This is a genomic window from Bradyrhizobium sp. CSA207 (assembly GCF_029051685.1).
Lineage (GTDB): Bacteria > Pseudomonadota > Alphaproteobacteria > Rhizobiales > Xanthobacteraceae > Bradyrhizobium.
Window position 1 is genome coordinate 55,564 of record NZ_JAACFT010000022.1, and the last position, 55,210, is coordinate 110,773.

Here is a 55,210-nt window from a genome sequence, read left to right on the forward strand (position 1 = left end):
TCGGCGGGGCCGACGTGCTCGAGCGCTACCAGCGCTGGCGCCGCTTTGACACCATGGCGATGGGCGTTGCCACCAACTCGCTGAACTTCCTGTTCTCGAACCGGTCGACGCTGCTGCGCACCGTGCGCGATATCGGCCTCGGCCTCGTTGACCGCACTCCGCCGCTGAAGAATCTTTTTATCCGCGAGGCAGCGGGGCTTACCGGCGAGGTGCCAAAATTGTTGAAGGGTGAGGCGTTGTAGCCGCGAACGGCGAGTGACGACGTCGTAGCCCGGATGGAGCGAAAGCGCAATCCGGGGCCGTTGCTTCATCAGCCCCAGGAGCCCCGGATTTCGCTACCGCTCCATCCAGGCTACGAATTCTTCAATCGATCTTCCGCGCCTCTTCCGGCAGCATGATCGGAATGCCGTCGCGGATGGGATAAGCGAGTTTGGCCGAGCGCGAGATCAATTCCTGCTTTGCGGAATCGAATTCGAGCGGGCCCTTGGTCAGAGGGCAGACCAGGATCTCGAGCAGTTTGGGATCGACGCTGTTTTCAGGGCGTTCGGTGGGCGCGTTCATTGTGGTCTCCGGCGATCGGGTTGCCTCTAGCACAGAAAATGCCGGCCGCCCATTACGGTTCGCTAGACTGATGCCATCCGCAGGATCTCGTCGAGCAGGCCATGGAGCCGTGCCGCCGGAACCGGCGCGCCCGACAGCGCGAAGCCGAGGAACGTCCAGTACAGGATCTGCGCGCGGGCCTGCGCGATTGCGGGCGTCAGCCCGCGTTTCGTGAACAGCGCCTCGATATAATCGAGCCGGCGGCGGTCGATGGCACGGACCGCGACTAGCGTCGCCGCATCGAATGCCGCCCAGTTGCGCACCGCGCGCTCCAGATCGAGCCGCGCGCCAAAAGTCCTGCGCAGCAGCGCCTTCAGCGGATCGTCGCTGTCGGCCTCGACGTCGGCGATGACCTGTTCGGCCGCGATCTCGCGCCAGCGCTTCAGCACCGCCGCGTGGAACGCAGCGAGATCGGCAAAATGCCAATAGAAGCTGCCGCGGGAGACGCCCATCGCCTTTGCCAGCGGATCGGCCTTCAGCGCGGTGAAGCCGCTTTTCGCCAGTGCCTTGAGGCCCTGGTTGATCCAATCGTCGGCGGAGAGCTGTTCGGTCATGTCCCGGTCCAGGCGTTGGCCATACAGTACTGTATTGACAGCGTGGAGCAAGTGGGTGCATATCCGTACAGCACTGTATGGATGGAGACGGTTTCATGCGCGACCTCCTGCTGCAATGTTCGGGCGCCGCCGCGATCGTGCTGGCGCTGATCCACGGCATGCTCGGCGAGACCAAAGTGTTCGCTCGCGCCTCGATCGAGCCGCCGCGGCTGCGCACGCTGATCCGGCTGGTCTGGCAGGCCGGCACGGTGGCGTGGATCGGCGGCGGCGTGCTGCTGCTCGCCGCGCCCTGGATGGAATCCAACCTCGCCCGGCACTGGATCATCGTCACGCTCGCGATCGTGTTCGGTTTTGCCGCGCTGGCCAATGCCTGGGCAACGCGCGGCCGTCATTTCGGCTGGCTCGGCATGAGCGCGGTCGTAGCGCTCGCGGTTGCCGGCTACTAGCGGACGTAACCCAAGAGATGAGCCAGCTGGCCAGCCATGAGGCGTAAGGCCGCAGCAACGCGTCAGGGGTGCTCTGCGTACGGAGAGGGCTGATGTTTTCGCCGATGTTAGAGCTTATCTAAAACATCCGCGCCCGAACTGGATTGACTTGATCACCTCCTTTGCTTCCTTCGCAGTCGGTTCGCGCTAAGCGTGGCGCGCACGACAGAGGAGGAGAGTTTCGTGAAGGTCATTCGTGTTGTTGCCATTGCACTGACGATCGGGATTGGCATGGGGTCGACGGCGATGGCCGACGGATTCAAGGATTGCACCAAGCTCGACAAGGCCTCGTGGAAGCCGGCGAGCGAAGCCGAAGCCAAGGCGAAGGCGCTGGGCTACGAGGTGCGTCGCTCCAAGATCGAAGGCTCGTGCTATGAGGTCTACGGTGTCAAGGAAGGCAAGGTCTACGAGCTGTTCTACAGCCCCGAAGATCTCAGCCTGAAGCGCACGGTTGCCAAGTGAATTGCGCCAAATGAGCTGCGCCAAATGAACTGCGCAAAGGCGAATCGGGTTTAATGGTCCAAGCAGTTCCAGAAGCGGGCGGGGCGCCCAACCGGGCCCCCGCCGATCGAACCGCTTCGCGGACGGTCGAAGTCTGGGACCTCCCGTTGCGCCTCTGGCACTGGATCCTCGCCGTTTGCGTCCTGGTCGCGTGGTTCACGCCCACCGTCTATGACGGGCTTCACCGTATTGTCGGCTATCTCGTGATCGGGCTTCTGGCGTTCCGCCTGGTCTGGGGCTTTATGGGAAGCCGCTATTCGCGCTTTCGCATGGTCGGGGTCAGGCTTCGCGCGGCGCCAAGCTACCTATGGAATCTGCGCCGCGGCATCACCGGCCGCTATATCGGGCTCAATCCCGCCGGCACCTTGATGCTGGTGGCGCTGCTCTTGTCACTGATCGTCTCGGCGGTCACAGGCGCGATGTCGGTGACCGTCGCCTTCTTCGGGGTCTGGTGGATCGAGGACACCCACGCCTATGCGTCGGACGCCGTCATCGTCCTGGTGGTGCTGCACGTCCTGGGCGTCGTGCTGATGGCAGTTCTCCAGCGCGAGAACCTGATCCGCGCGATGATCACCGGACGCAAACGCATCCGCGGGCACCTCTAAGCAGGAGCGGGTCCACCGACGGAGTCCCGGGCTCGTCGAACCCGTAGTGTCACGGGAATTCAGCCCGTCGCCCGCACGGGCTACCGCTAACCGGAGCCATTGTTGAGTCGGGTTTACTTCTCGATAAGTACGCTACCTGACATTGCACAAAATTAACGCAACGAAAGTCCAATCGGATCAATCGTCGAGAATATTGACGAGGGAGCGATTTCGATGTTCCGCGTTTTTACCTGTCTCACGGCAGAGCACGATTGGCGGCTTGTCGTGCTCGCTGGTCTGGTTTGCTTCGCCGCGAGTATTGTGGCCATCAGCATCTTTCATCGCGCGATCGAGTCGCGAGCCTGGACGCGGCTGATCTGGATTGCGATCGCCGGCGCCGCCATCGGATATGGAATTTGGGCAACGCATTTTGTTGCAATGCTCGCCTACGAGCCCGGCGTCTCAACGGGTTACGGCATCGCTCTGACAGCTCTGTCGCTCGCTGCGGCGATGATCCTGACCTCCAGCGGTTTTGGCGTTGCAGTCAGTAATTCCGGTCGGTGGCCTGCGGCTGCCGGCGGCGGCATCATTGGTGCCGGTATTGCGAGCATGCACTATCTGGGCATGTGGGCCCTCGAAGTGCCGGGTCGCGTGACCTGGTCGCCGGGGCTGGTGCTCATCTCGATCGTCCTCGGCATGGTCCTGGGCTACGCGGCACTTGCCGTCGCCCTGGGTCGCAAGAATAAATGGGGGGCCCTGGTCGCGGCGCTTCTGCTGACGCTCGCTATCGTGTCGCATCATTTCACGGCTATGGGGGCCGTGCAGATCGTTCCAGACCCGACGCTGAACAGCGACGCCTTGTCGCTTTCTCCCGCCTTCCTCGCCGTGGCAATTGCGGGTGTGGCTCTGTCAGTGCTCGGGATGAGTTTTGTCGGCGTGCTGGCGGATCGCCGCCTTGCGACCAGGACCAGCAGATTCGAGGAAATCATCAGCGAGCTTTCGCTCGCCAGGCAACAGGTCGAGGATTCGCAAAAGGAAATCCAGGATCAGAAAATCCGGCTGGACACGGCCATCAACAACATGGTCGAGGCCCTTTGCATGTTCGATGCAGATAAGCGACTTGTCGTCTGCAACGAGCGTTATGCTCTACTCTATCGGCTGCCGGCGGAGCTGCTGCGAACGGGGACGCCGCACGCCGACATCATCAGCCATCGTGTTGTGAACGGTATCCTCAAGGGCGACGCCAGCGAAGGCGCTGCCAAGCAATTCATCTCGAAATTGGCCGCGTTGCCATTCGACGCAGTCTCGAGCAGGATCGACGAGTTTGCGGATGGCCGCCTGATCTGCGTCACGCGGCAGCCGATGGCCGGCGGCGGGTGGGTGGCCACGCATCTTGATGTCACGGAGCAACGCCGGTCCGAGGCCAAGATCACTCATATGGCGCAACACGATGCGTTGACCGACCTGCCAAATCGCGTGCTGCTCAGAGAGCGGATGGAGCACGCCATTGCAGTGACGCGCAATGGCGGCCTTGATCTGGCCGTGCTCATGCTCGACCTCGATCGCTTCAAGGAAGTCAACGATACGCTTGGACATCCGGCGGGCGACTCCCTGTTGCGCGCCGTCGCGGCGCGTTTGCGCGAATGCACCACGGAAACGGCACTGATCGCTCGACTGGGCGGCGACGAGTTCGCGGTGATCGACTACGTGACCAGCCCGGCCGTGGAGGCCGCGACCCTCGCCGAGAACATCAGAAAGGCACTTTGCGAACCCTTCGATCTCGGCGATCACCGGGTCACCGTGGGCACCAGCATCGGCATTGCCATCGCGCCGCGCGATGGCAATGATCCCGACGCGATCATGAAGAGCGCCGATCTCGCTCTCTACTCGGCCAAGAGTGGTGGACGTGGCGCATTCCGATTCTTCGAGCCGGAACTCGACGAGTTCATGCATGCGCGACGTAATCTGGAGCGCGACTTGCGGGATGCGCTTGCCGGCGGTCAATTCGAGCTCTACTACCAGCCATTCGTCGATGCCGCGACCGGCAAGACCATGGGCTTCGAGGCCTTGCTACGCTGGCATCACCCGCAGCGAGGTCTGGTCATGCCGGGCGAATTCATCCCGCTTGCGGAAGAGACCGGCCTGATCGTGCCGCTGGGAGAATGGGTCTTGAGGACGGCCTGTGCGGAAGCCGCAAAATGGCCTCTCGATCTCAGCATCGCGATCAACCTGTCTCCCGCTCAATTCAGGAGCAAGGAGCTTGTGCCGGTCGTTGTCGGCGCGCTGGCGAGTTCGGGCGTTGCGCCGCACCGGCTCGAGCTCGAGGTTACCGAGACAGCGATCATGCATGACAGCGAAGCTGTGTTCGCAGCCCTCGGCCAACTGCGCCAGCTCGGGGTGCGAATCGCCCTGGACGATTTCGGCACCGGCTATTCTTCACTGAGCTTCCTGCAAAGATTCCCGTTCGATAAGATCAAGATCGACCGCAGCTTCGTCAGCGAACTGACCAGCGCGAAGGCAGAGGCGCACCATCTCGCGCGAGCAGTGGTTCGTTTCGCAGTCAGCTTGAGCAAGACGACGACCGCCGAAGGCGTCGAAACCAAGGAGCAGCTGGACATCCTGCGTGAAGAGGGATGCGCCGAAACACAAGGCTATTATTTCAGCCGGCCGGTGCCTGCATCCAGCATCGCAAAAATGCTGCCGCGAGATGCCGGAGCAGCCGTCTGTGCGGCGTGAGCGTTCGGGCCGTCACTGCAACGGTGGATCGCCGGAGGTGCGCTTCTTGGCGAGGTCCATCTCGGTCACCGCGATCAGAATCTCGGCGCGGGTCTTCAAATCCGGCGCCTCCAGCATGGCCTGCTTCTCGGCCGGGCCATAGGGCGACATCATTGCGAGCGCGTTGACGAGCGCCTCGTTGGGCGCGCTCTCGACGCCTTCCCAATCGACCTTGAGGTTGTTGGCCTTCAAGAAATCCGTCAGCGCCACCAGCAGCGCCTCGCGGTTGACCTCGTCCTCACCCATGCGGGCGGTGAAATCGTCGGCGAAGGCGAAGAAGTCCACCTTGCATTGCCGGTAGGCGGTCAGCACCTCGAGCTCTTCGACTATCCTGAACCGCGCGACGCCGGTGAGCTCGAGGATGTAGCGGCCGTCACCGGATTCGGCGAGCTGGGTGATGCGGCCGACACAGCCGACGCGAAACAGCGCCGGCTTGTCGGAATTCTTCGGCGAATGCGCGATGTCCGGCTGGATCATGCCGATCAGGCGATGACCGTCGCGCAAGGAATCGTCGACCATCGCAAGATAGCGCGGCTCGAAGATGTTGAGCGGCATCTGGCCGCGCGGCAGCAGCAGCGCGCCCGGCAGCGGAAACACCGGAATGATCTCCGGAAGGTCGGCGGGCCCGCGATATTCGATGTTGATCGGCATCTGCCCGGTCCCTCGCTGGACTTGCCAGCTTGCGCCTTACGAAAACAGGATCGTCGACAATCGCTTGCGTCCCTCGACGGTTGCATCATCGGCGCTGCCCCAGGCCTCGAAGAACTGCACGAGCTGCTTGCGGGCGCCGTCGTCGTTCCATTTGCGGTCGCGCTTGATGATCGCGAGCAACTGCTCGGTCGCCGCCGCCCGGCTGCCCTGTGCGTTGAGCGCGGTCGCAAGGTCGAATCGCGCCTGATGATCGAGCGGGTTTGCGGCGACTTTCTGTTCCAGCTCGGCAACCGGACCTAGCGATTCGGCCTGTTCAGCGAGGTCGATCGAGGCCTGCACCGCCTTCACCGCGGCATCGCTGCGCTTGGACTCCGGCACCATGCCGAGCGTCTGCTTGGCCTGCTCGATCGCGCCCGAGACGACGTAGCACTTGGCAAGCCCCGCGAGCGCGGCGATGTTGGTCGAATCGTGCGAGAGCACCTCGGCGTAGATCTGCGCCGCGGCTTCCGCATCGCCCTCTGCGAGCACGGCCTCGGCCTCTTGCAGGATTTCGGCGACATTCAGCTCACCCGGCGCGGTCACGCCCTTGGTCAGCTTTTCGATGAAGGCGTTGACCTGGCTCTCCGGCACCGCGCCCATGAAGCCGTCGGCCGGCTGGCCATTGACGAAGGCGATCACGGCCGGGATCGACTGGATGCCCATCTGGCCCGGAATCGCCGGATGCTGGTCGATGTTCATCTTGACCAGCTTGACCTTGCCCTTGGCCGCGCGGACTGCCTTTTCCAGCGCGGGGGTGAGCTGCTTGCAGGGGCCGCACCATTCGGCCCAGAAGTCGATCAGAACCGGTTGGCGCTTCGATTCCTCGATCACGTCCTTCACGAAGGTCTGTGTGGTGGTGTCCTTGATCAGGTCGGCCGAAGCCGGGCCCGCCGCTCCGTTACCCTGGTCGATGATCGTCACGGGATCCCCTCGTCTGATGTCTGGAATGGCGGGTCTTTAGCACGTCGCCAATCCATATGCTTCGCCGTCGGCCCCTAAATTTGGGCCGGGGCGGCCGAATTTCAATCCATGCCGGCCGATTCGGAGGTTCCGGCGCATTTTCGGCCGGTTTGACTGGAATCGGGGTCCATATGGGGCTTCGAATGCGCATCTATGCCGCGGGTAGCTGTTGCATTCGCCGTCCGCTTTTGGCATACGACAGCCGTTGCCGGCCGCGTCATGCGGTCGACACAGGATGCGGGTGTAGCTCAGTGGTAGAGCACGACCTTGCCAAGGTCGGGGTCGAGGGTTCGAGCCCCTTCGCCCGCTCCAATTTTTTCCCCAGCGTCCACGGATGTGTTGGCTATCCCTGCCGGGGAGAGCCTTTGCCACGATTTTTGGTGTGGGTCGTACGGCGGGCTTTTCGAAGTCCCAGGACCTGGAATGGGGCCAACCTGTAATTTAGGGCGCCTCGCCCAAGCTATACAGCGCGAAGGAGGTCTTTGGTCTTTTCCAGTGCTGTGTTGGCGATCAGCTTATATGTGTCTTTGATCGAGAGCTGATTGATCGCTGCGCTCACAAAGTCAGGCTTTAGCTTGTCGATTGCGGCCAGTGTACTTGCGACGCAGTCGCGATAGCTAGCCAGCTCCTTAATCATAGATTCAGCGTGCTTTTCGCCGCCCGCCGCGATGTCAAATATATCGCGCGGCGCGATGCTATTGCCCCGATAATAGATCTTCTTCGCAATGATTTCCGGGATTGTCTCTAGGAGGACCATTTCGCCCTCAACTGTCGCTTGCGTCGTCGGCGAGGAAGTTAGTGGCGGCGCGACGATAAAATCGATCTCACCAAATTCGAAGCCGAGCTTCAGGGACCGTGCGCCGTCCCCATTGTAGTCAGCAGGCCTAATCTCGAAATTGAAGTCATGCTTCTGTGGATCGAGGAAGGGAAGAAATTGAGGGTCCGGAAGAAAGATATCGATATCGTGGCTTATCCGATGATCGATTTGCAGCATCATCGCTGTGCCGCCGCCGAACGTCCAACGATCAATGATTTCCTGTTCGGCGTTGACTTGCCGGATCATCGCACAACGCGAAAAAGTTCCGCCCAATCTGATTGAGCGCTCATTTGTTAGGCTGCGAGTTGAAAGGATTGCCCCGAAAACTCGGCAAACGCCTTCGCTGCGGCAACCAGTTGATCGTGGCTGATGCCATACATCTCAGCGAACGCGATTTGCAATTCAGGTTTAACATCGCCAAAAAACGACGACATCGGACCGCAGGCCGCCTTCGCCGAAGAGGGATCCAGCAGACAATGGACAAGCTCCTGCGCGTCTAGCTTTTTGCTATACGGCGCATTTACAGTCGCCAGGACTAGGATGGGGCTTTTCATCTGCGTCACCATCTGGATGCCCGGTCAATATAGAATGGACATGGCAGCATCTACACTCCCCCCAACAGTCTTCGCAGTCAATTTGTTTGCTTTCGTTCTATCTGCATGGGTAGATTCGGAGCAAACCTCGACTAAATGCCTCGGAACGGACGGTGGTTTTGCGCCGTTGACGGGTGGGTTCAATCGGTCTCGCATGACAATTCTCGTCACCGGCAGCGCTGGCCATCTTGGGGAGGCCATTCTCCGGACGCTTCGCGGGCGGGGCTCGCCTGCCCGCGGGATAGACCTGAAGGCATCGCCCTTCACCGATGCCGTCGGCTCGATCGTTGATCCGGACTTCGTGCGGCGGCAGATGGACGGTGTCACCGCGATCATCCACACCGCGACGCTGCACAAGCCGCATGTGGGGACCCACACCAAACAGCAATTCGTCGACACCAACGTCACCGGCACCCTCAACCTGCTCGAGGCTGCCGTGGCCGCCGGGGTGCGCAGCTTTGTCTTCACCAGCACAACCAGCGCATTCGGCTCGCAGCTGCGGCCGGAGGCGGGACAGGCCGCGGTGTGGGTCACCGAGGAGCTGCCGCCGGTGCCCAAAAACATCTACGGCACGACCAAGCTGATGGCGGAGAAGCTGTGCGAGCTGTTGTTTCGCGAGCGCGGCCTCCCCGTCGTTATTCTGCGGACCTCGCGCTTCTTCCCGGAAGATGACGACGATGCCGCGATGCGCTCTGCCTACACGCTGGAGAATGCGCAAGCCAATGAGCTGCTCTATCGCCGCCTTGATATCGCGGACGCGGTGAGCGCCCATCTTGCCGCCGTCGAGCGCGCGCCGGCGATCGGCTTCGCCCGTTACATCGTCTCCGCCACCAGCCCGTTCGAGCCGCACCATCTCGCGGCGCTTGCCCGCGACGCAGCAGGTCTCGTGCGCGAGCTCCATCCGGATTGCGCGGAGCTTTATGCGGCGCGCGGCTGGCAATTGTTCCCGCAGATCGATCGGGTCTATGTCAACGATCGCGCGCGGCGCGAATTGGGCTGGCGTCCCGAATTCGACTTTGCTCATGTCCTGAGCAGCCTTCGCACCGGACAGGATTTCCGCAGCGCGCTGGCGCGCGAGGTCGGCTCAAAAGGCTATCATGAGACGACATTCGACGACGGGCCTTACCCCGTCGCCTCGTGATCGCCGCTTTTGCTGTTTTGCTCGATGCGTCAAATGTATGCCTGGTGTCACCGGGCACAGCTTGGCCTGAGCCTTTCTACTGTGCATGGGGTTGTTTTCGCGACTTTTGTTTGGCGCGGCGCCGGTGCTGCCTGCAAATGAGCCGCGCGGCTTGCTGATTCCGCGTTGCGGCGAGGTCGTCGTCATCGCGCGTTCGCCTCGAGCGAAAATCCGTCTCAATTCATATTGAGCGCAACCGCAGTGCGCGCGACGCGCTTCTCAGCGCTCGCGGATGTGCTAACCTTTCTGCGTCTGCCCTCTCGACAGACGCCAAACCTCGCCTCTCGATGAATAAAACAAAATAACGTGCAGCCCAGATGGCTGCCTTAGGGGAGTGACGCGATGACGTTCCATCGATCCGTCTTTCAATCCGTCTTTCAATCCGTCCTGGCGCTTGCAGCGGTTGCCCTTCTTGCGGGGACAAGCGTCGGTCATGCGCAGCAGCAGGACAAGAACAAGCCGCTGAAGAAATACGAATCCGGCACCAAGGAGTTCTGGACACATCCGCCGGATGACTGGTTCCTCGGCGACGAGACCGAGGCGCAGAAAGGCCTGGCGCCGCCGTCGGGGCCGCCGACCGGCGCATCGGAGGCCGAGCTCGCCGCGATGATGAAGAAGATCAAGCTGCCGCCGGGCTTCAAGATCGAAGTCTTCGCGCCCGGCGTTCTCGCCGCGCGGCAGATGGCCTGGGGTGACAAGGGCACGCTGTTCGTCGGCTCGTTCGGCCTCGGCAACGTTTATGCGATCAAGGACAACAACGGCAAGAAAGAGGTCAAGACCATCCTCAAGGGGCTGAACATGCCCACTGGTCTCGCCTTCAAGGACGGCGCGCTCTACGTCATCGCGGTCGACAAGCTGATCCGCTACGACAATGCGGAAGCCAATCTGGACAAGCTCGGCGAGGGCAAGGTCGTCTATGACGACATGCCGTCCTATGCCGCGCATGGCTGGAAATACATCGCGGTCGACAAGGAAGGCTGGTTCTACATTCCGTTCGGACCGCCCTTCAACATCGGCGTTCCCCCGACCAGCGTGTCGCAGATCCGGCGCGTAGATCCTAAGACCGGCAACGCCGAAATCTGGGCGCTCGGCGTTCGCAACTCGGTCGGCGGCGACGTCGATCCGCGCACCGGCAAGCTCTGGTTCACCGAGAACGCGCGCGATTGGGTCAGTGACGATCTGCCCAGCGACAAGCTGAACATGATCAGCAAGATTGGTGAGCACTTCGGCTATCCCTATTGTCACCAGGGCGACCTGCCCGATCCGAAATTTGCGATGGGTCACAAGTGCTCCGAGTTCACGCCGCCCGTGCTGAACCTCGGCGCCCATGTCGCTCCGCTCGGCATGAAGTTCTATACCGGCGATCAATTTCCGCCTGAGTACAAGAACAACATCCTGATCGCCGAGCACGGCTCCTGGAATCGTCACAAGTATCAGGGCGCACGCATCATGCGGGTGATCGTCGGGCCCGACGGCAAGAACGCCAAGCAGGAGGTGTTCGCCTCCGGCTGGCTCGAGGGCGACCAGGGCTATCTCGGCCGCCCCGACGATATCATCCTCGCCAAGGATGGCTCTATCCTCGTCGCCGACGACTGGGCCGGCGCGATCTACCGCATCAGCTACAGCAGGAAGTAACGTTCGACGGTCTGGGGCTGCGGTGGCTGTGAGGCGCCGCAGTCACGTTTGCTCGCGAACGCCTCGCAAAGGAACACCTTCGTCATGCCCGGACTTGATCCGGGCATCCATCAAACAAGAAACTCTTTCTGCAAACGCGATGGATTGCCGGGTCAAGCCCGGCAATGACAGTCGGAGAAGTCAGCCATGCGGGTCGTTTGGTTCGGAATTCTATCGGCGGTGTTCCTGATGGCGCCGGCCGCCGACGCCGCCGATGTCGCCGCCGGCAAAGCCAAGGCCGAAATCTGCGCCGGCTGCCACGGCGACAACGGCATCTCGCAGATGGAGAACATCCCCTCGCTCGCCGGCCAGCCCGATCAATACCTGCAATGGCAGCTCGTGTTCTTCCGCGCCGGCTCGCGCAAGAACGAGCAGATGCAGCCGATCGTGGAGCAGATCAACAACGAGGACATCCGCAATCTCGGCGCCTATTTCGCCTCGTTGACGCCGCCGAAGAGTCCGGGTGACGACGATCCCGATCTGTCGAAGAAGGGTGCGCAAGCCGCCGCCGGCCGCCGCTGCGCCTCATGCCACACCGACAGCTATGCCGGCACCAAGGCGGTGGCGCGCCTCGCCGGCCAGCGCGAGGAATATCTCGTGAAAGCGCTGCACGACTACAGGACAAGCCAGCGCGTCGGCGGTGCCGGCGCAGCCATGGCCGAAATCGCCTACTCCCTCAGCGAAGAAGAGATCACCGCGCTGGCGCACTATCTGGCGCATCTGCAGTAGCAAAGGCTGCAAGCGGCAAACACCGCCGTCGTCCCGGATCAGCGCTCACTTCGTTCGCTTGTCCGGGACGATAGCGGAGTGCTGGGCTAGCTACTCGCCCGCTGCTTCTCATACGCCTTCAGATGCGTATAGGCGATGCGCAGCTTCGGCACCGGGACCTTGGCGGCATCGCCGCGCGCGATGAGATCCCCGATGACGTGATCGGCCTCGACCGGAAGGCCTGCCTGGACGTCGCGGAACATCGACGCCGTCATCGGCGAGCCCTCGGTGGTGAGCAGACCCTTGACCCGTTCGAAGAACGGGCCTCCCGGCGGATAGCCTGACGCGGCTGCGACGGCGCTGGTCTCGTCTAGCATGCCGAGCAGGAAATCCTTGCCGCCGGGAACGGCAAGGATGTTGCCGACGGAGGTGCGCATCAGGCTGGTCGAGGCCGCGAGCGAGGAGAGGAACACCCATTTCTCCCACATGTCCTGCATGATGTTCTGGCTGGCCGTGGCGCCATTGATGCCGCTCTTGAAGGTCTCGTCGATCGCCTTGACCCGGTCCGACAGCTTGCCGTCGCGCTCGCCGTAATTGATCGACTGCATCGGCTGGAGCTGCACCACCTCGCGCTTCTCGTTCAGCGTCGCGGCGATGGCGCAGAGCCCGCCGAGCACGCGCTCGGCGCCGAACTTCTGGTCGAGCGCGTCGAGATGCTTCATGCCGTTGAGCATCGGGATGATCGCGGTGTTCGTGCCGACGGCCGCCGCAAACGACTTGATGGCGTCGTCGAGGTCGAACGCCTTGCAGCTCAGCAGCACGACGTCGAACTTGTCCTTGAGCTTGTCGGCCTCGACCCGCGGCGGATCCTTCAGCGTCACGTCGCCATTCGGGCTTTTGATGACGAGGCCGGCGCTCGCAAGCTCGGCGGCGCGTCTTGGCCGGACCAGAAAGGTGACGTCGCGGCCGGCCTGCAAAAGCCTGCCACCAAAATAGCCGCCGATGGCGCCGGCGCCGACCACGAGGATACGCATGGGATCTTCCTTGTTGTCGCTCTTTGCGGTCTACCTATAATCGTCATTGCGAGCGAAGCGAAGCAATCCAGAATGTTACCGCGATCACATTCTGTCGTCGGGGAATGAAGGCCTACTCCCCCGACACCATTTCCTCGACCTCGCGCAGCTGCTCCTTGCCGAAGAACATCTCGTTGCCGACGAAGAAGGTCGGCGAGCCGAACGCACCGCGGGCCACCGCCTCCTCCGTATTCTTGATCAGTTTTGCTTTCACCTCGGGCTCCTGGGCGCGGGAGAACAGCTTTTGGGCATCGAGGCCGGAGGATGCGAGCGCCTTCGTTGCGACTTCCGGATCGTCCATCTTTTTCGGCTCGCGCCACATGTGATGGAAGGCGGCGTCGACATATTTTTCGAACACGCCCTCGCGCTGCGCCGCGATCGCCGCGCGCATCAGGTTCAGCGTGTTGACGGGGAAGAAGGGATTCATGACATAGGGCGGAACCTGGAAACGCCTGATGAAGCGCTCGGTCTCGACCGCGTGGAATTCGCGCTTGTTCTTAATGCCGGCGAGGGTTTCGGCCGGCGACTTGTTGTTGGTCGATTTGAAGATGCCGCCGAGCAGGATCGGTACGTATTCGAACTTGACGCCGATCCGCTGCTCGATCGCCGGGATCGCCAGATGGCTGAGATAGGCGTTCGGGCTGCCGAAATCGAACAGGAATTGCGGGGCTGTGCGGGTCAAAATCGTTCTCCCTGACATCGCTTTTGTCACATTGTGGCGCAGGGCGCACCACCGGTCCACCGTTTAATGACGGTCGTAATACCTTGATGATCCCGTCAGATCAGTCGCCGGATCGGCCGCTTGCGCCATCGTAGCAAGCACGCAAGTTCCTCGCTTCAGGCGCGATCGCTATAGGCGAGCTTGACGATGTGGTCGCGGACGTCGGCGGGCCAGTTGGCGATCAGTCCGCTGAAGCGGCGCCGGTCATCCGCGAACAGCGCGCGCGAAGCTTCCTCGAACTGCGGCAGGTTGCCCGCCATGGTCGACATGAAGTGGTAGGCCGCATCGCGCGCCTGCCGCGCGCGGTCCTTGTCGCCGCTCACACGCCGCGCCTCGTCGACGAGCTTTCGCAGCGCGACCGACGCGCCGCCGGGCTGGGCGCCGAGCCACTCCCAGTGGCGCGGCAATAGCGTCACCTCGCGGGCGACCACCCCGAGCTTCGGCCGCCCCCGGCCGCGCGGTTCGCTCGGTGGTGTGGTCTCCTCAATTGCGGGCGGGACAAGCTTCGCCAGCCGCGCCAGCACCTCGCGATCCCCGCCGCGCAGATCGAAGTCGATCGACCGGCCGGTGCCGTCCTCAAAGATGATGATGGGCTCGTCCGGCAGTGGTGCCATCCGCTTGACGACCAGCGCGACCTCTCCTGCCGGTCCGGACGCCAGGCGGCGCTGGCCTTGGAAAGCGGTGAAAGTCCTTTGCATCGAGATCATTGCCATATTGATGAACGTTGGCCCTTAATACCCGGGTAAATTATCAACGTCAATATATCCGGGTGAAATTATTCGTCCGGATGGCTCGACATTGCCTTCCCGGGCTGGCACGAACGCGCGGCCGATCGATCAAGCTGGGGACCACGCGATGCTGACCGTTCACCACCTCAACAATTCACGCTCACAGCGGGTGCTTTGGTTGCTCGAGGAGCTAGCGGTGCCCTACGAGATCGTGCGCTATCAGCGCCAGCCCGACATGCGTGCGCCGAAGGAGTTGCGCGCCATCCACCCGCTCGGCAAGTCGCCCGTCATCACCGACAACGGCAACACCATCGCCGAGTCCGGCGCGATCATCGAATATCTCATCGCGACCTACGGCAACGGCCGGCTGATCCCGCCGCCGAACACGCCCGAGCGGCTGCGCTTCACCTACTGGCTGCACTATGCCGAAGGCTCGGCGATGCAGCCGCTGCTGCTGAAGCTGTTGTTCACGCTGATGCCAAAGCGCGCGCCCGCCTTGCTGCGGCCCCTGGTGCGCAAGGTCTCGAACCAGGCATTGACCGCGCTGGTCAATCCGCAGATCAAGCAGCACATGGATTATTGGGAAGGCGAGCTCGGAAAAACCGAGTGGTTCGCCGGCAACGAGTTCACCGCGGCCGATATCCAGATGAGCTTCCCGCTCGAGGCCGCCCAGGCGCGCGGCGGGCTCGAGCAAGGACATCCCAGGGCGATGGCGTTCCTCGAACGCATCCATGCGCGGCCGGCGTACAGCCGCGCGCTGGAAAAGGGCGGGCCGTACCAAGTGGGACGGTAGTTATCTATACCGCTGGTCCGCGTGCAGCACGCGGCCCGCCGGGGCCGGGTTACTGCCCCGCTGCTTCCGCCCCCCGCGTACGCGGATCAGGCGCGCCGAGCGGGCCGTTGGCGGTCACGAGAATCGAATTGGCGGAGGTTTGTCCCATCGGCTCGACGATGAGATGGTCCATCGCCTTCAGCTCGAACAGGACATCCTCGGGAAAGCCGCGTTCGATGCGCACCTCGTCCGGCAGCCATTGGTGATGCAGCCGCGGCGCGGCAACGGCGGCGGCCACGTCCATCCTGTAGTCGAGAACATTGACGATCACCTGGAGCACGGTGGAGATGATGCGGCTGCCGCCGGGCGAGCCCGTCACCAGAACCGGCTTGCCGTCCTTCAGCACGATGGTCGGCGACATCGAGGACAGCGGCCGCTTGCCGGGCCCTGGCAGATTGGGTTCGAAGCCGACGAGACCATAGGCATTGGAGGCGCCAACCGCCGCGGTGAAATCGTCGAGCTCGTTGTTGAGCAGCACGCCGGTGCCCTCGGCGACGAGGCCGACGCCATAGCTGAAATTGAGCGTATAGGTGCTGCTGACGGCGTTGCCGCGGGCATCGACCACGGAGAAATGCGTGGTGTTGCTGCCCTCGCGCGGCGATGCTCCGGCGGAGACGAGTTTGCTCGACGGCGTGGCGCGGCTGGTAGAAATGGTCGCGCGCAGCCTGGCCGCGTAGTCCTTCGCAATCAGAGTATCGATCGGCGCGTTGACGAAGGCGGGATCGCCGAGATAGCGCGCGCGGTCCGCATAGGCGCGCTTCATGGCTTCGATGAGGAGGTGCAGCGACGCCGGCGACCCCTGTTTCAGCTCCGCAAGCTGAAAGCCTTCGAGGATGTTGAGGGTCTCTGCCAGCACCACGCCGCCGGACGAGGGCAGCGGCATCGAGACGATGTCATAGCCGCGATAGGTGCCGCGCACGGGTGCGCGGATCACCGCCTGATAGGCTTTCAGATCAGCTGATGTCATGATGCCGCCGGCGTCGGAGACGGCCTTGGCGAGCTTGTCTGCGACCGGCCCCTCATAGAAGCCGCGCGATCCCTGCGCCGCAATGGCCGACAGCGTTTCGGCAAGATCGCCCTGCACCAGCCGGTCGCCTTCGCGAAGCGGCGTGCCATCGGGCCGCGAGAAGATTTTGGCCGAGGAAGGCCAGCGCGCGAGCCGCCGGTGCCAGGCCGGCAACGTATCGGCGATATCGTCGCCGAGAACGAATCCGTCGCGGGCGAGCGCGATCGCGGGCTCCAGCAACTGCGCCAGCGTGAACTGGCCCGAGCCGTATTTCTCCAGCGCCAGCGCGAGTCCCGCCACAGTGCCGGGCACGCCGATGCCGAGCGCGGAATCGCGCGACTTCACTGCATCGGGCCTGCCGTCCGGTCCGAGGAAGATTTGCGTCGTCGTTGCCGCCGGCGCGGTCTCGCGGTAGTCGATCGCGATGTCCTCGTTGCGCGCGGCCGAATGGATCACCATGAAGCCGCCGCCGCCAATATTGCCGGCGCGCGGATAGGTGACGGCCATCGCAAAGCCGGTCGCGACCGCGGCGTCGACCGCATTGCCGCCGCGCCGCAGGATGTCAGCGCCCACTTGCGCAGATATCTTCTCCTGCGCCACCACCATGCCGTGCTCGGCGGCAACCGCGCGCACCGTGTCGAGCGCCGGTGGAACATAGGCCCGCCGCGCGTCCTGCGCGGTGGCTGGCGCCAGACCAAGCGCCACAGCAGCAATGAATGCGAAAAACGTCCGCCGTGTCGACAATGAGGACATCATCAAACTTCCGCAAAGGCTTCCGGCTAATTCACACGCGTCGCTATAATGCTATACGGTTTGCGCCAACAGAGGCAAAACTGTTCGTGATGGGAATTGAATGATGACGACGATCGCCTCGGACGTGCGTCTGGCCGAAACAGAGCTAAGCTATCCGCCGCGCGCCGCCGTCATCAGCTGGATCTTCTTTGATTGGGCTGCGCAGCCCTATTTCACGCTGATCACGACCTTCGTGTTCGCGCCCTATTTCGCGACCAGCATCGCGCCAGATCCCGCCACGGGACAATCGTTGTGGGGATTTGCCGCCGCCGCGGCCGGCATGGTCATCGCGCTGCTGTCGCCGGTGCTTGGCGCCATCGCCGACGCGTCGGGCCGGCGCAAGCCGTGGATCGCGACATTCGGCGCGATCCTGGTGCTCGGTGCCAGCGCGATGTGGATCGGTAAGCCCGGCGACCCCGGCATCATTCCGCCGCTGCTCACCGCCTTTGCGCTCGCCAGCGTCGGAGCGGAGTTCGCGACCGTCTTCAACAACGCGATGATGCCGACCCTGGTGCCGCCGGAGCGGATCGGGCGACTTTCCGGCACCGGCTGGGCAACCGGCTATGTCGGCGGCATCGTCAGCTTGATCATCGTGCTCGGCTTTCTCGCCGCCAATCCAGAGACCGGGCGCACGCTTCTTGGATTCACGCCGCTGTTCGGGCTCGATCCTGTGACCCACCAGGGCGACCGCATCACCGGACCGCTGACGGGATTGTGGTTCATCATCTTCGTGACGCCGATGTTCCTGTTCACGCCGGACTACCCGGCCAAACGCCCGGTGCGCGCAGCACTGCGCGAGGGCCTTTCCGACCTGAAGCGATCGCTCGGCGAATTGCCAAAGCAGAAGTCGCTCGCGGCGTTTCTTCTCGCCAACATGATCTACACCGATGGCCTGGTGTCGCTGTTCGCGTTCGGCGGCATCTATGCCGCCGGCACTTTTGGCTGGCACACGATCCAGATCGGCACGTTCGGCATCATGCTGGCGGTCGCGGGCACCTTTGGTGCGTGGCTCGGCGGCAAGCTCGACGATCTGCTCGGGCCGAAGCGCGTGATCACGGGCAGCATGCTGATCCTGCTGCTGTCGCTCGCGGCGATCCTGCTGGTCGACAAGGATTCGATTTTCTTCATCAAGGTCGCTCCTCCCGTACCGGGCGGCGCGCTGTTCGCTGGCGCGGCCGAGCGCGCCTACCTCGTGCTGGGCTGCCTGATCGGCGCCGCCGGCGGTCCGCTTCAGGCCGCCTCGCGCACGCTGCTGATCCGCCTCGCGCCGAAAGATCGCATCGCGCAGTATTTCGGCTTGTTCGCGCTGACCGGAAAGGTGACGTCCTTCATCGGGCCCCTGCTGATCGGCGCGATCACGGCCATCACCGCGAGCCAGAAGGCCGGCATGGCGGTGCTGGTGGTGTTCTTCGTCGCGGGGCTAGGGTTGTTGATGCGGGTAAGGGAGTCCTAACTCCCGCCGTCGTCCCGTAGCCCGGATGGAGCGAAGCGCAATCCGGGAAACCTGTTGCTGCAGAGACGCTGACCCGGATTTCGCCTTCGCTCCATCCGGGCTACGCTCGCGGTGAGGCTTAATGCCTGAAGTGCCGCGTGCCCGTGAACACCATGGCGATGCCGTGCTCGTCGGCGGCCTTGATCACCTCGTCGTCGCGCATCGAGCCACCGGGCTGCACCACCGCGGTGGCGCCGGCCTCGATGCAGGCGAGCATGCCGTCGGCGAACGGGAAGAACGCATCCGACGCCACGACCGAGCCCCTGGTAAGCGGTTCGGCGAGCTTCAGCTCATTGGCCGCATCCTGGGCCTTGCGCGCCGCGATCCGGGCCGAATCCACCCGGCTCATCTGGCCCGCGCCGATGCCGACGGTGGCGAGGTCCTTGGCGTAGATGATGGTGTTGGACTTGACGTGCTTGGCCACGCGGAACGCGAACCTGAGGTCGCGCATCTCCGCGTCCGTCGGCGCACGCTTGGTCACGATTTTGAAAGTCATGTCGTCGACCACGGCGTTGTCGCGGCTCTGCACCAGCAGACCGCCCGCAACCGTCTTGGCGGTCAGGCCCGGCGCGCGCGGATCGGGCAGGCTGCCTGCGAGCAGCAGGCGCAAATTCTTGCGCGCGCCGATGATGGCGATCGCTTCCTCGCTGGCATCGGGCGCGATGATCACCTCGGTGAAGATTTTCGTGATCTCGCGCGCGGTGTCGGCATCGAGCGCGCGGTTCATCGCGATGATGCCGCCGAAGGCAGAGGTGGAGTCGCAGGCCAGCGCCTTGCGGTAGGCGCTGACGAGGTCGGAGCCTTCCGCGACGCCGCAGGGATTGGCGTGCTTGACGATGACGCAGGCCGCAGTGCGCTTGGCGTCGAACTCGCCGATGCACTCATACGCAGCATCGGTGTCGTTGATATTGTTGTAGGAGAGTTCCTTGCCCTGCAACTGCCGCGCGGTCGAGACGCCCGGGCGCTTGTCGGGCGTCGAATAGAACGCCGCGGTCTGGTGCGGATTCTCGCCGTAGCGCAGCGACTGGATCAGCTTGCCGCCGAAGGCGCGGAAGTCGGGCGCATCGATCTCGAGCTGACGCGCGAACCAATTCGAGATTGCGGCATCGTAGGCACCGGTGCGCGCATAAGCCTTGGCAGCAAGCCGCCGGCGCAGTTTGAGCGTGGTCGCGCCCTTGTTGGCGGCGAGCTCGTCGAGCACGGGTTGATAGTCCTGCGCCTCGACCACGACGGCGACGTCGTCATGGTTCTTCGCGGCGGCGCGGATCATCGCGGGGCCGCCAATGTCGATGTTCTCGATGCAATCCTCGAGGCCGGCGCCTTTGTCGACGGTCGCCTCGAACGGGTAGAGGTTGACGACGAGCAGATCGATCGGCGCGATGCCGTGCGTCTTCATCGCCGCGGCGTGCTCGGCATTGTCGCGGATCGCAAGCAGGCCGCCATGCACCTTCGGATGCAGCGTCTTGACGCGGCCGTCCATCATCTCGGGAAAACCGGTGAGCTCGGAGACGTCCTGCACCTTGAGGCCGGCCGCGGCGATCGCCTTGGCGGTGCCGCCGGTCGAAACCAGTTCGACACCATGGGCGGCAAGCGCCTGGGCGAACTCGATCAGGCCGGTCTTGTCGGAAACGGAAAGCAGGGCGCGGGTGACGCGGCGGGGATGGTCAGTCATGAGCAAGATCCTCTGTCTTAAGGAGTGTCTATGCCCAGGCGCGCGGCTCTTATATCCCGCGCTTCCCGATGGTGCTCCATCCAAGGTCGCCAGTCGCGCGAGCGAGCGCTCGATAGCAGCTTTCGGCGCCGGTCTCAACGACTAGATATGCCGATCCGCGCCGGTTTACAGCGGAAGTTCCGGCTCGCGCCGGGCGTTGCGGCGGGCGTTGGTGACGGCAGGCGAAGCGGTGGAGCGGACAAAGCTCCAGCGGATCGAGGGCGCCTGGCGGGCGTCCTGGCGGATCACGATCTGCGCGGTGCGGCGCGGCCCGTCATTGCCGGCCAGGAACACGCTGTCCTCGAGCTCGACCTTGTCGTCGAGCGCCTCGAAGGTCCAGACGTCGCGGTTGGGTAGCACCAGCATGACGCCGCGGGCATCCGAGAGCCGGCTCGCCTTCACCGCCGGATGCAGGTGGAAGCGCAGCACGAAATCGGCGTCGCCGCCCTTGAAACGTCCACCCTGCGGCGGCGACAGCGTGTCCTCGCCGTCGATCCGCCCACCGTCATTGGCGACCATCAGCACGCGGCGATGGATCGCACCGAACTTGGCCATGTAGCCGTCATGCGAGGCCGTGAGCAGCGTGCCGTTCTGCACGATCTCGCGATAGCTTTCGACCTCGACGGGCCCGCTGACGACAGGCGCGCCGCGCAGCAGCCGCTTCATCGCGGACATTTCGACGAACTGGCATGACGAGGTTTCGTGATAGGTCAGCGTCGAATGCGCAGCCGTTCCGCGTGCGAACGGCCGCCAATTGTCGCGCCCCGTCGTCGGCATGCCGCAATTGGTGACGATGCGGCTGATGCCGGAGGACAATTCGAACGACAGGCAGCCGGCATGGGCGTCGTGGCTCACGCCCGCCGGCGGTGGCGGGCCGGTATCGATGATCAGCGTGGTCTGCCCGGCATCGAGACGCTGGAAGCCGGTATGCGGCATGTTCGCCATCGGCGCGCCGTGGGTGTCGTCATAGGCGAGCAGCGTGGCGAGCAGGTCCGAGGGCGTCGCGCTCATGCCGTTGAACAGCGCGAAATTGCCGTCACCGTGCCGGAAGAAGCGCAGCATCGGCATCATGCGGTCGATCGCGTTGAGAAGCGCCGGCGGCGGCGCGATATTGCGCGCGGCAAAGGTCTGCCGCAGCGGCAACAGGTCGATCAGGAGCTCGATCAGCGCGCCCGGGTTGCGCGAGATGTGGCCGCCATCGGGCAGGATCTGCCGCTGCAGCTCGTCCGAGAGTTTTTTCGACGCGCTGCGGATGTGCTTCGCCTGGTTGGCGAGGCAGAGCGCCGTGTAGCACAGCGCGATCAGCACCTGGAGCTTCGGCACCCCGTCCGCAATATTGAGCATGGTGTAGCGAAGGAAGCGGATCTCGCGCGCCAGCGCCCGCAGATAGCGGCGGTAGAATTTGTTGTCGGTTTCGTTGAGCACCAGCGGCGCCTGCGACAGCAGCGAAATCACGCGCCGCGCCAGCACGTCGGCGCGCCGCGCGACCGGACGGCGCTTGTTGGCCGGGTTGGCGATCCAGTCCTCGACCAGCGAACGCGCATTCGCCCGCGTCAGCGCGGTGTCGGCGGCGCGCAAATGGCGCAGCCAGCCGAAGCCGAGCAGCGCGACCTCCCAATCTTCCGACGGCGGCTCGAGATCGAAGATCGAGCGGCCGTGACAGTTGACGATCTTGCCGGCAAAGACGAAGCGGCCGGCATAGATCTCGGCGGCGCGGGTTGCATCCGCGGTGCGCAAATCGTGCGGCGCGATGATCAGCCGGTCGGTGCGGCCCGGCCAGACCCGCGACAGGGCCACGGAGCCGCCGCTCGCGCGCGCGAGCATGTTCCGCGCGAAGCGGTTCATCACCAGCGTCGAGATACGTCTGCGTTGAGCGACCGACACGCCTTGCCTTGTAGGGGGAGAGGATTCCGACGAATCCTTTTAATCCCAAAATCGGGCGCCTGACACCACCTTGAAAGGCCGCGAATCAGCGTCGCGGGAGTAAAAACCGGTGCAAAATCAGGATTTAACGAGCCGGGCGGCATAAAATCCGTCGAGCCCGCCGAGCTTTGGATCGGCGTTCGGCAGATGGCTGGGCAGGGTGCGCAGATCGCCGTCGGCAGTGATGATCTCGCCGAGGCCGAAGACCTCGGACGCTTCGATCGGCACGCGCCGAAGCGCAGGTTCTGCGGCGAGCAGCGTGGCGATGGCCTGCTCGCCCTCCTCCGGTTCCAGCGAACAGGTGCAATAGACCAGCGTTCCGCCAGGCTTGAGCAGCGAGACGGATTTTCGCAGCAGCCGCTGCTGCAGCACGGTCAGCGCGGCGATGTCGGACTCCTGCCGGAGCCATGCCACATCGGGATGACGGCGAATCGTGCCGGTCGACGTGCAGGGCGCATCGATCAGGATACCGTCGAAACCGTCCGCCGGGCCGGCCCATTCCGCGGCGTCGGCGACGACAGTCTCGGCCTGCAGCGACAGGCGCGCCAGGTTTTCGCGCAGCCGCGCCACACGGGCGGGCGAGCGGTCGATCGCGGTAACACGCGCGCCGGCTTGCGCCAGTTGCGCGGTCTTGCCGCCGGGCGCGGCGCAGAGATCGGCGATGGATTTGCCGACGATGTCGCCGAACAGCCGGGCCGGCAGCGCGGCAGCGGCGTCCTGCACCCACCATTGTCCTTCGGCGAAGCCGGGCAGCATGGTCACCGCGCCGTGCAGCACCGTGCGCACCGATCCGGTCGGCAGCACCTCGCCATGCAGCCGGCTCGCCCATTGCGCGGCGTCCGACTTCACGGTGAGATCGAGCGAAGGCTCGTGGCCGAGCGCGAGCGCCATGTCCCTTGCGACCGTCTCGCCGTAATGCGCGCTCCAGCGCGCGAGCAGCCAGGGCGGCAGGTCCAGCGATTGCGCGGCAACCTCCTCCACCAGCGCCTTGCCCTCACGCGCGCAGCGGCGCAGCACGGCGTTGACGAGGCCGGCATAGCGCGCGGCGCGGCGGTCGGATTGCACGAGGCGAACGGAGAGGTCGACGGCCGCGTGATCGGGCACGTCCATCCAGAGAATCTGGGCGGCGCCGATCAGAAGCGCGCTCTGCGCGCGCGGTGCCTCGGATGGAATGCCCTTGTCGAGCAGCCGCGAGAGCACGTGGCCGAGTGTGCCGAGCCGGCGCAGGATGGTCGCGACCAGGCGTCGCATCAGGGCGCGGTCGCGGTCGGCGAGCGTCTTCAGTCCGGGATGGGCGCCGGTGCCATCGAGCTGATCGTCGAGCGTCCGGCGCTTGTGCAGCACGCCGTCGACGATGTCGGCAGCGATCCGCCGCGCTGCCAGACCAGGCACTTCGGATGGAGGGGCGAAACGTTGAGATGGCATGCGGCTTAAGGTTCTTAGCGAGCGGCAGTTCCGCCGAGGGGGCGCATGCCTTAACCAATCGATCTGTGGCACGCGAATATGCCAAATGTAAGAATGACCTCTCGTGTTTACAGCCCCGCATGGCCATTTCAGCGATGCTTTATTGGACGTCGCGCGCGTTCCGGTCTTGCGCTAGGAACCCGGATCATGAGTGATCAGCCCTCCGCTCCACATCGCAAGCCACTGTCGCCGGCGGCCCAGCGCGCGCTGGCTGAAGCCGAAGCGCGCCGGCAGGCCGCTGCGGCCCACGCCGATACGGCGCCGAAGGAGTTGCATGGGCCAAAGGGGCCCGAGCCCACCCGTTACGGCGATTGGGAGCGCAAAGGCATCGCCTCGGACTTTTGAAGCTCTGGTTCGAGGACTCTCTTGCCGGCCCGGCCGACTCCGCCCTAGCGTTCGCGGATGTCGCGCTTCGACCCCAGCCATCCATTTCGGCATTCGTACAGAGGCTCGCCGTTTGGTCGACGGTTCTCGGGGCTGTTGCCGTGGATGTTCGTTGTGGGAATCGCGCTGGCCGTCGTGCTCATCTTCCGTCATGGGACGAACTGGCCTGTTCCGCATGCGACCGACGGCCGGCCGCAGGACGCCGAGATCATCCTCCAGCAGGCAGGAAGTCCCGACAATCGCCAGACGATCGACGTCATCCGCACCATCGACGGCGACACCTTCCTCGCGCGGCTGCATCAACGCAATGGCCGCGACCTCGTCGTGCGCGTTCGCCTGCGCGGCATCGATGCACCGGAGATGAAAGCCTCCTGCCAGGAAGAACTCGACAGGGCCGAAGCCGCCGCCGCCGCGCTCCGCGACCTGCTCGGCCAGGGCGGCGTCACGATCTCCAATCTCGGCCCCGACAAATACGGACGCGTTCTCGCCGACGTCGCGACCAAACGCACGGCCAACGTCTCGGCCGTGTTGCTCGCAGGCGGCTATGCGCGCAGCTACAATGGCGGTCATCGCGACGGCTGGTGCGCGCGGGGCTGGCGCTTCTGGCAATAAAAAGCCGCGTCGTCCGACGCGGCTTTCGCTGTCCTGATCTGATGTCCGGCGATCAGCGCGCCACGACCACCGTCGTGCCGACGGAGACGCGGCCGTAGAGATCGCTGATGTCATCGTTGAGCATGCGGATGCAGCCGTAGGACACAAAGCCGCCAATCGAGCCCGGCACGTTGGTGCCGTGGATAGCATATTCCCCGCCGGCCAGCGTCATGGCGGCGACGCCCATCGGATTGCGCGGCGACCCGCCCGGAATGACGTCGGGGATGCTCGGCTTGTCGCGCTTCACCTCGGCGGGCGGCGACCAGGCCGGGTTGCGGTACTTGCCGTCGATGCGGGTGGTGCCGGCCCACTGCTTGCCGGATTTGCCGACGCCAACCGGATAACGCACGGCGTGACCGTTATCGAGGATGAGATAGAGCCGTCGCTCGCTGGTTTTGACCACGATCGTACCCGGCGAATAGTCAGCTAGGTGTGTGCCCACCATTTCCGGCCGCGCCTGCGCCGCCGTAGAGATCGAGACCCCTGCTCCGATGGTGGCGGCCAGCGCCAGCGCGATCCGCATCGACATCAATATTTCCCCTTGCCCCGAACGGGTCGTCCAAAATTACGCAGCACCCGGCAATTGCCCGCTCGCCCGAACATTCTTAACCGCGCCTGTTAACCGGATGGTTTCCACGCGCGGCCGCCGAGGGCGAGCCAGCAGGCGGAACAGAGGAAATGTTCGAAATAAAGTAAATAACCTGAAAACAACACTCGGCGGGAAAGATGCGCGGGCTCTGGCTCGCGTCCTGACAAGCGTGTGAGGGGTGTGAACGGCTGTTAGTTCAGGGGGCGGCGCGAAACGCGGTCTCGTGTCCCGGACAAGCGCAGCGAAGCGGAGCGCCGATCCGGGACCCAGTTCTTTGCGTGTGGCTAGATGGGCCCCGGCTCTGCAGCGCACCGCTGAAGTGCGTTGCGCTGTGTCCGGGGCACGAGAGCGTGCCTTAGGCCGACGCCTGCTTCTTGTTCTGCCGGTTCTTGACGAGGTCGTCGACCACGCCGGGATCGGCCAGCGTCGAGGTGTCCCCCAGGCTGCCCGGCTCGTCCTCGGCGATCTTGCGCAGGATGCGGCGCATGATTTTGCCGGAGCGGGTTTTCGGCAGGCTAGGGGCGAACTGGATCTGGTCGGGCGAGGCGATCGGGCCGATCTCCTTGCGCACCCAGGTGACGAGCTCCTTGCGTAGCTCCTCGGTCGGCTCGACGCCTGCCATCAGGGTCACATAGGCGTAGATGCCCTGGCCCTTGATGTCGTGCGGGAAGCCGACCACGGCGGCTTCCGACACCTTCTCATGCGCCACCAAGGCGCTCTCGACCTCAGCGGTGCCCATGCGGTGGCCGGAGACGTTGATGACGTCGTCGACGCGCCCGGTGATCCAGTAATAGCCGTCGGCGTCGCGCCGGCAGCCGTCGCCGGTGAAATACTTGCCCTTATAGGTCGAGAAATAGGTCTGCTCGAAGCGGTCGTGGTCGCCATAGACGGTGCGCATCTGGCCCGGCCATGACCGCGTCAGGCAGAGATTGCCGGTGGTCTCGCCGTCCAGCACCTTGCCGTCGGCATCGACGATTTCAGGCGCAACGCCGAAGAACGGCTGCGTCGCCGAACCCGGCTTGAGCCTGGTCGCGCCCGGCAGCGGCGTGATCAGGATGCCGCCGGTCTCGGTCTGCCACCAGGTGTCGACGATTGGGCAGCGGTCGTCGCCGACAACGCGGTGATACCACTCCCAGGCTTCCGGATTGATCGGCTCGCCGACCGAGCCGAGCAGGCGCAAGCTGGCACGCGAGGTCTTCTTCACGGGCTCGTCGCCGGACTGCATCAGTGCGCGGATCGCGGTCGGCGCGGTGTAGAAGATGTTGACCTTGTGTTTGTCGATGACGCTCCAGAACCTGGAATTGTCCGGGTAGTTCGGCACGCCCTCGAACATCAGCGTGGTCGCGCCGTTGGCCAGGGGCCCGTAGAGAATGTAACTGTGGCCGGTGACCCAGCCGACATCGGCGGTGCACCAGTAGATATCGCCGTCGTGATAATCGAAGACGTATTGGTGCGTCATCGCGGCGAACACGAGATAGCCGGCCGATGTGTGCAGCACGCCCTTGGGCTGGCCGGTCGAGCCCGACGTATAGAGGATGAACAGCGGGTCCTCGGCGTGCATGTGCTCGGCCGGGCATTCGGTCGTCACCATCGCCGCGGCCTCGTGATACCAGAGGTCCCGCGTCGGGTTCATGTCGATCTTGCCGCCGGTGCGCTTGACCACGACGACCCAGTCGACGCCGTCGGCCTTGGCGAGCGCCGCGTCGACATTGGCCTTCAGCGGCACCTTCTTGCCGCCGCGCAGGCCTTCGTCGGCGGTGATGATCAGCTTGGACTGGCAGTCGTTGATGCGCTGGGCGAGACTGTCGGGCGAGAAGCCGGCAAACACCACGGAGTGGATCGCGCCGATCCGCGCGCAGGCCAGCATCGCGTAGGCGGCTTCCGGAATCATCGGCAGATAGATGGTGACGCGGTCACCCTTCTTGACATTGCGGGTGCGCAGGATGTTGGCCATCCGGCAGACCTCGTCGTGCAGCTCCTTGTAGGTGATGTGCCGGGATTGCGAGGGATCGTCACCTTCCCAGATGATTGCGGTCTGATTGGCGCGGCTGTGAAGATGCCGGTCGATGCAGTTATGGGCGACGTTGAGGACGCCGTCCTCGAACCATTTGATCGAGATGTTGCCGGGTGCAAACGAGACGTCCTCGATTCTAGTCGGCACCTTCATCCAGTCGATGCGCTTGGCCTGTTCGGCCCAGAATCCGTTCGGGTCCGAGATCGAGCGGGCGTACATCTCTTTGTACTTGGCCTGGTCGATCCAGGCGCGCTTCGCCCACTCCGCAGAGACGTCGTAGATCTTCTCGGACATGTTTCTTTTCCCTCCACATACGGCAAGCCGAGCGCAAGCGACTGGCAAGCCGATTTGATCTTGAACTGATTATGCGTCGGGCTAACCGTGCCCGACAAGGAGCACAAGCTGGACCTTCGGCGGTCCGTCGGCCATGCGAAGGATCAAGGTGGCCAAGTGTGACTGTCGCAGATCTGAAACAGGCTGGAGCCCGCCTTTCGGGTCTTTACCCAAATCCCTGGAATGGCCCTCCGCAGGGCCCCATGCACCTGCGGACGGTATTTAGAAACCGCCCCTCACCGATTCGGGACTCGCAATACGGTTCGGAACACCCTAAATGGCCAACCTGGGTCCACAGAGACCCTTGGAACAAGAATCAGAACAGCGGCATTGACCGACAACGGGCAGGGCTAAGGCATAACATTATGATGGATCAGCAGAATCTCGGGACGATACGGCCCGCTTCAGCCGATCCTGCCGCTATTGCACTGGCCAAAGCCCTCGGACAATGGCCGAAACCGTCTGGTTTCAGGCGTCCCAGCCCGAAAAAGGCCTTCGATACGGCGCCCGCGGCGACGGTCGAGGCGCTCGCCCGGGAACTGGGGCTGCGGCTCGGCGACCAGAACGAGCTGACGATCCGGCGCATCAAGCGCGGCAAGGGCTATTCCTTCGTCCGTCCCAACGGCGCCCATATCCGCGATGCCCGCACCATCCGCCGGCTGCATTCCATGGCGGTGCCGCCGGCCTATCGCGAGGTGCGTTATTCGGCCGATCCGAGCTCGCATCTCCAGGCGGTCGGGCGCGATGCCGCGGGCCGGCTGCAATATCGCTATCATGCCGATTGGGAAAAGGTCCGCGAGCAGCGCAAGGCGCATCGGCTGGAAAAGCTCGTCGGTGCCTTGCCAAAAATCCGGCGCAAGGTCTCGATGTTCCTGTCGGGCGACGAGCCGACGCGCGAGTTCGCGCTGTCGGCCGTGATCGAGCTGATCGCGCGCACCGCGATCCGCCCGGGCAACGAATCCTATGCCCGTCTCAACGGCACCCGCGGCGCCACCACGCTTCTGAAGTCCAATGTCTCGCTGGAAGACGACTGTTTCGTCCTGGCGTTCAAGGCGAAGGGCGGCAAGGCGGTGCGGAAGGAATGCGACGCCGCCAAGCTGGTGCGCGCCATCGGCATTCTGCAGGGCGTGCCGGGCAAGCGCATGTTCCAGTATCGCGATGCCTTCGGCACCGTGCGCGCCGTGAACACCACGCAGGTGAACGCGTTCCTGCGCGAAATCGCTGGCATCAAGATATCGCTGAAGGATTTCCGCACTCTGATGGCTTCCGCGGCCGTGGTGGAATCCTTGTCGCGGATCACGCCGGCGATCAGCCAGCGCGGCCGCAAGAAGCAGGTGCTGGACGCGATCCGCGCCGCGGCCGACAAGCTCTCCAACACGCCTGCGATCTGCCGCAAGAGCTACGTCCACGACACCATCGTCACCGCGTTCGAGGACGGCATCCTCGAACGCTTCGCCGCGACCATGAAAGGCCAGCGCTCACAGGCGAGGCGCGAGCAGCTTCTGGCGCAGGTGGTTGCGACAGCGGCGGTCTAAGCCCCGCCTCGCTAAGCCTCGTCGGCCAAACCCTTGTCGGGACCCGGATCGCTACCCGCAGCTGCAATCGTGAGGCGTCCCAGATAGTGCGCCCACCCCTTGGCGTGGGCGGCTGCCTGTTCTTCGGTCGGCAAGCCGCTATGGGTCATGCGGAGCAGCGTGCCGCCGTCGCGTTCGATCAGATCGATCTCGACCAGGCTCGAGCCCGGTGGCACCTCCTGGCCGGCCTCCCATCCGAACGTGTAGGCCAGACGATGCACCGGCACGACCTCGCGGAAGGCGCCGCGGGCGACGCCGCCGCGCGGGCCGATGCCCTTGAGCAGATAGAGCCCGCCCGGATGCGGCTCCGTGGTCGCATCGGACCCCATCCAGCTCAGGATTTTCTCGGGATCAGTCAAATAGGCGAAAACGGTGGCCCGCGGAGCCGCAATCTGGGTCTCGCGGCGCACTACGAACGGTTCGGTCATTGGCGATCATCCCTGGGCTGACCCTGGCACATGGCGGCGCCAAAGCGGCTCGTCAAGGATTGCCCGTGACAAAGCGGGCCTGTCTTCGCCATCATCGGGGCCATGCAACTCTCCCCGACCCTCGCCTGGCTTGTCGACGCCGCCTCCGATGCTGCCGGGGCCGACCGTCTGCTCGCGGAACTCGGCGCCCATCTGGTCGCCGACGGCGTGCCGCTTGCGGCCGGCGCCCTGACGCTGGAGGTGCCGCATCCGCTGATCGCGAAGCGGACCTGGTTGTGGCGCGCCGAGGGCGGCCAGGTGATCGAAGCGCTGGGCTTTGCCCCCGGCGGGTTGGCGCCCGACCCGCCCAACGATGCCGGTCGCCGTTGGCTGCGGGGCACCGCGCGCGGCGAGGTGCACGAAGACGTCGTTGGCCGGCACGATGGGCCGGTGCTCGGCTGGATCGGGCCGCGTCCATTCACCCCACGCGAAATCCACCAACTGCGCCAGGCCGCGCGCTTTGCCGCGACGCCGCTCGCTCTGCTCGCCGCGCGCGCCACGTTGCGGGCGACGCTGGATGCCTATCTTGGCAAACGCAGCGCTGCGCGGGTGCTGGCGGCGCCGTTGCGGCGCGACCTCGGCGAGACCATCCAGGCTGCGCTCCTCTATGCCGACCTGCGCGGCTTCACGACATTGTCGGAGACCAATCCGCCCGCCGATGTCATCGCGGCGCTCGACGCCTGGTTCGACCGCATCGCCGGTGCGGTTCACGCCTTCGGCGGAGAGGTGCTGAAATTCATCGGCGACGGCGTGCTGGCGATCTTCCCGGTGGTCGACGCGGAGCGGCGACGCGCCTGTGATTCAGCCTTGCGTGCGGCAGGCGCGGCCAAAGCCGGAATGGCCCATCTCAATGAAGAGCGTCGCAGCCAGGGCCTGCCACCTCTGGCATTCGGCGCCGCGCTGCATCTTGGCGAGATGTTGTGGGGCAATATCGGTGCCGCCGATCGACTGGACTTCACGGCGATCGGCCCCGCCGTCAACCTTGCCAGCCGGCTCGAAGGATTATGCAAGCCGCTTGGCCAAACCGTGCTGGTGTCGGGGACGCTTGCTGCCGAGACGGACATCCCCTTGGTCACGCTCGGGATGCATTCGCTACGCGGCATCGCCGCGCCATGCGAGGTCTTTGCGCTGCCGGAGAGTTGAGTACGGACCGTAGCCTGGATGGAGCGAAGCGAAATCCGGGATCGTGCCACACGAAGACTTTCCCGGATTGCGCTTCGCTCCATCCGGGCTACAGCAGCTTCGATTAAAGCCCGCCCATCTTGCAGACGAGCTTCCACTCCTCCGCCGTCACCGGCTGCACCGACAGGCGCGAATATTTCACCAGCGCCATGTCAGCGAGCTTCTTTTCGGCCTTGACCGCGGCCATCGTCACCGGCGTCTTCAGCGGCTTATCCGCCTTGATGTCGACGCAGACGAATTTTCCGGTCTTGTCGGTCGGGTCCGGATAGGCCTCTTTGACGACTTCCGCGATGCCGACGATCTCCTTGCCCTCGTTGGAATGATAGAAGAACGCCTTGTCGCCCTTCTTCATGTTCACGAGATTCTGGCGCGCGGTGAAATTGCGCACGCCGGTCCAGGCCTCGCCCTTGGCGCCCTTCGCCACCTGCTGGTCCCAGGACCACACCGATGGTTCGGATTTCACCAGCCAGTACGCCATGTTCATTCCTCTGCCTTGAAGGGGCGCGTCAACAGTCCGTCGATCGCAGCATCGATCGTGCTCCTGCCGCTCAAGATCGCCGCGACCGCTTCTGATACCGGCATCTCGATGTTTTGCGAAGCTGCGAGTTCGATCAGCACAGGTGCGGTGAACTCGCCCTCGGCAAGCTTGCCGGCGGGCGGTTGCTCGCCGCGGCCGAGTGCGAGGCCGAGTGCGAAATTGCGCGACTGCGGGCTCGAACAGGTCAGGATCAGGTCGCCGAGACCGGAAAGGCCGGCAAGCGTCTCGCTGCGCGCGCCGAGCGCGCGGCCCAGCCGTGAAAGTTCGGCAAAGCCGCGGGTCGTGAGCGCGGCCTGGGCGGAGGCGCCGAGCTTGCGCCCGACGGCGATGCCGACCGCGATTGCCAGCACATTCTTGGCCGCGCCGCCGATCTCGACGCCGCGGATATCGGTGGAGTGATAGGGCCGGAACGTCGGCGAGCCCAGTGCCTGCACCAGCGCACTGGCCAGGGCTTCATCCTTCGCCGCCAGCGTCACCGCGGTGGGCAAGCCGCGCGCGACGTCGTCGGCAAAGCTCGGCCCTGACAGGATCGCCGGTTGCGCGCGGGCTGCGGCCTCGGTGATCACGTCGGTCATGAATTTGTGCGTGCCGTGCTCGATGCCCTTGGCGCAGGCCACGACCGGCGTCGGCTGTGCGATGTGCGAGGCCAGCATGTTGACCGTGCCGCGCAGATGCTGCGCGGGAGTGGCGACCAGCAGGATGTCCGCGCGTGCGGCGACAGCAAGTTCGCTCGTGACGATGATCTCGGGCGCAAGCCGCACGCCGGGCAGCCGTGGATTGTCGCGGGTCGAAGCGATGCGCGTGGCGTGCTCGGCGTTGCGCGCCCAGAGTGTCACGTTTCGCCCGGCGCGCGCCGCCACTGTCGCCAGCGCCGTACCCCACGCGCCCGCACCGATCACCGCGACGGATTGGAAGGCCTCCATCGCTAGAATCCCGCACGGGTGTTGCCGTAGCCTGCCGGTGCCGTGGCGTTGGCGTCGAGCAGCCAGCGCGCGCGGGGCTGCGCGTCCATCGTGTCGGTCATGCCGAGCGCGAGACGTTCGGCACCTGCCCAGGCGATCATCGCGCCATTGTCGGTGCAGAGTGCGGGCGGCGGCATGATCAGTTGCGTCTGTGCCTGCTTGGCAACGTCATGCAAGGCGCCGCGGATCGCCTGATTGGCGGCGACGCCTCCAGCGGCCACCAACGCATGCGGTGGGCCGAACTGTTCACGGAAAAGCCTCAGGCCGACGCTCAGCCGGTCGGCCGTCGAGTCCAGCACGGCGGCCTGGAAGCTGGCGCAGAGGTCGCTGACATCCTGCGGCGTGATCTCCGTGATCCGGCTCGCTTCGTTGCGCACGGCGGTCTTCAATCCCGACAGCGAGAAATTGGCATCGGGGCGTCCCTGCATCGGCCGCGGCAACGCAAAGCGCGTGGCATCGCCGCTCGCCGCCGCGCGCTCGACCTGCGGGCCGCCCGGATAGGGCAGACCGAGCATCTTCGCGACCTTGTCAAAGGCCTCGCCGATCGCATCGTCAACGGTGGTGCCGAGCCGCACATACTGACCGACGCCGGTGACCGCGACGATCTGGGTGTGGCCCCCGGAAGCGAGAAACAGACAGTAGGGAAATTCGATACCGTCGGTCAGGCGCGGCGTCAGCGCATGGGCCTCCAGATGGTTCACCGCGACCAGGGGGGTATCATGCACCATTGCAATCGCCTTGGCGGTGGTGAGCCCGACAATCACGCCGCCGATCAACCCGGGACCTGCGGCGGCTGCGACGCCGCTCAGCTGGGCGAAGCCGATGCCGGCCTCGCGCATGGCCCGGTCGATGATGCCGTCGAGCAGGTCGACATGGGCTCGCGCGGCGATCTCCGGCACGACGCCGCCGAAACGGGCATGCTCCTCGACCTGCGACCGCACGATATTGGACAGAATCTTGCCGCGGCCGTCGGGCGCGCGCTCGATCACCGCCGCGGCGGTCTCGTCGCAGGTGGTTTCGATGCCGAGTACCAGCATTGGCGAATTGCTGTCCAATTTGCGCCCTTGCGCTGATCCGTAAAGCAGAGTTCTGGTACGTCCGGTAGCATTCCGGGGGCGCCCTGCGCAATTGTCGCGCGCAGCCGTCCTTGTGGGAAGCGTCACGACGATGCGCCGGGGAACACGAGCGATGTCCATTCTTGTCACACGGCCGCAATCCGACAATGAGGCGACGGCGGAAGGTTTGCGTGCACGGGGCCATTCGGTGCTGTTTGCGCCGGTGCTCAAGTTCGAGCCGGTCGCTTTCCATGATGAAAGCGAGGCCGATTATGCGGGCATTATCGTCACCTCGGCCAACGCGATTCGCGCCGTCGCGCCGCAACTGCAGAACCGCGAGCTGTTACGGCTGCCGCTGTTCGCGGTGGGCGAACACACCGCTGCTGCCGCGCGCGATGCCGGTTTCGCCCGGGTGATCGTCGCCGGCGGCGATGCCGCGGCTTTGCGCGACAAGGTGGTGCAGAGCGCCCGTGACAAGGTCGTGAAGAAAAAAAGCACGCTACTCTATCTGGCAGGCGCGGACTTGTCGCGTGATCTCGGCGGCGAGCTCGGTGCCGAAGGATTCAATGTGATCACGCAGACCACTTATCGCATGACCCCGGTCAAGCACCTGCCGCGCGAGGTCTGCGAGGGGTTTGCCGCCCACGGAATAAGAGCGGTGCTGCATTACTCCCGCCGCAGTGCGCGGGCCTTCCTGGAGGCGGCGCGGGACGAGGGTGTCGAAATCTCGGCGCTGGCGATACCGCAATGCTGCCTGTCCGAGACGGTCGCGGGCGTGTTGCGCGAGGCCGGTGCGTCGCAGGTTCTGGTGGCGGCGACGCCGGATGAAAATGCCCTGTTTGACGCCTTGGAGCGTGCTTTGCGGACCCGTTTGGCGTAAGAGGACGGCCGAATCCGGCGAAATCGGGTCCGCCCGAAGATCCGTGCAGGGCATGTAAGTTTGAGGAACCGTCACGATGGCCGACGACAAGCCTGAGGATGCAGGATTGGCCCCCGAGCCCGGCCGCGCCAAGCGCGCCCCGCCCACCATCGACCTCGAGGCGACCGAAGTCTCCACCCAGCCGCAGGACGCTGCTGGCGAGCCGGAGGCTCAGCCCGCGGCTGACCACGCCGAGCCTGAACAGGCAAAATCCGAGCAGGCTGAAGCCGCGCCCGAGCGCAGCGAGGCGCAGGCCGCCATCGCGTCCACACCGGTGTCGCCCTGGGTCGTTGCGCCAATCTCCGGCGCGGTGGCGGCAGCGATCGTGATCGCGGTCGGCTGGATGCTGGGCTGGCCTGCGGTGCAGGCGCCGCCCGCCGCTCCGCAAGTGACGAGCGCGACTGTCGATGCCCTGAGCGGGCGCGTCGCAATTGTCGAAGCCAAGGCCGGCAAGCCCGCGGCCGATCCGGTGATGGTCGCGCGGATCGACGCGCTGGAAAAATCCCTTGGCGCCTTGCGCGGCGACATCGCCAATCTGCGGGCGCAGTCCGACAAGACCGCGAGCGCGTTGAACGACGTGAAATCGGCGCCGCGGGACGGGGCCACGTCTCCCGATCTCGCCGCGCTCAACGATCGCATCACCCAGCTCGAACGCGCCGGCAAGTCCGAGCGGGCCGAGCTTGCGCAACAGGGCGAGAAGATCGCCAGCGCGAAGACGATGGATGACAAGCCGCTGCGCCATGTCGTGGCGGCAACCCTGCTCGATGTCGCCGTTCGCCATGGCGACCCCTATGCGTCGCAGCTTGCCGCGGCGCGGTCGCTTGCGGCCGATCCCGGCATGCTGAAGCCGCTCGAGGTATTTGCGTCGTCAGGCATCCCGACGCCGGTCGCTCTAAGCCGCGAACTCCTCAACATCGTGCCAAAACTGTCACCGCCGGCGGGGGCGCCAGCCAGCGGTGCCGCTCTCGTCGAGCGCCTTCAGGCCGGCGCGTCAAAGCTGGTTCGTATCGAGCGCACCGACGGCGTCGGCAACGATCGCGGCGCCATCGTCGCGCGGGTTACGGCGGCGGCGCTCCGCAACGATTTCGTCGAGGCGCGGCGCGAGCTGAAGGCGCTGCCTGAGGCCGATCTCGCCCCGGCGCAAGCCTGGCTGGACAAGGCCAATGCGCGCGATGCCGCGCTCGCCGCGTCCCGCAAATTCGCCGACGATGCCATGGCGGATCTCGCCAAGCCCGCTCAATAAGATTCGCGCAACAATCTGCGCGTATAGGGATCGCCATGCTTCGCATCGTCCTGTTCCTCGTTCTGATCGCGCTGGCAGCGGCCGGCGCGGCCTGGGTTGCCGACCAGCCCGGCGATCTCGTCCTGACCGCGGGCGGTTTCCGCGCCTCAACGACGCTTCCCAGGTTCGTGTTTTTGCTTGGCCTCTTTGCCGCGGCGGTCGTGCTTGTCTGGAGCATGCTGACAATGATCTGGCGTACGCCGGGACGCCTGCGCCGCCGCCGCCACGAAAAGCGTCACGCGCGCGGTCGCCACGCCATCACCCACGGCCTGCTGGCGATCGGCCATGGCGACACCGCGCTCGCCCGCCGGCACGCGCAGGCGGCGCGGCGGCATGCGCCGAACGACCCGCTCGCGCTGCTCCTGCATGCGCAATCGGCCCAGCTCGAGGGCAATCGCGACGAGGCGCAGCGCGCCTTCCGCGCCATGGCCGAGCGCGAGGATACGCGGCTGCTCGGCCTGCGCGGCCTGTTCATCGAGGCGCAGCGCGCCGACGATGCGGTCGGCGCCGTGATGATCGCGGAGGAAGCGATCAAGCTGTCGCCGTCCCCGACCTGGGCCTCTCATGCAGTGCTCGGCTTCCGCTGCGCGCAGGGCGACTGGAGCGGCGCGCTCGGGATTCTCGATTCGAACCTGGCCGCGGGCCTGATCGACAAGCAGGCTTATCGCCGGCAGCGCGGCGTGCTGCTCACGGCGCGTGCGCTGGAATTGGAAACCATGGACCGCGACGTCGCGCGCGAAAGCGTGATGGAGGCCGTCAAGCTCGCGCCGACGCTGGTGCCGGCTGCGGTGCTTGCCGCGAAATTCGAGAGCGAGGCGCACCAGGTGCGCCGCGCCATGAAGCTGGTCGAGGCGGCCTGGCTCGCCAATCCGCATCCCGACCTTGCCGACGCCTATGCGCATGTGAAGCTCGGCGATGCTGCGCGCCAGCGCCTGCAGCGCGTCGAGACGCTCGCGGCCAAAATCCCCGCTGACAAGCCCGGCTACGTCGAAGGCCAGCTCGCGATCGCGCGTGCCGCGATCGATGCCTCGGAATTCGCCCGCGCGCGCGAGGCGCTCGCGCCTTATGTCAACGATCCGACCCAGCGTGTGGCCCTGCTGATGGCCGAGATCGAGCGTACCGAGCATGGCGATGGCGGCCGCGCCCGCGCCTGGACCTTGCGTGCGGTCCGCGCCCGCCACGATCCGGCCTGGACCGCGGACGGCTATGTCAGCGACCGCTGGCGCCCGGTGTCCCCGGTCACCGGCCGACTCGACGCGTTCCAGTGGCAGACGCCGGTTGCCAGCCTGCCCTCCGACAGAAGTACCATGATCGAGTCCTCAGCCTTCGAGGAAGCGATGCTCGCGGCCCCACCGCCGAAGCGAGTGACGGTCGTGAGCGAGAGCAATGTGGAACCGGTCGCAGCTGCGCCAGCGCCCGCCGAGCAGGACAATTCACCCCTGAAGGCCAAAGAGGAGACGGTGGTCACCGCCGAGCCGGCCAAACCGGCCGCCGAGCCCGCCGAATCATCGCCGCCCGCGGCAACACCGGTGTTTCGGACCCGTGCCGATCTCGGCAAACCGGCACCCGTGCCGATCCCCGCCGTCATTCCGATCATCCGCGCTCCGGACGATCCCGGCATCGATGACGAGGGTCCGAGCGATGAATTTACGGAACAAATCGGCACGCCCAGGGCCCATGCAACGGCCCAGGCCGGCGGCTGGCGGGGATTCTGGTCCCGCTGGGGCGCGTGAGCCGCATTTCGGGCCCCGCTTGTCCTTGCCAATTCGGGCCGTGCCCGATATCAGGGGCGCGCGTATCGGGGCCGGCATTGCCCAGGCCCGGCAGGGTTCGCCGCAATAGCTCAGTTGGTAGAGCACGTCATTCGTAATGACGGGGTCGGGGGTTCGAATCCCTCTTGCGGCACCATTTCCCGAACATTGTCGCGAACCGAACGCCGCGACCGTCATCCCTCGACCCAGCTAGGCCAAGTCGATGCCGGAATTGGACCAGGCACAAAACGCTGTGCCTCGGTTATGCGGACGCCCTGGTCGTCTGTCTTGTGGGCAGCGCCTTCGCGAGCTGGTCCGAGGCATAGCCGAACAGGGCTCCGATCACCATCGAGACAATCAGCAAGACCAGCGGGTTGGCGAAGGAGGGCGAGACCAGGTTCTGCAATGGGCCGGTGGCCGGCGCGGCGGATGGCTGGTGCAGCGAGTACGCTACAAGCGCAGCGTAACCGTAGACGTTGGCCGGCACCACGGACAGCAGATCGATCGAGGCGACGATCACCAGGAAGAACACAGTGACGCCGACGACGATCGCTGGCCAGACCGATCCTAAACCAGGGACCGGGACGTTGACGATAATCAACAGAGCGACCCATGCGACCAGCGCACCATAGGCATTGCCGACGATCGTTTTGACGAGTGCATTGGTGTTGGCGCCGCTGTGGAAGAAGCACCCCCAGCCAATGAAGCCCGCCCACACGAGGACGAAACCGCTCAAGGGCCCAAGTGCGAGAAATGCCCAAATGCCTCCGAGAACGGCGATACTTAATGAGAGAGCTAACACCTGCGTCATGGCGTACCTCCCATGTGATGTGCGTTTTAGTGGAGCGGAGCGCAGCTGCCGTGCATCGATGCTGTGCTTTCGCTCCAGTGCAAAATATAGCACGGTCCCGGTGAGCTGTTCGGGAGAATGACAAAGCGGGGCTCCAAATCTTGTCCAGAATGAGCGTCACCCGGCGACGACCAGAGATTGTTAGAGCCCGGCTGTGCTCGAATGCGATTAACGGAGCCGGACGCGCCGCGCGGGCGCCTGACCAGGGACCGCCAAGTGCGGAAGCTGTAGCGTTTCGCGTGACTGGGCAGGCACCATCGCCCAACCTTCGCCGGCATCGACAATGCACGACAGACCGTCAGGCTGCGACAAGAGTATTGTCCAGCTGCCTGCCGGCGAAACGAATACCTCCACGAGATGGCCTCGGTTGGATAATCCGTGGCCAGCTTTAATCTCGCCGAGGTTGTCCTTGAGGATGGCAATGAATTCGGACCGAGAAGCGCAGGGCCCAACGGCGCTGGCCGCGGTCGGTATGAGAGTGACAAGCAGGCTCATGGTCGCCAGGCGAATGTATCGCAACATGGCGTCCTCCTCCTGGGAGGTCATGTACAACCGCTGGAGAACCAGGGATGCTTCCGCACTTCCCTTGGAGGGAAGATGGTGACCAAAGACCACAATATCAAGAGTAGATGACGATCGAAGGCCACAATATCAAGAGGAGTGGCTTGGCTGGGGTGATGATCGATGTGTGAGCAGCCGTTCGGCCCTCTTCTTGTCAACGTGTGGAAGCCGTCATTTGGTGACGTTCCCCTGCTCATCGGGCCTGGCTCACTTTTTCGGTATACGAAGACTGTCCGAGGGTGTCATCGCGAACTCACCCCACAAATTACGTAGCAATCTCAATTGTATAGGAGTTCGTAATTTTATTCTGAATGGCGCACCAGCGTCCAAATTCATCCGATCGTCACCGACAAGCGTCCTGCCCAGGCAACCGGCTGGCATCCGCCGTTGGTTTCGCTTGCCCCGCTTGCTGCGGCGACGACCCCTGCCCCGTCGACGGCAACAACGACGTCCACGTCAACATCAGCGCCGGCTCCCGCCGCGAACACCACGGCAAAGGCGGACAAGCCGAAGCACAAGCGCACCTCGACCGAGGGCCGCATCATCAGCGAGCTGCACCACCACGGCATCTACTGGTAAGCGGCTGCTCTCTCCAAAAGCAAATGGCCGGGCAAGAGCCCGGCCATCCGCATATGGGAAACCGATCCAGTCCGCACTTACTGCGAGACCGTCTGCACCACGCTCGCGATCGGACGCGCGCTCGAGGTCGGCACCTTCAGATCCTTCAGCAGCGCCTCGTCATATTCCGGCAGCGTCTGGAAGGTCGTCTTGGCCTTCATCTGCACGATCTTGTAGCCGCCGGCCTTGAGCCGCGCCAGCAGCGTCGGCAGCGCTTCGCCGGTGTGCTTCTGGAAATCGTGCATCAGGATGATGCCCTTGCCGAGCTTGTCGAGCCTGGTCATCACGGTCTCGACGATCTTCTCCGGCGTGGCGCCCTTCCTGAAATCGAAGGAGTCGATGTCGGTCGAGAACATCGCCACGTTGCGGGTACCGAAATAGGTCACCATCGCCGGATTGTGCTGAAGCTGCGGGAAGCGGAAGAACGGCGCCGGGTTGGTGCCGAGCGCGAACCTCACCGCGCTAAAACCCTTCTCGACCTCGTCCTTGACTTGGCTCTCGGTCATCTTCTTGCTGTTCAGGTTGACATGCGACCAGGTGTGGGTGCCGACCGTGTGGCCCTGGGCCAGCACCTGGCGCAGGATTTCCGGATGGTAGGTCGCGTGCTTGCCGACCGAGAAGAACAGCCCCTTGGTGCATTCATCCGCGAGCGCCTTCAGCACCGCGGGCGTGTTGACCGGCCACGGACCGTCGTCGAAGGTCAGCACGACCTCCTTGTCGGTGAGGAAATCAAACTGCTTGAAGTGCTCGAAGCCGAAGCCCGGGCCGCCGGTGGTGTCGATCTCGACCACCCGAGCCACGCCGAGCGCGTTTGGATTGGTGCAGGTCGACTTCTGTTGCACCGGGGCGGCCGGGGCCGGCGCCGCGGCAAGGACCGTCGGCTTACCCGCCAGCGCTGCGGTGGTCTCGACGTCATCCCTGGTGGCAAGTTTGGCCGGTGCCGGCAGAGGATCGGCGGCACGGGCGGCCGTTGTCTTGGGGGCGCCCTGTTCGGCGCGCGAGGAATAATAAAACCAACCGCCGGCGGCGATCACGACCGCCGCAACTACACTGGCCAGCATCAGGCCCAACGCATTACGCATCGCTATTCTTTCCAATTACGCAACCAAACAAGCGGATTTTCCCGCGCGCCCAGCCATTAATGCGAAGGAACAGTTAACGTGACACCAACACGACAGCGGAAACGGAGGAATTTCAGAGGAGTGCGCCAAAGTGATCGAGGTCACATTTGGGGTGCAGCTTGTGACCGTCATCACAGTGGAAACTGTTTTGCTGGAGCATCGTAGGTCCCATCAACAACGGGCCCGCTTTGGCGGCGCCAATGGGAGCTTCAAATGACCAAGTCCTTCACCGACAAGTCCTTCACCGACAAGTCCTTGACCAGCAAGATCCGTGACACCGGCCTGGCCCTCGGCTTCGCCGCCATCGTCTCGATCATCTCGACCAGCTCGAGCTTCGCCTTCTCGTCCGAAGCGCAGCAGATGTGCACCGGCGACGCCTTCCGGCTCTGCTCGTCGGAAATCCCCAATATCCCGAAGATCACGGCGTGCATGGTGAAGCATCGTTCGGATCTGAGCGCCGGCTGCCGCGCGGTGATGGATAAGGATCTCGCCAAGGGCGCGTCGCGCAAGGTTGCTGACGCGCAGGACAGTCAGTAACAGCGCGCAACGCATTCCTCGTCGCACTATCGAGCTCCCTCGCGATGTGCCCCGGCGTCAAGTCGGGGCCACGCGGCGGCGCAGATGCAAGCTGTCAATAAAGCCGTTGCGGCTCTGGGATCGTCGCACTAGCTTCGCCCGCACATCTTTCCGGGTAAGAGGCATTGCGCGATGGCCAGATTTTTTTTCATTGTTTCGTTGATCCTGTGCGCATCGGGCGCGGCGGCGCAGCAGCCCGGCCACGACGCCTGCGCGCGCGACGTCAGCCGCTTCTGCCGCCCGGTGATGAACAATGGCGATCAGGCCGTGCTTGCCTGTCTGAAGCAGAACCGCACGCGGCTGAGCAAGGGTTGCGAAAAGGTGCTGACCGAGCACGGGCAGTGAGATGGAGCGTCGTAGCCCGGATGGAGCGCAGCGAAATCCGGGGTTCTGTCCCCGCGGCGAGATCGTCCCGGATTATGCTTCGCTCCATCCGGGCTACGGGCTGAGAAAACCTACGTACCGCTCCCCGCCGCGGTTGCGACCACCGGCAAAACCTCCGCACTCGCACTGTCCGGAGTCTCTTCCTTCCAGCGCACCGAACCGAATGGCCGCTCCAGCATGCGGCGGATTCGCACCGGGTCGGGCCCGATGTGGAAATCGATCGCTTGCTGATGCAGCGCGCGTTCGGATTGGGTCGAACGGTTGCGCTGGCGCAGATAGTCCAGCCAGGTCGGGCAGTGATAGCGCTCGGTCCACAATTCGGGGTCGGCGATGTCGCGCGCGATCGACCAGCCATAGGCGCCGTTGCGCTGCCTGGAGAGCTGCACATCCTGCATCACATTGTGGAAGGCGCGCGCGTTCTCCTGCGACACGCGATATTCGATCTCGACCACCAAAGGTCCGCTGCGCGCCGTGAGCGACAGCTTCACTTCCGGGTCGGCCAGCACCTCGGCGTCCTCGTTGCGGGCGCCGACGCGCGGCATCGCCAGCCAGATTCCGAGCAGCGGCGAGATCAGCATCAACCCGGCGGCAACCAGAAGCGCGACCTCGACGCCGGCATAGTCGGTGAGGTGACCCCAGCCCCACGCGCCGATCGCAATGCCCCCAGAGATCGAGGCCTGGAATGCTGCGAGCGATCGTCCCGCGACCCAGCGCGGCGCCGAGAGCTGCACGCCGATATTGAACAGCGCGACGGCGGCCATCCAGACCGCGCCGGCCAGCACCAGCGCGGCCGCTGTCAGTACGGGTTCTGTGCTCAAGGCAAGCGCGGCCATCGCAAACGCCATCGAGATCGTGCAGGCGCGGATCGCCGCCTCGCCGCTCATGCGCTTGCGCAGTTCGTGGATGTTGAGCGCGCCGACCACTGCGCCCATGCCGAACGCGCCCAGCATGATGCCGTAGGTCTGCGCGCCGCCATGCAGCAAATCGCGCGCGACCAGCGGCATCAGCGCCATGATGGCGCCGCCGATCAGGCCCATCACCAGCGTGCGCAACAGCACGATCTTGATGGGCGGCGAATTGGTGATGTAGCGCACGCCGGAAACCATGGCGCGGTTGAGCTTTTCCCGCGGCAGGCGCGAAGCTTCGGTGTTGCGCCGCCACAGCAGCAGCACCACCAATAGCGGCAGATAGAGGATCGCATTGCAGGCAAACGCTGCCACCGCGCCGAGCGCGGCGACGATGACGCCGCCGACCGCGGGACCGAAGCTGCGCGCGATGTTGTAGCTGATGCCGTTCAGCGCGACGGCCGACGGCAGTGCTTCGGGCGGCACCTGCTCGCTGACCGAGGATTGCCAGGCCGGGCCGAACAGCGCGTTACCGCTGCCCACAACGAAGCAGAAAGCAAGCAGCGTTTCCGGGGTGATCAGCTTGAGCCAAGCCAGCAGTGTCAGCGCAGTCGCGCCGGTCAGCGCGATCATAAGCGAGATCAGGGTGACGATGCGCCGGTCGTACATGTCGGCGATCGCGCCGGCCGGCATCGAGATCAGCATGATCGGCAGCATCAGGGCGGTCTGCACCAGCGCCACCTTGTCGGCCGAGGCCGCCATCTGCGTCATCGCCCAGGCGGCGCCGACGCCCTGGATCAGCAGGCCGAGATTGGAGAGCAGGCTGGCAAGCCAGATGCGCCGGAACACGGTGTAGCGCAGCGGCGCGGTAATGCCGTCGGCGGCAATTTTCTGACGGTTCGTCTGCTCGGTCATATCCCCTTCCGGGAAGTCTGGCAGGAATGGCTTCAGGGATTCTGGTATGGTCAGTGATGCCTGCGAAAGTCCTTCGCTGTCCAGTGGTTAGGCCGCTATAAGCGGTGCAAAGAAATGGTTGCCGGAGAGGAACATATGAAGCTGTCGCGACGGACGATCCTGCAGGGTGCCGGCACGCTGCCCTTCGCGGTTGCGAGCTTGCGGATGGAAGCGCTGGCGCAAGCCGCCCCCGCGGCGCAGGGTTCGGAGGTGCCGCCGATCCTGTTCGTTCATGGCAATGGCGACTACGACGCGCTCTGGATGACCACCTTGTGGCGGATGGAATCGAACGGCATCGCGCGCGCTCGCATGCTGGCGATCAATTTCACCGATCCCAATGCGCGAAGCGACGACAGCGTCGAGCAGGCCAACCGGTCCTCGACCGAGGACCAGCGCCGCGAGCTCGCGGCGGCCATCACCGAACTGAAGCGCCGCACGGGTGCGCCTCGCGTGGCGCTGGTCGGTAGCTCGCGCGGCGGCTACGCGACTCGCAACGTCGTCAGGAATGGCGGTGCGGCAGATGTCAGCCATGCCGTGTTGTGCGGCACACCCAATCACGGCGTTTTTGCGACCGACGACACGCTCGGCAGCGAGTTCAACGGCCGGGGCGCATTCTTGCGGGGCTTGAACGAGGGTGAGAGCGAGGTGACTCCGGGCGTGGCCTTTCTCACGTTGCGCAGTGACGGCATGGACAAATACGCGCAACCCGACGGCCGTTTCATCGGGAAGCCCGGCGTGCCGACCGGCGTCACCGCCGAGGGGCCCGAGCTGAAGGGCGCCACGAATCTCGTGCTCGGCGCGCTCGACCATCGCGAGGTCGCGTTTCATCCCCGTGCCTTCCGCGAGATCTACAAATTCATCGCCGGCCGCGAGCCTGTGCGCATCGCGATCATGCCGGAGCAGAATGTCAGGCTGAGCGGCCTTGTGACCGGTACGCCGGGCGGTGTGTCGACCAACCGTCCGGTCGCGGGCGCAACCGTCGATATCTTCCGGGTCGAGCCCGAAACTGGAGAGCGTAAGGGCGGTGCAGTGCACAGCTCAAAGACCGGCGCCGACGGACGTTGGGGGCCGGCGGAGGTCGATGCCGCCTCGTCGCTCGAATTCGTCCTGACTTCGCCGGATGCGCCGACAACGCATTTTTACCGCTCGCCTTTCCCGCGCTCGTCCGACGTCGTGCATCTGCGTGCCGCGCGCCCGCTCGGGCCGGCGGACAAGGATGCGGGTGCGGTCGTGATCATGTCGCGCCCGCGCGGCTATTTCGGCCTGCCACGGGACGTGGTGCTATTCGACGGCAGGGAGCCGGCCGACGTCAAGCTGGGCGTGCCCACGGATGCGACAGCAACCCTGCGCCTTTCGGCCGCCGAGGTCGGGCGTAACGTCGTGGCCCAATTCAACGAAGAACGGATTGTGGCACGCGCGTGGCCTGCCTCCGAGAACAGGATTGCGATTGCCGAGCTGACTTATTAGCTGTTGAGCTGCAAGCCTTGACTGCGAAGATATCTGCGGGAGAGAGCCATGAACATCGCCAGCGTGCGTCGGCCGATCGTCCCTCCGACCCCGCCGCGCGCCCCGGACGATATGTCGTTCCTCGGCCGGCTTGCTGTGATCAAGCAGAACATGATCGCAACCTGGGGCCAGCGCGCCTACGAGGAAGACGTCATCGAGGGCCGCTTCTTCTTCCGCAACAGTTTCATCCTGAATCGCCCGGACGCGATCCGGCACGTGCTCCTGAGCAACTACGAGAACTATTCGCGCACGCCGGCCGGCATCCGCATGCTGCGTCCCGTACTCGGTGACGGCCTTCTGATTGCGGAAGGCCATTCGTGGACGTTTCAGCGCCGCACCCTTGCACCGGCCTTCACGCCGAAGGCGACCGCCAACCTCGTCCCGCACATGACCGCGGTCTTGGACGAGACCATCGCGAAGCTCGAGGTGCGCACGGGCGAGCCCGTTGACCTGCGCGAGCTCATGCAGCGCATGACGCTCGAGATCGCCGGACGCACCATGTTCTCCTTCGGCATGGACCGGCATGGCCCGACCTTGCGCAATTTCGTCATGGAATATGGGGCACGGCTGGGGCGGCCGTATTTTCTCGATATGGTGCTGCCGGTGTCATGGCCGAGCCCGATGGATTTTGCCCGCGCGCGTTTCCGCAAGCGCTGGACCGAATTCGTCGCGATGCTGATTGCCGAGCGGCGTGCCGCGGGCAAGAAGACCGGTGCGCCGCCGCGCGATCTGTTCGATCTCATGGATGAGGCGCGCGACCCCGAGACCGGCAAGGGCTTTTCCGACGAACAGCTCGTTGACGAGGTCGCGACCATGATCCTCGCGGGGCACGAGACCACGGCGACCGCGTTGTTCTGGGCGCTCTATCTGCTCGCGCTGGATCCGGACACGCAAGAGGAAGTGGCTTCCGAGACCCGCGGCGAGCATCTCGACAGCATGGCCGATATCGATCGCCAGAAATTCACCCGCGCCGTGATCGAGGAGACCATGCGGCTCTATCCGCCAGCCTTCCTGATCGCGCGGGCCGCCCGGGAAAAGGACAATGCGGCCGGCGTTGCGATCGGCAAGGGCGACATCATCATGATCGCGCCGTGGCTGCTGCATCGGCACGAGAAGCTGTGGGATCAACCGAACGCGTTCGTTCCAAAACGCTTCATGTCGACCGAGGCGCCGGATCGTTTCGCCTATCTGCCGTTCGGCGCCGGGCCGCGCGTCTGCGTCGGCGCGCCGTTTGCGCAGGCCGAATCCGTGCTGGCGCTGGCGCGGCTGATCGGCGCGTTTCGCGTCGAGCTTGCCGATACCGATCCCGTCATCCCGCACGGCGTCGTGACGACCCACCCCGGCCACTCGCCCATGTTCCGCATCACGCGTCGGTGACAGGCGACTGCCTGGCCAATGGCGTGATCCACCCTAGATAGAGTCCCGCCATGAGCGATATCCAAGCCCAGCTTTCCGTTCTGAAGCAAACCGCCGATCCGAAGGTAGTCGACGCGATTCAGCATCTGATCGACCACGGTGAGGATCACGAGCTCAACCGCGTCAATGTCCTCGACTTTTCCAGGCAGCACAATCTCGACGAAGAGCGGACGATCTCGGGCTTCCTGCATTCGGCCCGGCTTGGGCTGTTCGATCTCGGCTGGAATGTGCTGTGTCCGGGATGCGGCGGCGTGCTCGGCGCGCATTCGACGCTGAAGGCGCTCAAGCCCGATGACTATCACTGCGCGCTCTGCGCCTGCGGCTACAAGGCTTCCGTCGACGACCAGGTCGAGGTCTCCTTCACAGTGAATCCGCGCGTGCGGCGCATCGCGGCGCATGACCCCGACTCGCTTCCGGTCTGGGAATATTTCAAGCAGGTGTTCTGGAGCTCCGGCGTCGACTTCAACAAGGACTCGTTTGCGACGCTGGCCAACGAGGTGACGCTGGATACGCTCGAGCTTCCCGCCGGCGAGAAGGCGACCATGTCGCTGCAACTGCCGAGCGACTTCATCATCATCTTCGAGCCGGTGACGCACGCCGCCCAGTTTATCGACGTCCAGGGTGAGCCGACCAAGGAACGCCAGCAGCTCGCCATTATGTACAACAAGGTGCAGGCCCCGACAGGGACCGCGGTGATGCGGCCGGGTCCATTGCGGCTGTCGCTGGAAAACCAGGCCGGCGTGCGGGTGCTGCCGTCGGTGTTCATCGCGGCCGACGCGCTTCATCACCTGATCGGCAAGCGCAAGCCGTTCCTCACCGCCAAGCGGATGCTGTCGAACCAGACCTTTCGCGATGTGTTCAAGGCCGACAATCTCAGTCTCGACCAGCGGCTCCAGATCACCTCGCTGACCTTCCTGTTCACCGACCTCAAGGGCTCGACCGCGCTTTATGAGCGGGTCGGCGACCTTGCCGCCTTCGATCTCGTGCGCGCGCATTTTCACGCGCTGCTCGAGATCATCTCCTCGGAAAAAGGCGCCGTGGTGAAGACGATCGGCGACGCCGTGATGGCGACATTCGTCCGTCCCGAGCACGCGATCGTCGCCGGTCTGCGGATGCGGGCAGCGATGGACGAGCTCAACAAGCAGCGCGGCACCGCCGATCTTATCGTCAAGATCGGCATCCACGAGGGTCCCTGCCTTGCGGTGATGCTCAACGAGCGCCAGGACTATTTCGGCCAGACCGTCAACATCGCCGCGCGCGTGCAGAGCCTGTCCACGTCGCAGGAAATCCACATCACCGGACCGGTGCTGGACGCGCCGGCTGTTGCCGAGGTGTTGCAGCAGCGCGAGATCAAGCCGATCCAGAAGCAGGCCGCGCTGCGCGGCATCGCCGACAAGATGGTGGTGTACGAGATACCGTAGACGTCGTCCCGGCGAAGAGATTGCCGAAACGTAATCCCGCGCGCGGAACTGACGCATGTTGCGGCGGTTGAGTATCCCGCTCATATATTGCTGTAACGGCCGCCTCCCCGCGGCTTCATCGATATCGGTAGGACTTTATGCTCGACGGCCTGCGCCAATTCATCGCTGACATCGTTGCTCCCCAGGCGGTCGACCGCGCCTTCGGCGACAGCGACTATCGACTGGCGGCAACCGCGCTGCTGGTCCATGTGGTTTCGCTGGACGGCCAGCCGACTGCGGACGAGCAACGCAAGCTGCATAGCCTGATCGAACGTCATTTCGGGCTCGATCGCGGTACTGCGGACCGCCTGATCGCGGACGCGACCCAGGTCGAGGGCGAGGCGGTCGACCTCTATCATTTCACCAGCGTTATCATGCGCTCGCTCGATGAGGAGGGGCGCAAGCGCATCGTGCAGATGATGTGGGAGCTGGTCTATGCCGACGGCCAGGTCACCGAGTTCGAAGACAACGTCGTTTGGCGCGCCTCCGACCTGCTCGGGATCGCCCAGCGCGACCGGATCGACCTGAAGCATGCCGTTGCGGACCGCGCCGGTAACTAGATGAAGAATGGCGCCGTCGGCGGCTGACCCGTCTCGACACGGCGAATTGCGAGCCGCGCAGATCACATGACGAAATTTTAATGTAGCCGCCGGCCGCTCCGGTGCCGGACCCCTGTGAAATCAGCGGTTTTTCCTGCACTCCCTGTCGCCAGCTCAAGCCGCCACGCTGCCACTCAGCTTGCGCGGCGCGCACGCTCTATGCTCTCGTTCCGCTATTGCGGGGGCAAAAAACTTGAATCCAAAACTTGAATCCAAGAGAGTTCGATCGTGACTGAGCGGGTGACGCTGATTACCGGTGCCTCTGCGGGCATCGGCATAGAGCTGGCGCGCGTGTTCGCCGCAAACGGGCACCGCCTGGCGCTCACGGCGCGCAGAGCCGATCGGCTCGAGGCGCTCGCCAGCGAGCTCTCCGCCAAGGGCGGCACGAAGCCGATCGTGATTGCCTGCGACCTCGAGGAAGCAGACGCGGGCGAGACGATCGCCGCCGCGCTCGCCGCCGCAGGCGTCGAGCTCGACAATCTCGTCAACAATGCCGGCTTTGGTGTGTTCGGCGATGCCGTCGAAAGCGACCGTGTCGAGCAGGTCGGCATCGTCGATGTCAACGTCCGGGCTCTAACCGATCTGTCGCTGCGCTTTGCCGATCAGCTCATCAGGAACAAGGGCGGTCTTCTCAATGTCGGCTCGGTCGCCGGCTTTTTGCCCGGCCCCGGCATGGCTGTCTACTACGCCTCCAAGGCCTATGTGATCTCTTTCACCGAGGCCCTGCGCGCAGAGCTCGGCCCGCGCGGCGTCCGCGTTACGGTCCTTTGCCCGGGCCCGGTGCCCACCGAATTCCAGGCGCGGGCCCGCATTGGATCCGGACATGATACGGCGGTTCTCAACGTTTCGGCCGCGGATGTCGCACGCGAGGCCTATCGCGGCCTGATGGCCAACAAACGGGCAGTGCTGCCCGGCCTCGCCATCAAGATCGTGCCGTTCCTGCTGCGCTTCTTTCCGCGCGACTTCATCCTGTTCGCCGCAAGCCGGTTTCAGAGGCAAAGGCGCTAGCGGAAGCCGTCAGCTCCCGTATTGGCCCGGAGCTTGCTTTCATTTCGGTGCGTGCGCGAACTCACACGAAATTAACGATCGCTTAGTTATGCTGGCGGTCTGAACCGATAGCACTTGGAAAGGCAATGTCGTTCCGGACGAACAGGTTTGGTGGCGCAGAATTGGTGCCCTTCCCCAAGCGAAGGGACCTCGGCGCATCCGCTGCTCGTCCTGAAACCCGACTGCCGGTTCTCGTCATTCTGCATCAGGAATCCTCGACGCCCGGCCGCGTCGGCAATGCGCTCCGCGCGCTCGGCCATCGCCTCGACATCCGCCGTCCCCGCTTCGGCGATCCCCTGCCCGAGACGCTCGAGCAGCATGCCGGCGCCGTGGTCTTCGGCGGTCCGATGAGCGCCAACGATTCCGACGGCTACATCCGACGCGAGATCGACTGGATCGAAATTCCGCTGCGCGAGCAGCGGCCGTTCCTCGGCATCTGCCTCGGCGCGCAGATGCTCGCGATGCAGTTAGGGGCCCGCGTCGCACCACATGCAGATGCGCTGACCCAGATTGGCTATTACCCGATCCGTCCGACCGCGGCCGGACACGCGGTCTGCCCTGACTGGCCGGCACGAGTCTATCATTGGCATCGCGAAGGATTTGAGCTGCCGCCCGGCGCCGAACTGCTTGCCGAAGGCGATGATTTTCCGGTGCAGGCATTCCGCACCGGCAATTCCTTCGGCTTGCAGTTTCACCCTGACGTGACCTACGCGATGATGCATTGCTGGACTACGCGCGGCTATGACGGCCTGAGCGCGCCCGGTGCGCGCGAGCGGCATCATCATTTTACAGACCGTGCCGTCTACGACGTCGCGGAACGCGCATGGCTTGATCATTTCATCGACGGCTGGCTGGCGCGCCGGTCGGTGCTGGCGCAGGCCGCCGAGTGATCGCGCCGTCGCGCGACGGCCGCCGTGGCTTACGGGGAGGTGGGGATCTCTTTAACAGCCCGGCTTCGCCTTTGGCTTCGCCGGGCACCATGCTCCGCCCTTCAGGCTCTGCGCGGCTGCGCCACGCGTAGCCCGAAGGGCGAAGCGTGGTGGAGCCAGGCGGGATCGAACCGCCGACCTCGTCATTGCGAACGACGCGCTCTCCCAGCTGAGCTATGGCCCCGTTTGTTAGCCGCTCTGGTTAATGCGGCCGACAACCGGGCGCCATTTAAGTCCCTGCTAAGGTCAAGTCAAGGACGGGCGTAATCCGGTTTTAGCCATCCCGACGCCCGAACTTCCCTTGTTTGGGTCGGAGGGAACCGATATCTAGCAAAAGGCGTCAATCCCCACCTCAGCCAGAGTTTTCAAAAGCCATGCGTGCCGTTCTCGACATCGTCATCATCGTGCTCGACCTCTACGTCTGGCTGCTGATCGCGTCCGCGATCCTGTCCTGGCTGATCGCTTTCAACGTCGTCAACACCCGCAACCAGTTCGTGTCGGCGGTTGCGGAGTTCCTGTACCGCATCACCGAGCCAATGCTGGCGCCGATTCGCAACTTCCTCCCGAGTCTCGGCGGCCTCGATATTTCGCCGATCATTCTGATCCTGCTCATCATGTTCATCGAGCGCGTGATCCTGTACTACGTCTACCCGAACGTGATTTAGACAGGCTGGAGCACGTTGGTCGCCAAAGAAGCGTGTAAGGAACCGTGGCGCTACTCGGCCGCAGGCATCAGCATTGCGCTGCGGGTGACGCCGCGCGGCGGCCGCGACGATATCGACGGGATCGAACAGTTGGCCGATGGCCGCAGCGTGCTCAAGGTGAGGGTGCGCGCCATCGCCGATGGCGGCGAGGCCAATAAGGCGGTCCTGGTGCTGCTGGCGAAATCGCTCCGCGTACCCAAGGCCAGCGTGAAGCTGCTGTCGGGGGCGACCTCGCGGCTGAAGCAGATCGCGGTCGACGGCGATCCGGCGCGGCTCGGCGAGGCCCTGCGCCAGCTCGCCTCGGCCAGACCTAAGACCTAAGGAACGGACATGACAGCCAAGATCATCGACGGGAAAGTCATTGCCGCGGAACTGCGTGCCTGTGTCGCCGACGAAGTCGCCCGCATCAAGCGCGAGCACAATCTGATACCGGGCCTGGCTGTGGTCCTGGTCGGCAACGACCCCGCCAGCGAGGTGTATGTCCGCTCAAAACAAACCCAGACCCGGGCGGCCGGCATGGCCTCGTTCGAGCACAAGCTGCCGGCCGATGTCTCGCAGGCCGAACTGCTGGCGCTGGTCGCAAAGCTCAACCGCGATCCCGCCGTGCACGGCATTCTGGTGCAACTGCCGCTGCCGAAGAGCCTCAACACCGAGGCCGTCATCAATGCCATCGACCCGGCCAAGGACGTCGACGGCCTGCATCCGAACAACGCCGGCCGCCTCGCCGGTGGTTTCGAGGCGTTGTCACCCTGCACCCCGCTCGGCTGCATCATCCTGACCAAGAGCGTGCATGCTTCGCTTGCAGGCATGAACGCCATCGTCATCGGCCGCTCCAATCTGGTCGGCCGCCCGCTGGTACAACTGCTGCTGAACGAGAACGCCACGGTGACGATCGCCCATTCGCGCTCGCGCGATCTGCCCGGGCTCGTGAAGCGCGCAGATCTGGTCTATGCCGCCGTCGGCAAGCCCGAGATGGTGCGCGGCGACTGGCTGAAGCCGGGCGCTACCGTGATCGACGTCGGCATCAACCGCATTCCGAAGGATGACGGCAAGACACGGTTGGTCGGCGACGTTGCCTATCAGGAAGCGCTCGGCGTTGCCGGCGCGATCACACCGGTGCCGGGGGGCGTTGGCCAGATGACTGTCGCCTGCCTGCTGGTGAACACGCTCCGCGCCGCCTGCGCGATCGCCGGCCTGCCGAAGCCGGCGGTGTGACGGGTGTCATTCATTCCAGGTTCGCGCTGACGCGCGCCCCGGAATGACGACTACGTTTACGCCTTCTTCTTTTTCGCGCGCTCGATACCGTCGAGGATCAATTTTTGCGCTTCCTCGGGGCCGCCCCAGCGCAAGATCTTCACCCACTTGCCCTTCTCGAGATCCTTATAGTGCTCGAAAAAGTGCTGGATCTGCTGCAGCGTGATGTCCGGCAGGTCGCTATAGGTCTTCACCTTGTCGTAGCGCTGCGTCAGCTTCGACGACGGCACTGCCAAAATCTTCTCGTCGCCGCCGGCTTCGTCTTCCATCATCAGCACGCCGACCGGACGCACGCTCATGACGGCGCCGGGGATAATGGCGCGAGTGTTGATGATCAGCACGTCGCAGGGGTCGCCATCGTCGGACAGCGTGTGCGGAATGAAGCCGTAGTTACCGGGGTAGCGCATCGGCGTGTAGAGGAAGCGGTCGACCACCAGAGTGCCGGCTTCCTTGTCCATCTCGTATTTGATCGGTTCGCCACCCACCGGCACTTCGATGATGACATTGACGTCGTGTGGCGGGCTGGTCCCGATCGAGATCGCATCGATACGCATTCAAGGCTCCGTTGTTGCCGAGGTGAAATCGCGCCCGGCAGCGATTTGGCACCGTCATACGCGGGCTTGGCCCGCCTATCCATCGTGTTTTTGTGAAATAATGAATCCAGCGATCACCGGCTCAAAAGGCAACGGTATCGACGGAAGGGGAGCGCTGCCGCTAACCTTTCAGCAGGTCAATTAGTCCAAGCGAAGGCAACCTTGTCGAGCGACTTCGGCCCGAATCGCTCCGAGGAGCGCGCCACCATGCGGCCGCCAAGCGCCCGGTAAAACTCCGTCGCCGGATCGTTATCGGACAGCGCCCACACCACCATGCTCTTCAGATTGCTCTGCATGAGGTCGCGGCGGGCGGCGGTGAACAGGCGACGGCCGAAGCCGAGCCCCTGGAACTCCGGGCGCAGGTAAAGCTCGTAGATCTCGCCGTCGAAGTGCAGGCTGCGGGCGCGGTTGCGACCGTAATTGGCATAGCCCGCGATCTTGTCGCCGAACACCAGCACGCTGACGCGGCTGCCCTTGCGGATCGCGCTGTCCCACCATTGCGGGCCGCGGCGGTTGATCAGCTTTTCCAGCTCGCCACCGGGAATGATGCCCTGATAGGCCGATCGCCAGGCTTCGTCATGGGTCGACGCCACCGCAGTTGCGTCTGCAGCTTTGGCCGGCCGGACCTCGATCAGGGTTGTGCTCATGGACGCAATCAAATCAAGTCGCCGCGCCGGCGGCAAGACCTATCGTTAATTATCGGTTAACCTGTGGACTTTCTGCATCAGTATTCTAGCCATGTTGTACCGAAAGAGGACAAGACGCTGCCTCGAACGGCAACGGCGTGCCACGCGTCGGTGCAAAACTGCCTCGCGGCACGAATGGACGGCAATGGCACCGCAAAAAGTCCGCCCAGAATGATTCGTTCCTACTGGTCTGCCCCCGCCATCTGTGTTCGCCTTCGGCCATTCATGCGGCTCTCCAACATCCTCGCGCTTCTGCCTTTGCTGGCCCTGCTGACTGCGCCGCCTCTGTGCGCTCAAGTCACGCTGGGCTCGTCAGGAGCGGAGGGCGAGCCGTTTCGCCGCCAGCAATGGCGCGTGCCGTCGCCGGATACCGACATTGCCGCGCATGCCCTGCTGTTTCGTCCGCCCGGCACGGGTCCGTTTCGGCTCGCGGTCATTGCGCACGCCACCACGCAGAACGTACTGCGTCGTGCGCAAATGCCGCCGCCGGAATACCGCGCGCTCGTCGCGTATCTCATCGCGCGCGGCTTCGCCGTGCTGGTGCCGGAACGGCTCGGCCACGGCGCGACCGGCGGTCGCTATCTCGAGGACCAGGGTGGCTGTGACGAGGCAGACTATGCGCGCTCCGGCCGCGCAACCGCGGAGGAAATTTCACTTGCGCTGGACTATTTGCGAAAGCAGGATTTCGTCCGCAACGATACGGCGATCGTGCTCGGCCATTCTGCCGGCGGCTGGGGCGCGCTGGCGCTCGCGAATGGCGATCCGAAGATCGTTTCCGCGATCATCGCATTTGCGCCGGGGCGCGGCGGCCACGCCAACGATGAACCGAACCGGATCTGCGCGCCGGACACGCTCATTGCGGCTGCAGCCGAATTCGGCAAGGCGGCGCGCATTCCCGTGACATGGCGCGTTGCCGCCAATGACAGCTATTTTGCACCGGCGTTCTCGCGGGCGTTGGCAGACGCGTTTCGTGGCGGTGGCGGCAAGGTCGATTTCCGCACGCTGCCCGCTATAGGCAGCGAGGGCCACTGGATGATCGAAACCGAAGCCGGCGTCAAAGCCGCCGGCAACGAACTCGACGGTGCGTTGAAGCCGCGGGCAGGCGGCAAGCCATGACCATCACGATGAGCACAGCCTGGTGGATGTGCTGGTCGCCCTCCTGATGCTGGACAACCGCTGATGCAAAAATGGCCCGACGATGACGTGATTCTGTTCGATGGCGTCTGCATCTTCTGTTCGCGCTGGGTCCGCTTCGTCGCGCAGCGCGATGCTTCAAAGCGGTTTCGTTTCACGCCGATTCAATCGGATTATGGCACCCGGCTCGCACGCACGTTCGGCATCGATCCCGATGATCCCGACACCAATGCGGTGATCCATGGCGGGGAGGTGTTCTTGAAATCAGACGCTGCGCTGACGGTGCTGTCGCAACTGCCGGGATGGGGCTGGGTGCGCACGTTGTTCGCCGTGCCAAAACCGCTGCGGAATGCGGTCTACAATCTCGTTGCGCGCAACCGCTACCGCATCTTTGGGAAATACGATACGT

At 64.4% G+C, this 55,210-nt stretch carries 55 protein-coding genes, 3 tRNA genes and 1 riboswitch (2 of these 59 running past the window's edge); of the genes, 32 read left to right on the forward strand and 26 right to left on the reverse strand.

Going from position 1 to position 55,210, the window contains the following annotated elements; all coding sequences use genetic code 11:
* On the forward strand, positions 1-242 hold the 3' end of the coding sequence (locus tag GWG65_RS24380) for a ubiquinone biosynthesis hydroxylase (protein WP_275198102.1). The gene continues 979 nt to the left of window position 1, outside the view; only the last 242 of its 1,221 coding nucleotides appear in the window; its start codon lies beyond the left edge, outside the window; it ends in the stop codon at positions 240-242.
* 121 nt (positions 243-363) lie between these two features.
* Here GWG65_RS24380 and GWG65_RS24385 read toward each other — a convergent pair whose 3' ends face one another.
* Both GWG65_RS24385 and GWG65_RS24390 read right to left on the reverse strand, forming a co-directional pair.
* The gene (locus tag GWG65_RS24385; RefSeq protein WP_092232493.1) at positions 364-561 is read right to left on the reverse strand and encodes a Trm112 family protein; all 198 of its coding nucleotides are present in this window, start codon (positions 559-561) and stop codon (positions 364-366) included.
* Between the two features lie 62 nt (positions 562-623).
* Positions 624-1,154, reverse strand: a complete 531-nt coding sequence (locus GWG65_RS24390; RefSeq protein ID WP_275198103.1) for a TetR/AcrR family transcriptional regulator — start codon at positions 1,152-1,154, stop codon at positions 624-626.
* A gap of 95 nt (positions 1,155-1,249) precedes the next feature.
* Here GWG65_RS24390 and GWG65_RS24395 point away from each other — a divergent pair, with 95 nt between their 5' ends.
* From GWG65_RS24395 to GWG65_RS24410, 4 genes are all read left to right on the forward strand, one after another.
* Entirely contained in the window at positions 1,250-1,600 is a 351-nt protein-coding gene (locus GWG65_RS24395; protein WP_275198104.1) for a hypothetical protein, read from the forward strand.
* 222 nt (positions 1,601-1,822) lie between these two features.
* On the forward strand, positions 1,823-2,101 hold the full coding sequence (locus GWG65_RS24400; RefSeq protein ID WP_187436352.1) for a PepSY domain-containing protein: 279 nt from the start codon (positions 1,823-1,825) through the stop codon (positions 2,099-2,101).
* Between the two features lie 53 nt (positions 2,102-2,154).
* Positions 2,155-2,745 carry a cytochrome b/b6 domain-containing protein gene (locus GWG65_RS24405; RefSeq protein WP_275198105.1) on the forward strand — a complete coding sequence of 197 codons (591 nt, stop codon included), beginning with the start codon at positions 2,155-2,157 and terminating at the stop codon, positions 2,743-2,745.
* 213 nt (positions 2,746-2,958) lie between these two features.
* Entirely contained in the window at positions 2,959-5,460 is a 2,502-nt protein-coding gene (locus tag GWG65_RS24410; protein ID WP_275198106.1) for an EAL domain-containing protein, read from the forward strand.
* Between the two features lie 12 nt (positions 5,461-5,472).
* Here GWG65_RS24410 and GWG65_RS24415 read toward each other — a convergent pair whose 3' ends face one another.
* Both GWG65_RS24415 and trxA read right to left on the reverse strand, forming a co-directional pair.
* Positions 5,473-6,150, reverse strand: coding sequence for an LON peptidase substrate-binding domain-containing protein (locus GWG65_RS24415; RefSeq protein WP_275198107.1), 678 nt, complete (start codon positions 6,148-6,150; stop codon positions 5,473-5,475).
* Between the two features lie 36 nt (positions 6,151-6,186).
* A complete protein-coding gene (trxA, locus tag GWG65_RS24420) occupies positions 6,187-7,110 on the reverse strand; it encodes a thioredoxin (protein ID WP_275198108.1) in 924 nt (307 codons plus the stop codon).
* A gap of 276 nt (positions 7,111-7,386) precedes the next feature.
* Between trxA and GWG65_RS24425 the strand changes: the two genes are divergently transcribed.
* A tRNA-Gly gene (locus tag GWG65_RS24425) sits at positions 7,387-7,461 on the forward strand.
* Between the two features lie 148 nt (positions 7,462-7,609).
* Here the strand turns inward: GWG65_RS24425 and GWG65_RS24430 are convergent.
* Positions 7,610-8,212: a nucleotidyl transferase AbiEii/AbiGii toxin family protein gene (locus tag GWG65_RS24430; protein WP_275198109.1), complete on the reverse strand. Its 603-nt coding sequence runs from the start codon at positions 8,210-8,212 to the stop codon at positions 7,610-7,612.
* Between the two features lie 47 nt (positions 8,213-8,259).
* Positions 8,260-8,520, reverse strand: coding sequence for a hypothetical protein (locus tag GWG65_RS24435; protein WP_275198110.1), 261 nt, complete (start codon positions 8,518-8,520; stop codon positions 8,260-8,262).
* 193 nt (positions 8,521-8,713) lie between these two features.
* Between GWG65_RS24435 and GWG65_RS24440 the strand changes: the two genes are divergently transcribed.
* The 3 genes from GWG65_RS24440 to GWG65_RS24450 all read left to right on the forward strand — a co-directional run bounded on the left by GWG65_RS24440 (position 8,714) and on the right by GWG65_RS24450 (position 12,142).
* On the forward strand, positions 8,714-9,700 hold the full coding sequence (locus GWG65_RS24440) for an NAD(P)-dependent oxidoreductase (RefSeq protein WP_275198111.1): 987 nt from the start codon (positions 8,714-8,716) through the stop codon (positions 9,698-9,700).
* 381 nt (positions 9,701-10,081) lie between these two features.
* On the forward strand, positions 10,082-11,374 hold the full coding sequence (locus GWG65_RS24445; RefSeq protein WP_275198112.1) for a PQQ-dependent sugar dehydrogenase: 1,293 nt from the start codon (positions 10,082-10,084) through the stop codon (positions 11,372-11,374).
* 186 nt (positions 11,375-11,560) lie between these two features.
* Positions 11,561-12,142, forward strand: coding sequence for a c-type cytochrome (locus tag GWG65_RS24450; RefSeq protein WP_275198113.1), 582 nt, complete (start codon positions 11,561-11,563; stop codon positions 12,140-12,142).
* Between the two features lie 86 nt (positions 12,143-12,228).
* Here the strand turns inward: GWG65_RS24450 and panE are convergent, their stop codons facing one another.
* The 3 genes from panE to GWG65_RS24465 form a co-directional block, all read right to left on the reverse strand.
* Entirely contained in the window at positions 12,229-13,155 is a 927-nt protein-coding gene (gene panE, locus GWG65_RS24455) for a 2-dehydropantoate 2-reductase (RefSeq protein ID WP_275198114.1), read from the reverse strand.
* A 112-nt stretch (positions 13,156-13,267) separates the two neighbouring features.
* On the reverse strand, positions 13,268-13,876 hold the full coding sequence (locus GWG65_RS24460) for a 2-hydroxychromene-2-carboxylate isomerase (protein ID WP_275198115.1): 609 nt from the start codon (positions 13,874-13,876) through the stop codon (positions 13,268-13,270).
* Between the two features lie 155 nt (positions 13,877-14,031).
* Positions 14,032-14,628 (reverse strand): DUF2239 family protein, encoded by a 597-nt coding sequence (locus GWG65_RS24465; RefSeq protein WP_275198116.1) that lies wholly within the window; start codon positions 14,626-14,628, stop codon positions 14,032-14,034.
* 142 nt (positions 14,629-14,770) lie between these two features.
* Here GWG65_RS24465 and GWG65_RS24470 point away from each other — a divergent pair, with 142 nt between their 5' ends.
* Entirely contained in the window at positions 14,771-15,436 is a 666-nt protein-coding gene (locus tag GWG65_RS24470) for a glutathione S-transferase (protein ID WP_275198117.1), read from the forward strand.
* Between the two features lie 49 nt (positions 15,437-15,485).
* Here GWG65_RS24470 and ggt read toward each other — a convergent pair whose 3' ends face one another.
* Positions 15,486-17,237 carry a gamma-glutamyltransferase gene (ggt, locus tag GWG65_RS24475; RefSeq protein WP_275198118.1) on the reverse strand — a complete coding sequence of 584 codons (1,752 nt, stop codon included), beginning with the start codon at positions 17,235-17,237 and terminating at the stop codon, positions 15,486-15,488.
* A 100-nt stretch (positions 17,238-17,337) separates the two neighbouring features.
* On the opposite strand from ggt, the gene GWG65_RS24480 reads away from it, so the two are divergent.
* Positions 17,338-18,726, forward strand: a complete 1,389-nt coding sequence (locus tag GWG65_RS24480; protein ID WP_275198119.1) for an MFS transporter — start codon at positions 17,338-17,340, stop codon at positions 18,724-18,726.
* 118 nt (positions 18,727-18,844) lie between these two features.
* Here GWG65_RS24480 and purH read toward each other — a convergent pair whose 3' ends face one another.
* The 3 genes from purH to GWG65_RS24495 form a co-directional block, all read right to left on the reverse strand.
* On the reverse strand, positions 18,845-20,437 hold the full coding sequence (gene purH, locus GWG65_RS24485) for a bifunctional phosphoribosylaminoimidazolecarboxamide formyltransferase/IMP cyclohydrolase (RefSeq protein WP_275198120.1): 1,593 nt from the start codon (positions 20,435-20,437) through the stop codon (positions 18,845-18,847).
* A 25-nt stretch (positions 20,438-20,462) separates the two neighbouring features.
* A riboswitch (ZMP/ZTP riboswitch) is annotated at positions 20,463-20,544 on the reverse strand.
* A 58-nt stretch (positions 20,545-20,602) separates the two neighbouring features.
* Positions 20,603-22,321: a heparinase II/III family protein gene (locus GWG65_RS24490; protein WP_275198198.1), complete on the reverse strand. Its 1,719-nt coding sequence runs from the start codon at positions 22,319-22,321 to the stop codon at positions 20,603-20,605.
* Positions 22,322-22,477: 156 nt separating this feature from the next.
* Positions 22,478-23,824 carry a transcription antitermination factor NusB gene (locus tag GWG65_RS24495; protein WP_275198121.1) on the reverse strand — a complete coding sequence of 449 codons (1,347 nt, stop codon included), beginning with the start codon at positions 23,822-23,824 and terminating at the stop codon, positions 22,478-22,480.
* A gap of 186 nt (positions 23,825-24,010) precedes the next feature.
* Here GWG65_RS24495 and GWG65_RS24500 point away from each other — a divergent pair, with 186 nt between their 5' ends.
* Positions 24,011-24,208: a DUF1674 domain-containing protein gene (locus tag GWG65_RS24500; protein WP_275198122.1), complete on the forward strand. Its 198-nt coding sequence runs from the start codon at positions 24,011-24,013 to the stop codon at positions 24,206-24,208.
* Between the two features lie 57 nt (positions 24,209-24,265).
* Positions 24,266-24,859 (forward strand): thermonuclease family protein, encoded by a 594-nt coding sequence (locus GWG65_RS24505; protein ID WP_275198123.1) that lies wholly within the window; start codon positions 24,266-24,268, stop codon positions 24,857-24,859.
* 52 nt (positions 24,860-24,911) lie between these two features.
* Here GWG65_RS24505 and GWG65_RS24510 read toward each other — a convergent pair whose 3' ends face one another.
* The gene (locus GWG65_RS24510; protein ID WP_275198124.1) at positions 24,912-25,427 is read right to left on the reverse strand and encodes a L,D-transpeptidase; all 516 of its coding nucleotides are present in this window, start codon (positions 25,425-25,427) and stop codon (positions 24,912-24,914) included.
* A 415-nt stretch (positions 25,428-25,842) separates the two neighbouring features.
* Positions 25,843-27,795 carry an acetate--CoA ligase gene (gene acs, locus GWG65_RS24515; RefSeq protein WP_275198125.1) on the reverse strand — a complete coding sequence of 651 codons (1,953 nt, stop codon included), beginning with the start codon at positions 27,793-27,795 and terminating at the stop codon, positions 25,843-25,845.
* Between the two features lie 404 nt (positions 27,796-28,199).
* Between acs and GWG65_RS24520 the strand changes: the two genes are divergently transcribed.
* Positions 28,200-29,369, forward strand: coding sequence for a DNA topoisomerase IB (locus tag GWG65_RS24520; protein ID WP_275198126.1), 1,170 nt, complete (start codon positions 28,200-28,202; stop codon positions 29,367-29,369).
* 11 nt (positions 29,370-29,380) lie between these two features.
* Here the strand turns inward: GWG65_RS24520 and GWG65_RS24525 are convergent, their stop codons facing one another.
* Positions 29,381-29,836, reverse strand: a complete 456-nt coding sequence (locus GWG65_RS24525; RefSeq protein ID WP_275198127.1) for an SRPBCC domain-containing protein — start codon at positions 29,834-29,836, stop codon at positions 29,381-29,383.
* Positions 29,837-29,938: 102 nt separating this feature from the next.
* Between GWG65_RS24525 and GWG65_RS24530 the strand changes: the two genes are divergently transcribed.
* A complete protein-coding gene (locus GWG65_RS24530; protein WP_275198128.1) occupies positions 29,939-31,018 on the forward strand; it encodes an adenylate/guanylate cyclase domain-containing protein in 1,080 nt (359 codons plus the stop codon).
* A 103-nt stretch (positions 31,019-31,121) separates the two neighbouring features.
* Here the strand turns inward: GWG65_RS24530 and GWG65_RS24535 are convergent, their stop codons facing one another.
* The 3 genes from GWG65_RS24535 to tsaD are packed head-to-tail and all read right to left on the reverse strand — an operon-like array spanning position 31,122 to position 33,594.
* Positions 31,122-31,535, reverse strand: a complete 414-nt coding sequence (locus tag GWG65_RS24535) for an EVE domain-containing protein (protein WP_275198129.1) — start codon at positions 31,533-31,535, stop codon at positions 31,122-31,124.
* A gap of 2 nt (positions 31,536-31,537) precedes the next feature.
* A complete protein-coding gene (locus GWG65_RS24540; RefSeq protein WP_275198130.1) occupies positions 31,538-32,518 on the reverse strand; it encodes an NAD(P)H-dependent glycerol-3-phosphate dehydrogenase in 981 nt (326 codons plus the stop codon).
* Positions 32,519-32,520: 2 nt separating this feature from the next.
* The gene (gene tsaD / locus GWG65_RS24545) at positions 32,521-33,594 is read right to left on the reverse strand and encodes a tRNA (adenosine(37)-N6)-threonylcarbamoyltransferase complex transferase subunit TsaD (protein ID WP_275198131.1); all 1,074 of its coding nucleotides are present in this window, start codon (positions 33,592-33,594) and stop codon (positions 32,521-32,523) included.
* A gap of 151 nt (positions 33,595-33,745) precedes the next feature.
* On the opposite strand from tsaD, the gene GWG65_RS24550 reads away from it, so the two are divergent.
* From GWG65_RS24550 to GWG65_RS24565, 4 genes are all read left to right on the forward strand, one after another.
* Positions 33,746-34,492 carry a uroporphyrinogen-III synthase gene (locus GWG65_RS24550; RefSeq protein WP_275198132.1) on the forward strand — a complete coding sequence of 249 codons (747 nt, stop codon included), beginning with the start codon at positions 33,746-33,748 and terminating at the stop codon, positions 34,490-34,492.
* 76 nt (positions 34,493-34,568) lie between these two features.
* Complete coding sequence (locus tag GWG65_RS24555) at positions 34,569-35,774, forward strand: hypothetical protein (protein WP_275198133.1); 1,206 nt, start codon at positions 34,569-34,571, stop codon at positions 35,772-35,774.
* A gap of 35 nt (positions 35,775-35,809) precedes the next feature.
* The gene (locus tag GWG65_RS24560) at positions 35,810-37,546 is read left to right on the forward strand and encodes a heme biosynthesis HemY N-terminal domain-containing protein (protein WP_275198134.1); all 1,737 of its coding nucleotides are present in this window, start codon (positions 35,810-35,812) and stop codon (positions 37,544-37,546) included.
* 99 nt (positions 37,547-37,645) lie between these two features.
* Positions 37,646-37,721: transfer RNA gene (locus tag GWG65_RS24565), tRNA-Thr, on the forward strand.
* A gap of 105 nt (positions 37,722-37,826) precedes the next feature.
* Here the strand turns inward: GWG65_RS24565 and GWG65_RS24570 are convergent.
* The 3 genes from GWG65_RS24570 to GWG65_RS24580 form a co-directional block, all read right to left on the reverse strand.
* Positions 37,827-38,375: a DUF1097 domain-containing protein gene (locus GWG65_RS24570; protein WP_275198135.1), complete on the reverse strand. Its 549-nt coding sequence runs from the start codon at positions 38,373-38,375 to the stop codon at positions 37,827-37,829.
* A 932-nt stretch (positions 38,376-39,307) separates the two neighbouring features.
* Entirely contained in the window at positions 39,308-39,520 is a 213-nt protein-coding gene (locus GWG65_RS24575; RefSeq protein WP_275198202.1) for a hypothetical protein, read from the reverse strand.
* A 111-nt stretch (positions 39,521-39,631) separates the two neighbouring features.
* Entirely contained in the window at positions 39,632-40,675 is a 1,044-nt protein-coding gene (locus GWG65_RS24580) for a polysaccharide deacetylase family protein (RefSeq protein ID WP_275198136.1), read from the reverse strand.
* A gap of 252 nt (positions 40,676-40,927) precedes the next feature.
* Between GWG65_RS24580 and GWG65_RS24585 the strand changes: the two genes are divergently transcribed.
* Together GWG65_RS24585 and GWG65_RS24590 are read left to right on the forward strand one after the other, a co-directional pair.
* Positions 40,928-41,251 carry a hypothetical protein gene (locus tag GWG65_RS24585; protein WP_275198137.1) on the forward strand — a complete coding sequence of 108 codons (324 nt, stop codon included), beginning with the start codon at positions 40,928-40,930 and terminating at the stop codon, positions 41,249-41,251.
* 171 nt (positions 41,252-41,422) lie between these two features.
* On the forward strand, positions 41,423-41,635 hold the full coding sequence (locus tag GWG65_RS24590; protein ID WP_275198138.1) for a hypothetical protein: 213 nt from the start codon (positions 41,423-41,425) through the stop codon (positions 41,633-41,635).
* Between the two features lie 110 nt (positions 41,636-41,745).
* Here the strand turns inward: GWG65_RS24590 and GWG65_RS24595 are convergent, their stop codons facing one another.
* Positions 41,746-43,434, reverse strand: a complete 1,689-nt coding sequence (locus GWG65_RS24595) for an MFS transporter (RefSeq protein WP_275198139.1) — start codon at positions 43,432-43,434, stop codon at positions 41,746-41,748.
* Positions 43,435-43,569: 135 nt separating this feature from the next.
* On the opposite strand from GWG65_RS24595, the gene GWG65_RS24600 reads away from it, so the two are divergent.
* From GWG65_RS24600 to GWG65_RS24625, 6 genes are all read left to right on the forward strand, one after another.
* On the forward strand, positions 43,570-44,940 hold the full coding sequence (locus GWG65_RS24600) for a hydrolase (protein ID WP_275198140.1): 1,371 nt from the start codon (positions 43,570-43,572) through the stop codon (positions 44,938-44,940).
* 48 nt (positions 44,941-44,988) lie between these two features.
* Entirely contained in the window at positions 44,989-46,356 is a 1,368-nt protein-coding gene (locus GWG65_RS24605; protein WP_275198141.1) for a cytochrome P450, read from the forward strand.
* 50 nt (positions 46,357-46,406) lie between these two features.
* A complete protein-coding gene (locus tag GWG65_RS24610) occupies positions 46,407-47,816 on the forward strand; it encodes an adenylate/guanylate cyclase domain-containing protein (RefSeq protein ID WP_275198142.1) in 1,410 nt (469 codons plus the stop codon).
* A gap of 137 nt (positions 47,817-47,953) precedes the next feature.
* Positions 47,954-48,415, forward strand: a complete 462-nt coding sequence (locus GWG65_RS24615) for a TerB family tellurite resistance protein (protein WP_275198143.1) — start codon at positions 47,954-47,956, stop codon at positions 48,413-48,415.
* Between the two features lie 267 nt (positions 48,416-48,682).
* Positions 48,683-49,462 carry an SDR family oxidoreductase gene (locus tag GWG65_RS24620; protein ID WP_275198144.1) on the forward strand — a complete coding sequence of 260 codons (780 nt, stop codon included), beginning with the start codon at positions 48,683-48,685 and terminating at the stop codon, positions 49,460-49,462.
* A gap of 125 nt (positions 49,463-49,587) precedes the next feature.
* Complete coding sequence (locus GWG65_RS24625) at positions 49,588-50,391, forward strand: glutamine amidotransferase (protein ID WP_275198145.1); 804 nt, start codon at positions 49,588-49,590, stop codon at positions 50,389-50,391.
* Between the two features lie 147 nt (positions 50,392-50,538).
* Here GWG65_RS24625 and GWG65_RS24630 read toward each other — a convergent pair.
* A tRNA-Ala gene (locus GWG65_RS24630) sits at positions 50,539-50,614 on the reverse strand.
* Positions 50,615-50,804: 190 nt separating this feature from the next.
* On the opposite strand from GWG65_RS24630, the gene GWG65_RS24635 reads away from it, so the two are divergent.
* Genes GWG65_RS24635 through folD form a run of 3 tightly spaced genes read left to right on the forward strand, consistent with a single transcriptional unit; the run spans position 50,805 to position 52,349 of the window.
* Positions 50,805-51,095, forward strand: coding sequence for a YggT family protein (locus GWG65_RS24635; protein ID WP_275198146.1), 291 nt, complete (start codon positions 50,805-50,807; stop codon positions 51,093-51,095).
* 15 nt (positions 51,096-51,110) lie between these two features.
* A complete protein-coding gene (locus GWG65_RS24640; RefSeq protein ID WP_275198147.1) occupies positions 51,111-51,455 on the forward strand; it encodes a DUF167 domain-containing protein in 345 nt (114 codons plus the stop codon).
* Positions 51,456-51,464: 9 nt separating this feature from the next.
* The gene (folD, locus tag GWG65_RS24645) at positions 51,465-52,349 is read left to right on the forward strand and encodes a bifunctional methylenetetrahydrofolate dehydrogenase/methenyltetrahydrofolate cyclohydrolase FolD (protein ID WP_275198148.1); all 885 of its coding nucleotides are present in this window, start codon (positions 51,465-51,467) and stop codon (positions 52,347-52,349) included.
* 56 nt (positions 52,350-52,405) lie between these two features.
* Here the strand turns inward: folD and ppa are convergent, their stop codons facing one another.
* Complete coding sequence (ppa, locus tag GWG65_RS24650) at positions 52,406-52,942, reverse strand: inorganic diphosphatase (protein ID WP_275198149.1); 537 nt, start codon at positions 52,940-52,942, stop codon at positions 52,406-52,408.
* Positions 52,943-53,118: 176 nt separating this feature from the next.
* A complete protein-coding gene (locus GWG65_RS24655) occupies positions 53,119-53,628 on the reverse strand; it encodes a GNAT family N-acetyltransferase (protein WP_148743934.1) in 510 nt (169 codons plus the stop codon).
* 264 nt (positions 53,629-53,892) lie between these two features.
* Between GWG65_RS24655 and GWG65_RS24660 the strand changes: the two genes are divergently transcribed.
* Positions 53,893-54,783, forward strand: coding sequence for an alpha/beta fold hydrolase (locus GWG65_RS24660; RefSeq protein WP_275198150.1), 891 nt, complete (start codon positions 53,893-53,895; stop codon positions 54,781-54,783).
* 63 nt (positions 54,784-54,846) lie between these two features.
* Positions 54,847-55,210 carry the 5' portion of a thiol-disulfide oxidoreductase DCC family protein gene (locus GWG65_RS24665; RefSeq protein ID WP_275198151.1) on the forward strand. The gene runs 44 nt beyond the window's last position, so the window shows 364 of its 408 coding nt (coding positions 1-364); the start codon lies at positions 54,847-54,849; its stop codon lies beyond the right edge, outside the window.

Coding starts and splice junctions, on each gene's coding strand:
- GWG65_RS24610 (WP_275198142.1), top strand. CDS start 46,407: ATGAGCGATATCCAAGCCCAGCTTTCCGTTCTGAAGCAAACCGCCGAT.
- GWG65_RS24525 (WP_275198127.1), bottom strand. CDS start 29,836: ATGACCGAACCGTTCGTAGTGCGCCGCGAGACCCAGATTGCGGCTCCG.
- GWG65_RS24510 (WP_275198124.1), bottom strand. CDS start 25,427: ATGTCGATGCGGATCGCGCTGGCGCTGGCCGCCACCATCGGAGCAGGG.
- GWG65_RS24600 (WP_275198140.1), top strand. CDS start 43,570: ATGAAGCTGTCGCGACGGACGATCCTGCAGGGTGCCGGCACGCTGCCC.
- GWG65_RS24555 (WP_275198133.1), top strand. CDS start 34,569: ATGGCCGACGACAAGCCTGAGGATGCAGGATTGGCCCCCGAGCCCGGC.
- ggt (WP_275198118.1), bottom strand. CDS start 17,237: ATGATGTCCTCATTGTCGACACGGCGGACGTTTTTCGCATTCATTGCT.
- GWG65_RS24500 (WP_275198122.1), top strand. CDS start 24,011: ATGAGTGATCAGCCCTCCGCTCCACATCGCAAGCCACTGTCGCCGGCG.
- GWG65_RS24590 (WP_275198138.1), top strand. CDS start 41,423: ATGGCCAGATTTTTTTTCATTGTTTCGTTGATCCTGTGCGCATCGGGC.
- GWG65_RS24480 (WP_275198119.1), top strand. CDS start 17,338: ATGACGACGATCGCCTCGGACGTGCGTCTGGCCGAAACAGAGCTAAGC.
- GWG65_RS24530 (WP_275198128.1), top strand. CDS start 29,939: ATGCAACTCTCCCCGACCCTCGCCTGGCTTGTCGACGCCGCCTCCGAT.
- GWG65_RS24505 (WP_275198123.1), top strand. CDS start 24,266: ATGTCGCGCTTCGACCCCAGCCATCCATTTCGGCATTCGTACAGAGGC.
- GWG65_RS24490 (WP_275198198.1), bottom strand. CDS start 22,321: ATGAACCGCTTCGCGCGGAACATGCTCGCGCGCGCGAGCGGCGGCTCC.
- GWG65_RS24580 (WP_275198136.1), bottom strand. CDS start 40,675: ATGCGTAATGCGTTGGGCCTGATGCTGGCCAGTGTAGTTGCGGCGGTC.
- GWG65_RS24465 (WP_275198116.1), bottom strand. CDS start 14,628: ATGGCAATGATCTCGATGCAAAGGACTTTCACCGCTTTCCAAGGCCAG.
- GWG65_RS24550 (WP_275198132.1), top strand. CDS start 33,746: ATGTCCATTCTTGTCACACGGCCGCAATCCGACAATGAGGCGACGGCG.
- GWG65_RS24430 (WP_275198109.1), bottom strand. CDS start 8,212: ATGATCCGGCAAGTCAACGCCGAACAGGAAATCATTGATCGTTGGACG.
- GWG65_RS24410 (WP_275198106.1), top strand. CDS start 2,959: ATGTTCCGCGTTTTTACCTGTCTCACGGCAGAGCACGATTGGCGGCTT.
- GWG65_RS24635 (WP_275198146.1), top strand. CDS start 50,805: ATGCGTGCCGTTCTCGACATCGTCATCATCGTGCTCGACCTCTACGTC.
- purH (WP_275198120.1), bottom strand. CDS start 20,437: ATGACTGACCATCCCCGCCGCGTCACCCGCGCCCTGCTTTCCGTTTCC.
- folD (WP_275198148.1), top strand. CDS start 51,465: ATGACAGCCAAGATCATCGACGGGAAAGTCATTGCCGCGGAACTGCGT.
- acs (WP_275198125.1), bottom strand. CDS start 27,795: ATGTCCGAGAAGATCTACGACGTCTCTGCGGAGTGGGCGAAGCGCGCC.
- GWG65_RS24440 (WP_275198111.1), top strand. CDS start 8,714: ATGACAATTCTCGTCACCGGCAGCGCTGGCCATCTTGGGGAGGCCATT.
- GWG65_RS24385 (WP_092232493.1), bottom strand. CDS start 561: ATGAACGCGCCCACCGAACGCCCTGAAAACAGCGTCGATCCCAAACTG.
- GWG65_RS24435 (WP_275198110.1), bottom strand. CDS start 8,520: ATGAAAAGCCCCATCCTAGTCCTGGCGACTGTAAATGCGCCGTATAGC.
- GWG65_RS24595 (WP_275198139.1), bottom strand. CDS start 43,434: ATGACCGAGCAGACGAACCGTCAGAAAATTGCCGCCGACGGCATTACC.
- GWG65_RS24395 (WP_275198104.1), top strand. CDS start 1,250: ATGCGCGACCTCCTGCTGCAATGTTCGGGCGCCGCCGCGATCGTGCTG.
- tsaD (WP_275198131.1), bottom strand. CDS start 33,594: ATGCTGGTACTCGGCATCGAAACCACCTGCGACGAGACCGCCGCGGCG.
- panE (WP_275198114.1), bottom strand. CDS start 13,155: ATGCGTATCCTCGTGGTCGGCGCCGGCGCCATCGGCGGCTATTTTGGT.
- GWG65_RS24450 (WP_275198113.1), top strand. CDS start 11,561: ATGCGGGTCGTTTGGTTCGGAATTCTATCGGCGGTGTTCCTGATGGCG.
- GWG65_RS24520 (WP_275198126.1), top strand. CDS start 28,200: ATGATGGATCAGCAGAATCTCGGGACGATACGGCCCGCTTCAGCCGAT.
- GWG65_RS24655 (WP_148743934.1), bottom strand. CDS start 53,628: ATGAGCACAACCCTGATCGAGGTCCGGCCGGCCAAAGCTGCAGACGCA.
- GWG65_RS24615 (WP_275198143.1), top strand. CDS start 47,954: ATGCTCGACGGCCTGCGCCAATTCATCGCTGACATCGTTGCTCCCCAG.
- GWG65_RS24495 (WP_275198121.1), bottom strand. CDS start 23,824: ATGCCATCTCAACGTTTCGCCCCTCCATCCGAAGTGCCTGGTCTGGCA.
- GWG65_RS24605 (WP_275198141.1), top strand. CDS start 44,989: ATGAACATCGCCAGCGTGCGTCGGCCGATCGTCCCTCCGACCCCGCCG.
- GWG65_RS24570 (WP_275198135.1), bottom strand. CDS start 38,375: ATGACGCAGGTGTTAGCTCTCTCATTAAGTATCGCCGTTCTCGGAGGC.
- GWG65_RS24585 (WP_275198137.1), top strand. CDS start 40,928: ATGACCAAGTCCTTCACCGACAAGTCCTTCACCGACAAGTCCTTGACC.
- GWG65_RS24660 (WP_275198150.1), top strand. CDS start 53,893: ATGCGGCTCTCCAACATCCTCGCGCTTCTGCCTTTGCTGGCCCTGCTG.
- GWG65_RS24445 (WP_275198112.1), top strand. CDS start 10,082: ATGACGTTCCATCGATCCGTCTTTCAATCCGTCTTTCAATCCGTCCTG.
- GWG65_RS24540 (WP_275198130.1), bottom strand. CDS start 32,518: ATGGAGGCCTTCCAATCCGTCGCGGTGATCGGTGCGGGCGCGTGGGGT.
- GWG65_RS24415 (WP_275198107.1), bottom strand. CDS start 6,150: ATGCCGATCAACATCGAATATCGCGGGCCCGCCGACCTTCCGGAGATC.
- GWG65_RS24390 (WP_275198103.1), bottom strand. CDS start 1,154: ATGACCGAACAGCTCTCCGCCGACGATTGGATCAACCAGGGCCTCAAG.
- GWG65_RS24470 (WP_275198117.1), top strand. CDS start 14,771: ATGCTGACCGTTCACCACCTCAACAATTCACGCTCACAGCGGGTGCTT.
- GWG65_RS24625 (WP_275198145.1), top strand. CDS start 49,588: ATGTCGTTCCGGACGAACAGGTTTGGTGGCGCAGAATTGGTGCCCTTC.
- GWG65_RS24405 (WP_275198105.1), top strand. CDS start 2,155: ATGGTCCAAGCAGTTCCAGAAGCGGGCGGGGCGCCCAACCGGGCCCCC.
- GWG65_RS24575 (WP_275198202.1), bottom strand. CDS start 39,520: ATGATGCGGCCCTCGGTCGAGGTGCGCTTGTGCTTCGGCTTGTCCGCC.
- ppa (WP_275198149.1), bottom strand. CDS start 52,942: ATGCGTATCGATGCGATCTCGATCGGGACCAGCCCGCCACACGACGTC.
- GWG65_RS24560 (WP_275198134.1), top strand. CDS start 35,810: ATGCTTCGCATCGTCCTGTTCCTCGTTCTGATCGCGCTGGCAGCGGCC.
- GWG65_RS24535 (WP_275198129.1), bottom strand. CDS start 31,535: ATGGCGTACTGGCTGGTGAAATCCGAACCATCGGTGTGGTCCTGGGAC.